The 56,940-nt window shown below is 56.4% G+C and carries 51 protein-coding genes, 1 tRNA gene and 1 other RNA gene (2 of these 53 only partly in view); 12 read left to right on the forward strand and 41 right to left on the reverse strand.

Going from position 1 to position 56,940, the window contains the following annotated elements:
• Together SRBAKS_RS13015 and SRBAKS_RS13020 are read right to left on the reverse strand one after the other, a co-directional pair.
• Positions 1-92: the start of an ABC transporter permease gene (locus SRBAKS_RS13015; protein WP_229591327.1), read on the reverse strand. 580 nt of this gene lie to the left of the window's left edge; 92 of the gene's 672 nt are visible here — the first part of the coding sequence; the start codon lies at positions 90-92; its stop codon lies beyond the left edge, outside the window.
• Between the two features lie 148 nt (positions 93-240).
• A complete protein-coding gene (locus SRBAKS_RS13020) occupies positions 241-1,719 on the reverse strand; it encodes a PP2C family protein-serine/threonine phosphatase (RefSeq protein WP_229591328.1) in 1,479 nt (492 codons plus the stop codon).
• A gap of 214 nt (positions 1,720-1,933) precedes the next feature.
• On the opposite strand from SRBAKS_RS13020, the gene SRBAKS_RS13025 reads away from it, so the two are divergent.
• From SRBAKS_RS13025 to SRBAKS_RS13035, 3 genes are read left to right on the forward strand one after another with little or no spacing between them, the layout of a single operon-like run.
• On the forward strand, positions 1,934-2,539 hold the full coding sequence (locus tag SRBAKS_RS13025; RefSeq protein WP_229591329.1) for a hypothetical protein: 606 nt from the start codon (positions 1,934-1,936) through the stop codon (positions 2,537-2,539).
• Between the two features lie 2 nt (positions 2,540-2,541).
• Positions 2,542-3,462, forward strand: a complete 921-nt coding sequence (locus SRBAKS_RS13030; protein WP_229591330.1) for a hypothetical protein — start codon at positions 2,542-2,544, stop codon at positions 3,460-3,462.
• The gene (locus tag SRBAKS_RS13035; protein WP_229591331.1) at positions 3,443-3,829 is read left to right on the forward strand and encodes a PqqD family protein; all 387 of its coding nucleotides are present in this window, start codon (positions 3,443-3,445) and stop codon (positions 3,827-3,829) included. The genes SRBAKS_RS13030 and SRBAKS_RS13035 overlap by 20 nt, the downstream gene beginning before the upstream one ends.
• A gap of 1 nt (position 3,830) precedes the next feature.
• Here SRBAKS_RS13035 and SRBAKS_RS13040 read toward each other — a convergent pair whose 3' ends face one another.
• The 11 genes from SRBAKS_RS13040 to SRBAKS_RS13090 form a co-directional block, all read right to left on the reverse strand.
• Positions 3,831-4,103, reverse strand: coding sequence for a DUF4911 domain-containing protein (locus tag SRBAKS_RS13040; protein ID WP_229591332.1), 273 nt, complete (start codon positions 4,101-4,103; stop codon positions 3,831-3,833).
• Between the two features lie 140 nt (positions 4,104-4,243).
• A complete protein-coding gene (locus SRBAKS_RS13045; RefSeq protein WP_229591333.1) occupies positions 4,244-6,652 on the reverse strand; it encodes a Lon protease family protein in 2,409 nt (802 codons plus the stop codon).
• A gap of 218 nt (positions 6,653-6,870) precedes the next feature.
• Entirely contained in the window at positions 6,871-7,140 is a 270-nt protein-coding gene (fliQ, locus tag SRBAKS_RS13050) for a flagellar biosynthesis protein FliQ (protein WP_229591334.1), read from the reverse strand.
• A gap of 37 nt (positions 7,141-7,177) precedes the next feature.
• The gene (gene fliP, locus SRBAKS_RS13055; protein ID WP_229591335.1) at positions 7,178-7,945 is read right to left on the reverse strand and encodes a flagellar type III secretion system pore protein FliP; all 768 of its coding nucleotides are present in this window, start codon (positions 7,943-7,945) and stop codon (positions 7,178-7,180) included.
• Positions 7,929-8,279 carry a flagellar biosynthetic protein FliO gene (gene fliO / locus SRBAKS_RS13060; protein WP_229591336.1) on the reverse strand — a complete coding sequence of 117 codons (351 nt, stop codon included), beginning with the start codon at positions 8,277-8,279 and terminating at the stop codon, positions 7,929-7,931. The genes fliP and fliO overlap by 17 nt, the downstream gene beginning before the upstream one ends.
• Before the next feature lie 31 nt (positions 8,280-8,310).
• The gene (gene fliN, locus SRBAKS_RS13065; RefSeq protein ID WP_229591337.1) at positions 8,311-8,880 is read right to left on the reverse strand and encodes a flagellar motor switch protein FliN; all 570 of its coding nucleotides are present in this window, start codon (positions 8,878-8,880) and stop codon (positions 8,311-8,313) included.
• Between the two features lie 84 nt (positions 8,881-8,964).
• Positions 8,965-9,465, reverse strand: coding sequence for a flagellar basal body-associated FliL family protein (locus SRBAKS_RS13070; protein ID WP_229591338.1), 501 nt, complete (start codon positions 9,463-9,465; stop codon positions 8,965-8,967).
• Between the two features lie 106 nt (positions 9,466-9,571).
• Positions 9,572-10,300: an OmpA/MotB family protein gene (locus tag SRBAKS_RS13075; protein ID WP_229591339.1), complete on the reverse strand. Its 729-nt coding sequence runs from the start codon at positions 10,298-10,300 to the stop codon at positions 9,572-9,574.
• 2 nt (positions 10,301-10,302) lie between these two features.
• The gene (locus SRBAKS_RS13080; RefSeq protein WP_229591340.1) at positions 10,303-11,124 is read right to left on the reverse strand and encodes an OmpA/MotB family protein; all 822 of its coding nucleotides are present in this window, start codon (positions 11,122-11,124) and stop codon (positions 10,303-10,305) included.
• Positions 11,125-11,145: 21 nt separating this feature from the next.
• On the reverse strand, positions 11,146-11,907 hold the full coding sequence (locus SRBAKS_RS13085; protein ID WP_229591341.1) for a motility protein A: 762 nt from the start codon (positions 11,905-11,907) through the stop codon (positions 11,146-11,148).
• Between the two features lie 28 nt (positions 11,908-11,935).
• Positions 11,936-12,643, reverse strand: a complete 708-nt coding sequence (locus SRBAKS_RS13090; protein ID WP_229591342.1) for a YggS family pyridoxal phosphate-dependent enzyme — start codon at positions 12,641-12,643, stop codon at positions 11,936-11,938.
• Between the two features lie 448 nt (positions 12,644-13,091).
• Between SRBAKS_RS13090 and rsgA the strand changes: the two genes are divergently transcribed.
• A complete protein-coding gene (gene rsgA / locus SRBAKS_RS13095; RefSeq protein WP_229591343.1) occupies positions 13,092-13,961 on the forward strand; it encodes a ribosome small subunit-dependent GTPase A in 870 nt (289 codons plus the stop codon).
• A 174-nt stretch (positions 13,962-14,135) separates the two neighbouring features.
• On the opposite strand, the gene SRBAKS_RS13100 is transcribed toward rsgA, so the two are convergent.
• Positions 14,136-15,266: a twin-arginine translocation signal domain-containing protein gene (locus SRBAKS_RS13100; protein ID WP_229591344.1), complete on the reverse strand. Its 1,131-nt coding sequence runs from the start codon at positions 15,264-15,266 to the stop codon at positions 14,136-14,138.
• Positions 15,267-15,655: 389 nt separating this feature from the next.
• Here SRBAKS_RS13100 and topA point away from each other — a divergent pair, with 389 nt between their 5' ends.
• A complete protein-coding gene (gene topA, locus SRBAKS_RS13105) occupies positions 15,656-18,073 on the forward strand; it encodes a type I DNA topoisomerase (protein ID WP_229591345.1) in 2,418 nt (805 codons plus the stop codon).
• Between the two features lie 185 nt (positions 18,074-18,258).
• On the forward strand, positions 18,259-18,936 hold the full coding sequence (locus SRBAKS_RS13110) for a 16S rRNA (guanine(527)-N(7))-methyltransferase RsmG (RefSeq protein ID WP_229591346.1): 678 nt from the start codon (positions 18,259-18,261) through the stop codon (positions 18,934-18,936).
• 246 nt (positions 18,937-19,182) lie between these two features.
• Here the strand turns inward: SRBAKS_RS13110 and cysS are convergent, their stop codons facing one another.
• The 8 genes from cysS to SRBAKS_RS13150 all read right to left on the reverse strand — a co-directional run bounded on the left by cysS (position 19,183) and on the right by SRBAKS_RS13150 (position 26,797).
• Entirely contained in the window at positions 19,183-20,640 is a 1,458-nt protein-coding gene (gene cysS / locus SRBAKS_RS13115; RefSeq protein WP_229591347.1) for a cysteine--tRNA ligase, read from the reverse strand.
• 43 nt (positions 20,641-20,683) lie between these two features.
• Positions 20,684-21,565, reverse strand: a complete 882-nt coding sequence (locus tag SRBAKS_RS13120) for a hypothetical protein (protein ID WP_229591348.1) — start codon at positions 21,563-21,565, stop codon at positions 20,684-20,686.
• A 3-nt stretch (positions 21,566-21,568) separates the two neighbouring features.
• Positions 21,569-22,765, reverse strand: a complete 1,197-nt coding sequence (gene ispD, locus SRBAKS_RS13125; RefSeq protein ID WP_229591349.1) for a 2-C-methyl-D-erythritol 4-phosphate cytidylyltransferase — start codon at positions 22,763-22,765, stop codon at positions 21,569-21,571.
• 63 nt (positions 22,766-22,828) lie between these two features.
• Positions 22,829-23,188: RNase P RNA component class A (gene rnpB / locus SRBAKS_RS13130), an RNA gene on the reverse strand.
• Positions 23,189-23,203: 15 nt separating this feature from the next.
• Positions 23,204-24,001 carry a zinc ribbon domain-containing protein gene (locus SRBAKS_RS13135; protein ID WP_229591350.1) on the reverse strand — a complete coding sequence of 266 codons (798 nt, stop codon included), beginning with the start codon at positions 23,999-24,001 and terminating at the stop codon, positions 23,204-23,206.
• 50 nt (positions 24,002-24,051) lie between these two features.
• Positions 24,052-25,050, reverse strand: coding sequence for a Nif3-like dinuclear metal center hexameric protein (locus tag SRBAKS_RS13140; RefSeq protein WP_229591351.1), 999 nt, complete (start codon positions 25,048-25,050; stop codon positions 24,052-24,054).
• A gap of 177 nt (positions 25,051-25,227) precedes the next feature.
• Positions 25,228-25,303 (reverse strand) — tRNA-Ile (locus tag SRBAKS_RS13145).
• A 129-nt stretch (positions 25,304-25,432) separates the two neighbouring features.
• On the reverse strand, positions 25,433-26,797 hold the full coding sequence (locus SRBAKS_RS13150; protein ID WP_229591352.1) for an MATE family efflux transporter: 1,365 nt from the start codon (positions 26,795-26,797) through the stop codon (positions 25,433-25,435).
• Positions 26,798-26,983: 186 nt separating this feature from the next.
• Between SRBAKS_RS13150 and SRBAKS_RS13155 the strand changes: the two genes are divergently transcribed.
• Together SRBAKS_RS13155 and SRBAKS_RS13160 are read left to right on the forward strand one after the other, a co-directional pair.
• Positions 26,984-27,814 (forward strand): AraC family transcriptional regulator, encoded by an 831-nt coding sequence (locus tag SRBAKS_RS13155; protein ID WP_229591353.1) that lies wholly within the window; start codon positions 26,984-26,986, stop codon positions 27,812-27,814.
• Positions 27,815-27,889: 75 nt separating this feature from the next.
• Positions 27,890-28,801 carry a DMT family transporter gene (locus SRBAKS_RS13160; RefSeq protein WP_229591354.1) on the forward strand — a complete coding sequence of 304 codons (912 nt, stop codon included), beginning with the start codon at positions 27,890-27,892 and terminating at the stop codon, positions 28,799-28,801.
• A 39-nt stretch (positions 28,802-28,840) separates the two neighbouring features.
• Here the strand turns inward: SRBAKS_RS13160 and SRBAKS_RS13165 are convergent, their stop codons facing one another.
• Together SRBAKS_RS13165 and SRBAKS_RS13170 are read right to left on the reverse strand one after the other, a co-directional pair.
• A complete protein-coding gene (locus SRBAKS_RS13165) occupies positions 28,841-29,545 on the reverse strand; it encodes a substrate-binding periplasmic protein (protein WP_229591355.1) in 705 nt (234 codons plus the stop codon).
• Positions 29,546-29,603: 58 nt separating this feature from the next.
• On the reverse strand, positions 29,604-30,512 hold the full coding sequence (locus tag SRBAKS_RS13170; RefSeq protein ID WP_229591356.1) for an isoaspartyl peptidase/L-asparaginase: 909 nt from the start codon (positions 30,510-30,512) through the stop codon (positions 29,604-29,606).
• 175 nt (positions 30,513-30,687) lie between these two features.
• Here SRBAKS_RS13170 and SRBAKS_RS13175 point away from each other — a divergent pair, with 175 nt between their 5' ends.
• Together SRBAKS_RS13175 and SRBAKS_RS13180 are read left to right on the forward strand one after the other, a co-directional pair.
• Positions 30,688-32,436, forward strand: a complete 1,749-nt coding sequence (locus SRBAKS_RS13175) for a methyl-accepting chemotaxis protein (protein WP_229591357.1) — start codon at positions 30,688-30,690, stop codon at positions 32,434-32,436.
• Positions 32,437-32,570: 134 nt separating this feature from the next.
• On the forward strand, positions 32,571-33,296 hold the full coding sequence (locus SRBAKS_RS13180) for a 4Fe-4S double cluster binding domain-containing protein (RefSeq protein WP_229591358.1): 726 nt from the start codon (positions 32,571-32,573) through the stop codon (positions 33,294-33,296).
• Positions 33,297-33,423: 127 nt separating this feature from the next.
• On the opposite strand, the gene SRBAKS_RS13185 is transcribed toward SRBAKS_RS13180, so the two are convergent.
• A complete protein-coding gene (locus SRBAKS_RS13185; protein ID WP_229591359.1) occupies positions 33,424-34,488 on the reverse strand; it encodes a phosphotransacetylase family protein in 1,065 nt (354 codons plus the stop codon).
• A 74-nt stretch (positions 34,489-34,562) separates the two neighbouring features.
• Positions 34,563-36,665, reverse strand: coding sequence for an acetate--CoA ligase family protein (locus tag SRBAKS_RS13190; protein WP_229591360.1), 2,103 nt, complete (start codon positions 36,663-36,665; stop codon positions 34,563-34,565).
• A 16-nt stretch (positions 36,666-36,681) separates the two neighbouring features.
• Between SRBAKS_RS13190 and rnc the strand changes: the two genes are divergently transcribed.
• Positions 36,682-37,365: a ribonuclease III gene (rnc, locus tag SRBAKS_RS13195; protein WP_229591361.1), complete on the forward strand. Its 684-nt coding sequence runs from the start codon at positions 36,682-36,684 to the stop codon at positions 37,363-37,365.
• A gap of 217 nt (positions 37,366-37,582) precedes the next feature.
• Here the strand turns inward: rnc and SRBAKS_RS13200 are convergent, their stop codons facing one another.
• The 15 genes from SRBAKS_RS13200 to dnaE form a co-directional block, all read right to left on the reverse strand.
• Positions 37,583-38,512: a flagellin N-terminal helical domain-containing protein gene (locus SRBAKS_RS13200; RefSeq protein WP_229591362.1), complete on the reverse strand. Its 930-nt coding sequence runs from the start codon at positions 38,510-38,512 to the stop codon at positions 37,583-37,585.
• Between the two features lie 813 nt (positions 38,513-39,325).
• Entirely contained in the window at positions 39,326-40,120 is a 795-nt protein-coding gene (locus tag SRBAKS_RS13205; protein WP_229591363.1) for an AraC family transcriptional regulator, read from the reverse strand.
• 8 nt (positions 40,121-40,128) lie between these two features.
• Positions 40,129-40,515, reverse strand: coding sequence for a cupin domain-containing protein (locus SRBAKS_RS13210; RefSeq protein ID WP_229591364.1), 387 nt, complete (start codon positions 40,513-40,515; stop codon positions 40,129-40,131).
• 275 nt (positions 40,516-40,790) lie between these two features.
• The gene (locus SRBAKS_RS13215) at positions 40,791-42,467 is read right to left on the reverse strand and encodes a flagellar hook protein FlgE (RefSeq protein WP_229591365.1); all 1,677 of its coding nucleotides are present in this window, start codon (positions 42,465-42,467) and stop codon (positions 40,791-40,793) included.
• Between the two features lie 58 nt (positions 42,468-42,525).
• The gene (locus SRBAKS_RS13220; RefSeq protein WP_229591366.1) at positions 42,526-43,257 is read right to left on the reverse strand and encodes a flagellar hook assembly protein FlgD; all 732 of its coding nucleotides are present in this window, start codon (positions 43,255-43,257) and stop codon (positions 42,526-42,528) included.
• A 12-nt stretch (positions 43,258-43,269) separates the two neighbouring features.
• A complete protein-coding gene (locus SRBAKS_RS13225) occupies positions 43,270-44,970 on the reverse strand; it encodes a flagellar hook-length control protein FliK (protein ID WP_229591367.1) in 1,701 nt (566 codons plus the stop codon).
• A gap of 129 nt (positions 44,971-45,099) precedes the next feature.
• Positions 45,100-46,506 carry a glycosyltransferase family 9 protein gene (locus tag SRBAKS_RS13230; RefSeq protein ID WP_229591368.1) on the reverse strand — a complete coding sequence of 469 codons (1,407 nt, stop codon included), beginning with the start codon at positions 46,504-46,506 and terminating at the stop codon, positions 45,100-45,102.
• 4 nt (positions 46,507-46,510) lie between these two features.
• The gene (locus tag SRBAKS_RS13235; protein ID WP_229591369.1) at positions 46,511-47,725 is read right to left on the reverse strand and encodes a CgeB family protein; all 1,215 of its coding nucleotides are present in this window, start codon (positions 47,723-47,725) and stop codon (positions 46,511-46,513) included.
• A 34-nt stretch (positions 47,726-47,759) separates the two neighbouring features.
• Positions 47,760-49,181 (reverse strand): sensor domain-containing diguanylate cyclase, encoded by a 1,422-nt coding sequence (locus SRBAKS_RS13240; RefSeq protein ID WP_229591370.1) that lies wholly within the window; start codon positions 49,179-49,181, stop codon positions 47,760-47,762.
• A 35-nt stretch (positions 49,182-49,216) separates the two neighbouring features.
• Positions 49,217-49,681: a D-aminoacyl-tRNA deacylase gene (gene dtd, locus SRBAKS_RS13245; RefSeq protein ID WP_229591371.1), complete on the reverse strand. Its 465-nt coding sequence runs from the start codon at positions 49,679-49,681 to the stop codon at positions 49,217-49,219.
• Between the two features lies 1 nt (position 49,682).
• Positions 49,683-49,937 carry a hypothetical protein gene (locus SRBAKS_RS13250; protein ID WP_229591372.1) on the reverse strand — a complete coding sequence of 85 codons (255 nt, stop codon included), beginning with the start codon at positions 49,935-49,937 and terminating at the stop codon, positions 49,683-49,685.
• Between the two features lie 4 nt (positions 49,938-49,941).
• Positions 49,942-50,322, reverse strand: a complete 381-nt coding sequence (gene queD / locus SRBAKS_RS13255; RefSeq protein ID WP_229591373.1) for a 6-carboxytetrahydropterin synthase QueD — start codon at positions 50,320-50,322, stop codon at positions 49,942-49,944.
• 8 nt (positions 50,323-50,330) lie between these two features.
• Positions 50,331-50,693: a nucleotide pyrophosphohydrolase gene (locus SRBAKS_RS13260; protein ID WP_229591374.1), complete on the reverse strand. Its 363-nt coding sequence runs from the start codon at positions 50,691-50,693 to the stop codon at positions 50,331-50,333.
• Positions 50,694-50,782: 89 nt separating this feature from the next.
• The gene (locus SRBAKS_RS13265; RefSeq protein ID WP_229591375.1) at positions 50,783-51,955 is read right to left on the reverse strand and encodes a patatin-like phospholipase family protein; all 1,173 of its coding nucleotides are present in this window, start codon (positions 51,953-51,955) and stop codon (positions 50,783-50,785) included.
• A gap of 12 nt (positions 51,956-51,967) precedes the next feature.
• A complete protein-coding gene (gene dnaE, locus SRBAKS_RS13270) occupies positions 51,968-55,513 on the reverse strand; it encodes a DNA polymerase III subunit alpha (RefSeq protein WP_229591376.1) in 3,546 nt (1,181 codons plus the stop codon).
• Positions 55,514-55,703: 190 nt separating this feature from the next.
• On the opposite strand from dnaE, the gene SRBAKS_RS13275 reads away from it, so the two are divergent.
• A protein-coding gene (locus SRBAKS_RS13275) for an EAL domain-containing protein (protein ID WP_229591377.1) crosses the window boundary here: on the forward strand, positions 55,704-56,940 show its 5' portion. It continues 5 nt past the right edge of the window; the window shows 1,237 of its 1,242 coding nt (coding positions 1-1,237); the start codon lies at positions 55,704-55,706; the stop codon falls past the right edge of the window.

The following is a 56,940-nucleotide window of genomic DNA, read 5'->3' on the forward strand; positions in this document are numbered from 1 at the left end:
AAGCGCACCTTCAGACTCTTGAAACTGATCGCAAGAGAGGTGGAAAAAGGCAGGGAGATAAGGCGTTCAACCTGCTTGGCGGATGTGTTCATCAACGTTCCTCACCGGGTTCAAAAAAAACTTTTGCTACTTCTATCATGGTATGTCTAAGTGATAATCATTACAAGTTAAAATAGGGGGTAATGGTAGTATTTTACCAAAAGTACATATATTATAAAAAGTATCGAAGGGGTTCGGATTTTATCGGGATGCGCCCTTGATGACAACCAGTGTGATGTCATCCTCCTGATTGCCGTCGCCTGCAAAGGCCATGACCTCGTCACACAGGGCTGTCATTATTTCTTCAGCGTTCTTGCGGTGATGTGCGCGGATACTGGCCTTGACGCGGCCTGAACCGAACATGACGCCATCGGCATTGCGCGCTTCCCATGCTCCGTCTGTGCCTATGAGAATGACCTGCCCCTTGTCCGGGAAATCCATGGTGTGTTCGCTGAACTGCCAGTCCTCAACCACGCCCAGGGGGATGTTCTCGCCCATCAGTTGGGAGAACGTGTCTGTTTCGGGATCGTAGACCAGCGGCGGCTGTTGCCCTGCGTTGACCCAGGTCGCGGTCTGCGTTGCCTGGTTCAGGCTCATGAAGAAAAGTGTCAGGAACCGGCCTGTCTCACCCATGTCACGTGTCAGGTGACGGTTGGACTGGTCAATGGCCCGGGCAACAGTGGGTTCCGTGGCGGCGTTCTGTCGAATCACGGCCCGCCCCGTGGTCATGAGCAGGGCCGCGCCGATGCCGTGACCGGAGACGTCGCCCACCATGATTCCCAACTCGCCGCAGGCTTCCTGATCGCATTCGATAAAATCATAGAAGTCGCCGCCGGTCTCGTCGGAGAAAACACTGACCCCCGCAATATCCAGACCCGCCATTGCGGGAGGTGCTCCCGGAAGAAAGTGCTGCTGGACCTCCTGGGCGATGAGCAGTCCCTCACGCATGCGCACGCCCTCGCGCAGGGCGGAGATCATGGCGTTGGTGTGTCCGGCGATGACGCCCATCTCGTCTGACGTGGTCACGGGCACGCGCCTGGTCAGGTTGCCTCTGGCCACGTTTTCCAGCACCTGCGTTTCGGTCTTGAACAGCAGGGAGAGGTTGCGCGAGTAAGAAAGGATCAGGTTGACCACCATGAGCAGGAGGATGCCCATGACAAAGACGATCTCTATCAGCACGGACCGGCTCAGGAATCCGATGGTGTCCATGTCGATGTTCTGTGTGGCCAGCCAGTTCACATCACGGATGATGACCAGCAGGATGATGGCCGTGATCAGAAGGAGAATGAGGATGGCGATGAAAGTGAACGTGCGGGTCATGGGCTTGAGTATACGGGGAGGCGCATAGTTGGCCCTGCCGGTCTGCGCCTTTTCAATGATCATGCGCTCGCGGGCCAGGGCTATGTCCAGCCCGGCGAAGAGGCCGACGGTGATTATGCCCAGCACCAGCTTCATGCCACTGTGCAGCAGGGGGAAATCATACATGAAAAGGAGAATGAACGCCGAGGCCAGCCCCGCACCGAGAAAGAGGCCGAGTTCCAGCCTGAATTGCAAGGCGGATTGTCTTATGGAAGGGCTTGGTTCGATCAGCGCGTTCTGGAGCGGCCAGCGCAGGAGAAGTGCCCCTGCCATGGGGATCAAGATGATCAGGCCAAGCTCCCAGACCGGAAGCTGTACCATCAGCGGTCAGACCTGACCGCCGTATACTGCGCCGCCGAAAACGGCCAGGCTATAGTACAGCAGGGGGCGGAGCGGCGACATGGTCGTATCCTTTGTCATCCAACGAGTCCTTTTTTCTTTCTTAACTCTTTGCCAAGTGGCATATTGTTGTTTAATCATAAGGCAGTGTCTGCCTGCCGGACAAGTCTTTATTCTAAAAGGTGGCGTACATTCGATGAAGAAAACAGTTTTCATGATCCTGGTGACCGTAGTGCTTGCTGCATCCACAGCCTTTGCCGCAAAGGGGTTTCCCTCTTCACTGGCAGGGTTTACCCTGGGTTCGGATATTGAGAAGTATGATAGGTATTGCAACCCGGACAAGGCCATCCCTGTTTCGGATGCGCCGTTTCTGTCCGAAGCCCTGATCAAGGGGGATGTCCTGCCCGGAGTCCGTGGCGGAAGCTTGAGTTTCGGCAATTGCCGGAATACGGGAAAACTTATCCGCATCAAGCTCAAGTTCTATGATCGGGGTAAAGGATTCTTCGAGAACATGCTCAGGAAGTACGAGAAGGCCTTTGGCGAGGCGGACACGTATTTGGGTGACGCCTTCAAGAATGTCATCGCCTGGGAGTGGGTGTTCAAGAACACCAAGGGCGAAGAGATTTCGTTGATACTCATGTGGAGTCGGGACCAGGAAGTACGCCCCGGCGTGTCCATCAAAATGACGCACGAGTCCCTCATGCGCGCCGAGTTTGAGTGTTACAAGACCATGGACGAGCACAGGAGGTATGAGATGAAGGGGTCCAAGATCAAGGATCTTGATAGGTATATTCCGCGTTAGCCATGCCTGAGTTCATATGGAACGGAGTGGGCCTGACAACGCCTGAGGCGTGGGAGCCTTCTGCCATCGAAAGGGACGGGCTGACCTTTGCCAGTGGCGATCGGCCCGTCTGTGAACTCAAATGGAATCGCGTTCAGGGGACCTTTTCCTTCGACAAGCATATCAAGCGGCTGACCAAGGGCAATAAGGCGGCCGGAATCATGGGCGTGTCCGAAGAAGAGACCCCGGCCGCATGGACTGCCGCTCTGGATGTGCTGACGGAATCCGGCATCCGCTCCAAGAGCTTTCTCTGGAAGACCGGCAGCCACCGAGGCATGGGCGCCGCCCTGCATAACCCCGGATCCGGCCTGGCCGCGCTGGTCCAGTTTTTCATTTATAGCGATGACGATGAAGGGCGTGCCGCAGCCGTCCTGCACTCCATGCGCGACTACTACCTTGGCCAGAGCCTGCCTTGGGCCATGTTCGGGCTTCGCGGTCGGGTGCCGTCAGAGTTCGTGCTCAACACCTTTTCCTTCAAACCAGGGCATTACCGGGTGCAGTACTGGCGGCCCCGTTCCGGCAAGCAGTCGGATCGTGCGCAAGTCGGTAAAGGACCGGGCACCCATCTTGTCTTCGAGCGGTTCGCTCCGGCCTCGGTGGTGCTCAAGGACACCGCGCTGTCGAGCTGGCTGGGGCACGGCATGGAGGACGCCCCTCCCGCGTCCATGGACGTGGTCGAGATCGATGGCTGCGCGCGCTGGAACGGTGCGGTGAAGAGCAACCTGATGCGCACCGTGCTTCGGCGAACGGTGTATTCGCAGGGCAGAGTGTGGACAACGGCCACCCAAAACGCCATTCTGTCCGTGGTGGCGCACGGCACAGTGCCTGCGCCGGAACCTATCTTCAACGAAATCTGTGAGAGCTATGGCCTTGTTCAGGAATAAACCGATTGAGCCGACCATTTCCCGTACCAAAGCCTTGTCCATGGTGCCGGTGAAGAATCTGGAAGTGGCCATAATTCCGCTTGAGGAAGGATTGGTGCAGCTCGCCTATCCGCTGGCCGTGAAACCGTGGTTCGGGCGATTGGCCGAAAAGGTCGGCATGTGGGACAAGCGGCCCATGACCAAGACCGTGGAGTTGGATGAGATGGGGACATTTGTCTGGGATCTCATTGATGGGGAACGTTCGGTCAGGGCCATTGCCGAGGCGTTTGCCGTGCACTATGAAGTGCAGCCCCGTGAGGCAGAGCTTTCGGTGACCACCTTCATCAAGACCATTGGTCAGCGTGGTATTATCGGTTTGAAAGAGTAGCTCAGAGCTGGGGCAGGATTTCCAGATGCATTTCGGTGGTCACGGCCTTCAGAAACTGTTTTATCTCCCGCTTCAGGTGCGGGCTGTATCTGAGTACCAATATCCCCTTGAATTTATTGACTACCGTGAATATGCCGAGGTTGTCGTAGCCTTCCAGCAGAAAGCGGAACATCCCTATCATTGACGGGTCGATGCGGATATAGGTGCGCGCGGATTCCGCCGGGGCGGGCGGGCAGATGCGCTTGCGGTATTTGCGGCGAGACGAGGACTTCATGGGGGATGTCTATCGGCTCCGGCCTTAAAAGGCAAATGGAAGCTGCCACGGGAGCAGGGACTGTTCGCAGAAGTGCATGAAATGGACACGAAAAAGGCCGCATCAGCGCGGCCTTTTTCACTTGTGATTGTTTTGAACGGTTACTGCTTGTTCGCCGGCATGGCGAGTTTGGTCAATTCGGCCAGCCTGTCGTCCACCTTGCGGTAGAGTGTGCCAGCGGGGTATGCGCCGTTCTTGCCGCGTATGCCGCAGCGCAGGCCGGTCAGGATATACATGGCTTCCTCAATGGTCTTGACCGGGAAGATGTGGAACATGCCGTTTTCAACGGCCTGGACCACTTCGTCCTTGAGCATGAGGTTGACCACGTTGTCCGCGGGCAGGATGACGCCCTGTTTGCCGGTCAGCTTGCGGCGGCGGCAGACCTCGAAGAATCCCTCGATCTTGCGGTTGACGCCGCCGACGGCCATGACGGCGCCGGACTGGGAGACCGCGCCGGTAAAGGCGTAGGACAGGTTGATGGGCGTATCGGACAGGGCGGACAACAGGGATGCCAGTTCCGCGCCCGAGGCCGAGTCTCCCTCGATGCCCGCGTAGGATTGCTCGAAGCAGAGCGAGCCGGTCAGCACAATGGGTTTGTCCTGGGCGAACAGGCGTACCAGATAGGACTTGATGATCATCATGCCCTTGGTGTGGATGGGGCCGCCGAGCTGGGCTTCGCGCTCCAGATCGAGGATGCCGCCGTGTCCCACACCCGCAGTGCAGGAAATCTGATGGGGCAGACCGAATTCGTAGTTGCCGAACAGGGTCACGGACAGACCGTTGGCGCGGCCCGTTGCCTGACCGGTCGTTTCGACCTTGATGACCTGCCGATCATAGTCGGTCATGAACTCCTCTTCATAGAGGTTGGCCCGGTAATCCTTGGCCGCCACGGCCTCGTTCAGGTCCGTGAGGTCCACCTGTTTTTTTCCGGCCATGCGGGCCAGGGCCGTTGCCTCGATCATGCGCTCGCGGATGAGCGGGATGTACAGGGAAAGGCGTTTCTGGTCTTCCACCAGCCGGGAAGAGAAATCCACCAGCCCGGCCATGGCCTCACGGGTGAGCGGGAGCACGTCCGTCTCCTGAGCGGTCTGGCCGATGATGGAGATGTAATTCTTGATGTTGGCGGCGTTGCGCGTGGCCGCGTGTTGCAGGTGCGCCTTGAGCTTGAAGAATTTGGCGAACCGGTCGTCATTGTAGAGCATGATCTCGTAGTGCTCGTCCGTGCCGATGAGCACCACTTTTATGTCGAGTTCAATGGGCGCGGGCTGGATGGTACGGGCGCGAACCTGTTCCGGGTCCACCGGGTCCTCGATGCGCGACTGGCCCGAGCGCAGGGCGCGGAGCAGGCCTTCCCAGGAGCTGGGGTTGGACAGCAGGTCTTCCATGTTCAGGATGAGGAAACCGCCGTTGGCCTTGTGGATGGCGCCCGCCTTGATCAGGGAAAAGTCCGTGTAGAGCGCCCCCATTTCGGCCTCGCGTTCGATGGAACCGAGCAGGTTGAAGGGCGTGGGGTGATCCTCCACCACGACCGGTGCGCCCTTGGTCTTGCCGTTATCCACGAAGAGATTGACCTCGAACCGGGCAAAGAAGTCTTCGCCGCCGGGCATGCCGTCGGGCAGGAGTCCGGCCAGGGAGGAATCCCGGGGCATGAACTGATCCACGTTCTCCACGACTTCCTTGATCAGGGCCTCGAAGTAGTCGGGCATGCCGTCGATGGAGGTGAATTTGTCCATGGCCTTGGTAAAGCAATCGTTCATGACGCCCTGGGCCATTTCCCGTTGTAGGGCGGTCTCGGATTCGCGCATGTCCATTTCATTCTGATTGATCTGGCGCAGCAGCGAACTGACCCCGGCGAGCAACTCCTCGCCTTTGGCCTTGAGCTTTTTGCGCATGGCGGGCTTGAGCTTGTCGAAATCCTTGTCGGACACGACCTCGCCATCCATGATGGGGGAAAGCGTGAGCACGCCTTCCTCGTCCAGGCTGAGGGAGAAGTTTTCCCTTTCCGCTGTTTCGTCCATCTGGTTGAACAGGGTTTCCCGTTTGGCGTTGAACTTCTTGACCATGGCCTCGTGTTTCTTCTGGAAGGTGTCCTTTTCGAAGCGAGCCGGGATCTCCTGACGGATATGGGTCATTGCCTTGTGCTGGGCGGTCTTGAGCTTGCGGCCCTTGCCAGCGGCCATGTGCACGGCAATGGGTTTGTCGTTGTCCTCGAAGTTGTAGAGATAGACCACGTCACCCGGAGGTGTTGCTTTGGCCGCCGTGGGCGTGAGAAAGGCTTTGACGAAATAGGTGCGGCCCATGTTGGGTTCGCCGGAAACATAGATGTTATGCTCGTTCCCCTTGATCTCAAGGGCCAGGGACAGGGCCTGGATGGCCCGGGGCTGGAGCTTGGGATAGACGTTTTTTGCCGGAATGTCCGAGCTGGTTGCATAGGGGATCTTGGCGGGGTCCAGGGTGGCCCGGAGCCTGGATGCAGGGAGTCCTTTCAGCGCAGGAGTAGTCTTCTTCATTGAATGCTCACGTTGTTGGTTTTGTGCGGCAGGGGCACTGTTGCCAAATCTATGCGGTTTCAACCCGATTGTCATCATTCTTGTCAAGGTGGAAAAGGAAAAAGAGCAACTCCCGGTAAAGGAATCGTGCCGTATTGCAGCTGCGTCTGCATACAGCGGCCACGGAACCGTGGCATCGGTATCGGTTCATGATGTCATGCCGTTCCGGCGCGATGTCGTTACCGGATATAATTGGGCAGGTTCAAAAAGAGATTGGTGGTGTAGGACGTCATCTTGTCCATGATCCATGGAAAGGCGAGGAGGAGCGCGATGAAAATGGCAACGATCTTCGGCACCATGGTCAGCGTCATTTCCTGAATCTGGGTGGCTGCCTGGATAATGGAAATGAAAATACCGACGATCATGCCGATACCGAGCATGGGCAGGGATATGATCAATGTCATTTCAATCGCCTGTCTGGCGAATCCAACCACGAATTCAGGAGTCATCGGACGCACTTCTCCCTGGGAAAACTATTGTGTCCCGTCACTGGAACGTGTTGACCAGAGAACCTATGAGCAGGTTCCAGCCGTCGATCAGAATAAAGAGCAAAATCTTGAACGGCAATGATATCATGACCGGAGGCAGCATCATCATACCCATGGCGAGCAGGATGGAGGCCACGACCATATCCAGAATCAGGAAGGGAATATAGATCAGGAAGCCGATGGTGAACCCGGTCTTGAGCTCAGAGATGGTATAGGCGGCCACCAGCATGATGGTGGGGACCTCTTCCTTGGTCGCGGGCCGTTCTTCCTTGGTGATGGAGTAGAAAATTGACAGATCTTTTTCGCGGGTGTGCTTGAACATGAAGCCGCGAATGGGAACCTGCGCCCGCTCCAGTGCTTCGGTGAAGCCTATCTGTTCATCCATGTACGGCTGGAGCGCCGTGTCGTTCATGGCCTTGCCCACAGGGTACATGATGACCATGGTCATGAAGATGGCCAGCCCGGACAGGATCTGGTTGGGGGGCATCTGCTGGGTGCCCATGGCCTGCCTGATGAAGTGGAACACGATGATGATGCGGGTGAACGACGTCATGGTCAACATGATGGCCGGAGCCATGGACAGGACGGTCAGCAGAAAGAGGATTTCCAGCAGTGAGGAGATTTCTTCCGGCTCGGCCTGTCCGGCGGCCAGTTCCATGGTGAACTTGGGGATGGTCGGCACCTGCCCGTAGGCCAGCACCGGGAGCAGAAGACCCGCCAGAGCGAGGCCAAGGATGATGAATCCTCGTTTACTGCTCCGAGTCATTGTTGCCGCTCCTCTTCAGAAATGAGGCAAAGCTTCGGGCCGGTTGCTCCACCTCGATGTCCTCCCCTGCCTCTTCACTGGCGAGCAGGGTGATGTTTTCTTCGGTCACGCCAAGGATCATGTCCTTGTCGCGGTATCGGACCACGGCTATGGACTGCCGGTTGCCGAGCATGAGGCGGCTGATCAGACGGGGACCGCCCTGGCCGCTCATGGCGCCGGGGACGCCAAACCGCTTGAGCAGCCAGTATGCCAGAAAAATGGCGCCAAGCATCAGGCACAGGTATCCGGCAGTGGTTAGGATTGTCGTTCCTGAGTCCACCGCAGGAAGCTGCATGGCAGTGCCTGCTGCCTGAGTTGCAGCCGTGTTAGCCAAGTTGTTTCACTCGCTCGATGGGGCTGATGATATCCGTCAGACGGATACCGAACTTCTCGTTGATGACGACCGCTTCGCCGCGCGCCACCAGCTTGCCGTTCACATAAATTTCCAAGGGTTCGCCTGCCAGTTTGTTCAGCTCGACAACCGAACCCTGACCGAGCTGCAGCAGTTCGTTGATCAGGAGCTTGGTACGGCCCAGTTCGGCCGAGACTTCCAGCGGAATGTCGAGAATGAAGTCCAGGTCGCGTTTGCCGGAAGAGCTACCGGCTTTGGCGTCCGGGCCCATGTCGGTGAACTCGTAGTCATGCGTCTGGGTGGAGAGGAACTGCTGTTCTTTCTCGTGCTTGATCTCGTCCTGTTCGGTGTCGGCCAGCGCTGCGGCCCATTCATCTGCCAGGGCCTCATCGTCCTGGCCCATATCCGCGCCACCTGCATCAGCTGGGTCGGCAACGTTTTCAAGCGCGCCAAGCGGATCATCGGGATCAGATCCACCGTCGCCATCACCATCCAAGAGGGCGTCCGCCCATTCCTGTGCAAGTTTGTCTTGATCGTCAGACATGTCGTTATACCTCGCGAAAAACGTTTGAAATCAGCAGTCCGTCAAAAAACATGACGGTCCGAAGCTGTTTTTGCAAAAAGCGTGCTACTGGATGACCATTTCGGTAATATACACTCTCAGCACGCCGCCTTTCCCGATAACCTGGTTGAGCCTATCCGCGATTTCCTGCTTGAGTTCGATCTTTGCCTTTGTAGAGGACAGGCCGTCGTAGGTCTTGCTCGACAGGAGCAGGAGCAGGGCGTCCTTTATCTTGGCTTCCTTGGCGGTCAGGGCTGCGGACGCTTCTTCATCCCGTACCTCGACTTCGATGCCGAGCTTCAGATACCGGCGGCCCAGAGGATCGGCCAGGTTGACCAGGAACGTGGGCAGCGGCACAAGGGTGCCTTCGAGATTCTCCAACGGTTCCTGATCGCCATCGGTCATCTCCGAGGTGGCTGCGTCATCCTCGCTGGGGGCGGCAATAAACATGGTATAGCCGAAATATCCACCAACACCGAGGGCAATCAGCACCACGAGAATGATGATCCATTTCAGCATTCCGCCTTTCTTCTTTCCTTCTTCCTGCGTGAGATCGTCATCTGCCATGGTGGACACCTTTTTCCTGCTTTATGTTGCATTCTCTCTATATCGACAATTGAGCCAAGTTTCCAGACAAAGTTTAGACACAGATCGTGTGGCCTGTGTGCGGAGGTTATTGATAACCGCCGATGGGCCGGGCCGTCTTGAGCAGTATTTCAACGCGCCGGTTCATTGCCGAAGGCACGGGTTTCCCGAATTCGTTCATCACGGGAACGTCGTTGCCATAGGCGGAAAGACTGAATCGTTTGTTGGGCACGCCCTTGCCCACCATGAACGAGAGGACGGACAGGGCGCGGTCGCCGGACAGCTCATAGGGATTTTGCGCGCCCTCTGCGGCGTCCGTGTACCCGGCCACGTTGATGGGGGCGGTGGTCTCGGTCATCATGGGCACCAGCCTCCCAATGAGGAACTGCCCCTTGGTCGACAACTCGGCGCTGCCCTCGATAAACAGGATTTTGTCGGTGAACACCAGGGCCACGCCATCCTGTTTGGCCAGCACCTCCAGATTCTCGTCGAGCTGCGCCTTTTCGATTTCCTCGGGCAGCTCGTCGTCCGGGAAGAGCAGGTCCTTGATGCGCTGTTTCTTTTCCAGCACTTCCCATGGTTTTTCCATGAGGTCTATGATCATGCGCTCCTTGACATTGACCCGGCCTGAGCCGCGTTTTTCGAGCAGGCCCAGGTCCGCCGTGGTCAGGGTGACGGTGGTCAAGATGGCGTTATCCATGGAGGCCATGGTCAGGAGCAGGACGAAAAAGGTCAGCAGGAGGGTCATCAGGTCCGAGAACGTGACCAGCCAGAGCGCCAGAGGCGGACAGGGTTCGTCTTTTTTCTTCTTGCCCATGGCTACCTCAACTCCGGTGGAGTGGTCACGTCGAATTCAAAGCCGTCCACATCCATGGTTTCCTTGCGGTCCTCTTCCGTGGCTGTGGGTTGGATAATGCGATCGGCCAACTGGCTGGAGCGCTTGTCCAGAACGATATCCACACGGCGGTTGCGGCGTCTGTCTTCCGGTTTGAGCTGCGGATAGTGGGGGCGGAATTTGCCAAAGGCCTCCACCTTGAGCATGGCCGGATTCATGCCGTTCTGAATGAGGTACTGATAGATGGCCAGGGAGCGGTTCAAAGAGAGCTTCCACGACAGGTCCGGGTTGGCCGAGTCGTCGCCGGGTTGATAGTTCAACCCCAGTTCGTCGCGTAGATCCGCGGTGTGACCGGCCAGCAGCAGGGGGTACTTCACCTGCGACAGCAGGGGCAGAAACTTGTCGAGCGTGGCGATGCCTTCAAGGCTGAGCGTGGACCCGTCCGGTTCGAAAAGCAGGCTGGCGTTGATGGACAGAATCTGCACGAATCGGTTGGATCGAAAGTCGATGTCGTCGTCCACGTTTTCCCATTTCAGAGACTGGAGCGGTTCCAGATCGCCCGAGTCGATGGGGCCGGGCTCAACGGTCTTCTTGGTGTCGTTCTTGGAGAACGTGTCGTAGCTGGAGTCATTGAAGCCGAAGGTACCGATGATGGAGCCAAGGGCAACGAGCTTGCGGCGCTGGTCCACGGTGGACATGGAAACCAGCAGGATGAAAAAGGTCAGCATGAGTGTCATGACGTCTGCGAACGTGACCATCCACGGGGGGATCTCTTCGCAGTCGAGTTTTTTCTTTTTTTTGGCCATGACGCACCCTCTCCGGGGTTTCTAGTCTTCGCTGACCCTGTCCTTGGGCGGCAGGAAGCTGTTCAGTTTTTCCTCAATGATACGGGGGTTTTCACCTTTGGAAATGGACAGAATGCCTTCCAGGATCATTTCGCGGAGCAGGAGCTCCTCCTTGCTGCGGGCCTTGAGCTTGCCGGCCATGGGGTTGAGAACGAGGTTGGCGATGATGGCGCCATACAATGTGGTCAGCAGGGCCACGGCCATGGCCGGGCCGATGGAGGACGGGTCGGACATGGTCTGGAGCATCTGCACCAGGCCGATAACCGTACCGATCATGCCCATGGCAGGGGCCAGCGTGCCCAGTGCGGCCACCACGTCCGCGCCGGTGGCGTGACGATCGCCGAGGTAGGAGATTTCGGTTTCGAGGATTTCCTGAATGGTCTGCGGCTCCAGTCCGTCAACGGTCAGCTGCAACCCTTTGCGCAGATAATCGTCGTCGATTTCCTTGATCAGGGGTTCCAGTGACAGGATGCCTTCGCGGCGTGCGCGGTTGGCGTAATCCTTGAATTGCTCGATGATGTCGGAGGGCGCGTCCAAGCTGGAGAAAAAGGTGTTCTTGATAACACCGATGACACCGATGACGTAGTTCATGGGGTAGTTGACCAGCCCTGCGCCAATGGTGCCGCCCACAACGATGAGCAAGGAGGGCACGGAAACGAAGATGATCAGACTGGAGCCTGACAGAATAGCTGACAGCACCAGGCCGAATGAAAGAACAATGCCTATTATGGTTCCGAGATCCATACCGTTTCCTTTGCCTCGCTTTTACGCGTTATCCTTGTGGCGGCCGAGCGCCGAATATCTGGGTCCCGATACGGACCAGTGTCGCCCCTTCTTCCACCGCTGGAACAAAGTCGCCGCTCATGCCCATGGAGAGATGCGGCAATTTTGTACCTACTTGTTTTTCCAATACAACCTTGAGCTCTCTGAGCCGGGCAAAAACAGGTCTGGCCCGCTCCGGATCATCAAAAAACGGCGGCATTGTCATCAAACCGACAAGGCGCACGCCCTCCATTTCCATGACCGCATCGGCCATATCAGGGAGTAATTCTTCCGTGATTCCAGACTTTTGCACTTCTCCAGAGATGTTTACCTGAATAAGGATGTCCTGAACAACGTTCAAACTTACCGCTTTTTTGTGCAATGCCTGGGCCAGTTTACGAGAGTCCACGCTGTGCACCAGCCCGAAATTGCCGCTGACAAATTTTGCCTTGTTGGACTGCAGGCCGCCGATGAAATGGAAATTCAGGTCCAGATCACTCAGCTCTTCCAGTTTGCCCAACGCTTCCTGTACATAGTTCTCGCCAAAATCCATCTGGCCTGTTTCCGCCAGAGCCCGAATGTCCGACGCCGGGTGCAGTTTGGACACGGCCAGCAGGTGTACATCCTCGGGGTTGCGGTCTGCCAAAGCGGCTGCCGCGGCCAGCTGTTCTTTTACCTCGGCCACGCGTTCGGCCAATTCCGTCTTTCTGTCGCTCATAACTTCTCTATGAATTTCAGGCCTTAGGTCTCATTTTCTCTTATCGGCCCGATTATTATTTAGTTTAATGAATTAATGAATTTTTGTTTCTCTTTCCGCTTCAATTCTTCATATAGCACAGCTTTTCCCGCCGTAACTACCCGAAATTTTGCCCAAATTGACAAAGTAAGAAAAAGTGTAACTTTATCAGAATTTTATGTCTAGATTTAGTCTACAAATGGTTTGATGTCGATTTATCTGCAAAAAGGCGAGTTCGGGTGGAGTGGGGGGGCCGTGTCGGGGGGGGGGCAGTGATGATGGAATAGACAGCCCATCCTGGCTGTGGACGGTGTAATTGGTATATAATGTATACTGAAAAAGGGGTGATTGCGATATGTGAGCGTAGGTGTTCAAATATAAAAATTTGTAATACAGGTTCATAATACTTGTATCAAATGGAGTGTCCTGAGTGACAGGGAAAATTATTAAAGGCGTCGGTGGATTTTATTGTGTTCATGTACCAGGCAAAGGTGTCTATGAATGCAGAGCCCGGGGCATTTTTAGAAAAGATAAAATCAAACCGCTCATTGGTGACAATGTAGATATGGCGTTGGTGGATGATGCCAAGAAGATTGGCAACATTGAGAAGATTTTTGATCGTGACAATTCCTTGAATCGTCCCACAGTGGCCAATCTGGATCAGGCTGTGATCGTTTTTGCTGTCAGTCAGCCTGAGCCGAATTACAATCTTCTGGACAGATTTTTGGTGATGGTGGAAGCCAATGGCATAGATGCGATCATCTGCTTTAATAAGATTGATATACTGTCAATAAAACAAGTGGATACCATCGTCAGGGAATATGAAAAAATCGGTTATGCAGTTTTACCGACCAGTTCCATCAAAGACCAGGGCATTGGTGAGCTCAAGGCCTTACTCTATGGTAAGACAACCGTTTTTGCAGGCCCTTCAGGTGTGGGCAAATCCTCCATACTGAACTTGATTCAGGATGAGATGGTCCTCGAAACTGGCTCTGTCAGTGATAAGAACAGTAGAGGAAAACACACCACAAGACATGCAGAGTTGATTTGCTTCCATGATGATTCATATGTGGTCGATACACCGGGCTTTTCCTCTCTTGAAAGTGAAGAGATGGAGGCCAACCAGCTGAAGCACTATTTCAGAGAATTTGTCGAGTACGAATCCGAGTGCAAATTCAGCAGCTGTCTTCACCTGAACGAACCGAAATGCGGCGTCAAAGAGGCAGTTGCTGCGGGGCATATTTCAGAAAGTCGGTATGCGAGTTACAAACAGCTCGTGGACGAGTTACTTGGCTCTTAGAAGTTATAGGGCCGCGTATTGTTCTTCCTTTTTCTCCTGATCCCGTTTTTTTCGGGTGGCTCCATACAAACAGTCGGTGATGGGTTTGGACGCGCAGCAGATCTGTTCGATGATTTCAAATAAAAAAAGGAGACGGTTTACCGTCTCCTTTTTTATTTGAATGAGAGCGAAATACTAGGCTGGGGTGACGATTGAATGCACGGTGCGCACGAGTTCAGCTTCGCCTTGTGAAGCGTATGTTTCGTACAGAGACATGATGGTGGCCTGGGAGAAAACGTAGTTGCGAAACTGGTTGAAGGGCTTTTTCTTGAGGTCGCCTTCACTTATGCCGTAGTCGCGGACTGCGATTTTTTCCATGACCGGCACGATCCACTGGGCTGCCGGGACGGTCAGAATCCAGTCGTGGTCGCCGAGGTGGGTGACGAATCCTTCCTGACGGCGGGGCAGAGGCAGGGTCTTGCCATCCTTTTCGAGCAGCCCGCGTTTGACCGGATCGACTCCGGCGAGGATGGCCCCGGCAGTGAGCCAGCCCACGACCTGTGCTTCGTCCGCAGGCGTGCGGGGGTGATTGTGCGCACATGCCTGAGCCACGATAACCTCGGCGGGCAGGCCGCGGACAATGGATTCGGCAACGCCCAGCGGGTGATGTTCGCCGGTCCCGGCCAGTTTGCGTTCGGTTCTGGATTCGCCGCTTTTGTCCCACTGGAAGACCCAGGGCTTGTGCAGGTCATGCAGGAGCTGGGCTGCGATGACCACGTCCCTGTCGAGGAGGTAATTGTAGGTTTGCTTGTAGTTGTCGTGGATGGCCATGGACACCTGCACATTGAGACCGGTATGCGTGGCCAGTCCGCCCGGGTAGGCGTGGTGGCTGTGGTAGCCGCTGCCGGGTGCGGAGTAGAATGGCTGGGCCGATGTGGTGGCGCTTGAAGAGGGCGGCAGGAAATCCGCTTCCTTAACATCCTTGATAAGGCCTTTGGCGACCAGCTCCTTGTACGCGGCGTGTTTCTCGCTTGTGCCCAGTCCCTTGGTCACCGTGGGCGCGGGGTTGTCGAGAATGGCCTCCACTTTTTTGCGGATAAGGGGATTGCGGATCTCTGTGGCAGCGAGTCGAATGGAACGCCATGAAGCGGAAACCGGAGCAGAGGCGTCGGCCATGGCAACAGCGTCCATTTCCATACATTCGCTCAAAGAGCGTGTGGACAGAGCAGCAAAAGAGGGAGTGGACACGGTGCTAACAGCAACCGCAGCCCCTGCTATAGCTCCGAGTTTGAGGAAGTCACGGCGTTTAAGATGGTCATTAGACATTTTTTCTCCTAAAATATGGATGTGTTAATCAGATGATCGTTGATACGCTTTCATTCCGTGCGCTGTGCGTCGAAGAGGTGACGTCTGCTTGTCGATGTGTGAAAATTTGGTGAAATGGGAGGTCTGATGGTATGGGAAGACCGGGTAAAAAAGGAGATTTCATCCATTATCTATATAAAGAGACTTGACGAGATGCCCAATAAACATGCATAGACCCCCATCAACTGGTCGAGCGTGGGTTTATGGATGTCCACTGGCCCTGAAATCGACAATTCACCCGGAAAAGTATCTAACAGTCTGTTCAAGAATGCGCGAGTGCCGAAGCGGCGGAATGCGCAGGAAAATGATGCAATCGTGCGTTTTTGAAGAGCCTGATATGAGAGCCGAGCATGTCAAAAGATCTGATTATCGTTGAGTCCCCTGCCAAAGTGAAAACCATTTCCAAATTTCTTGGAAAGAACTATATCGTCGATGCCTCAGTCGGCCATGTCCGCGATCTGCCTACCCGCGACCTCGGTGTGGATGAAGAGAACAACTTCGCTCCCCGCTATGAAGTCATTCAGGGCAAAGAGGATGTCGTCAAACGCCTGCGCAGCGCAGCCAAGAAGGCGGACACCGTCTTCCTCGCACCTGACCCCGACCGCGAGGGTGAGGCCATTGCCTGGCATGTGGCCGAGCTCCTGAAACCGGTCAATGACAATATCAGGCGTATCCAGTTCAACGAAATTACCTCCCGTGCAGTCAAAGAGGCGTTGGAAAACGCCCAGGAACTCAACGAGGACCTGTTCGACTCCCAGCAGGCCCGTCGCATTCTGGACCGGCTGGTCGGCTACAAGATTTCTCCCATTCTGTGGAAGAACGTGAAGCGCGGTATCTCCGCGGGACGCGTACAGTCCGTCGCGCTCAAGATTCTGGTGGAACGCGAAAAGGAACGTCGTGCCTTCCGGGCCGATGAGTACTGGCCGTTCAAGGTACTGCTTGAGGGCGGCAATCCGCCGCCGTTCTGGATGGATCTGCACAAGCTGTCCGGCAAAGCGGTTAAGCCCGGCGTCAATCATGTCGGCAATCAGGAACAGGCCGAGTCCTTGCAGCAGGCTTTGGAGACCGGTGAGTTCGTCGTGGATTCCGTGGTCGAGAAGCAGCGCAAACGCAATCCGCTGCCCCCGTATATCACCTCCACCCTGCAGCAGGACGCCAACCGGCGCATGGGCTACTCCGCCAAGCGGACCATGTCCATTGCCCAGCGTCTGTACGAAGGTGTGGAACTCGGCAAGCAGGGCACCACGGCGCTGATCACCTATATGCGTACCGACTCCGTGCGTATCGCCAAGGACGCTCAGGATGCGGCCAAGAAGCTCATCCTCGAACGCTTCGGCGCAGACTACTATCCGCCCAAGACCCGACATTTCAAGACCAAGGGCAGCGCACAGGACGCGCACGAAGCGATCCGTCCCGTTGATGTCTCTGTCACGCCCGATGACGTGAAGTCCTATCTCCCGTCGGAGCAGCACAAACTCTATCGGCTCATCTGGCAGCGGTTTGTTGCCTCGCAGATGGCCGTGGCCACTTTCTGGGACACCACGGTTCTGGTCAGCGCCCCGGAGACAATCTGGCGTGCCAAGGGCGAACGGCTGCTCTTCCCCGGTTTCCTGGCTGCCATGGACAAGGCCAAAGCCGAAGACGACACCGAACTGCCCAAGCTGGCCCAGGGCGATGTGCTGCAATTGAACGAACTGAAGAAAGAGCAGAAGTTCACCCAGCCGCCGCCGCGATTCTCTGAAGCCTCGCTGGTCAAGACTCTGGAAGAACTGGGCATTGGCCGTCCGTCCACTTATGCCGCGATCATCTCCACGTTGCTGGACCGCGAATACGCCCGTCAGGAAGAGAAGCGCTTCGTGCCCACGGAACTCGGGTTCACTGTTTCCGATCAGCTCTCCGAACATTTTCAGGCACTCATGGATGTCGGCTTCACCGCACAGATGGAGTCTCTGCTCGATGACGTGGCTGACGGCAAGAAGGACTGGGAAGACCTGCTCAAGGCGTTTGGTGATGATTTTTATCCCACCCTGGAGAAGGCCCGTACCGAGATGGCCCGGAGCCAGCAGGTCACGGACATCACCTGCGAGAATTGCGGCAAGCCCATGGCCATCAAGTTTGGCCGTACCGGCGAATTTCTGGGCTGCACCGGGTTCCCCAGCTGCCGGACAATCAAGAACTTTACCCGTGACGAGCAGGGTGCCATCCAGGTTGTGGAGCGTGAAAAGCCCGAAGACACCGGCGTGAAATGCGAGAAGTGTGGTCGCCCCATGGCTATCAAGCAGTCCCGTCGAGGGGAATTCCTTGGCTGCACCGGCTACCCGGATTGCAAGTCCATCGTCAACTTTACCCGTGATGCGGACGGGGTCATTCAGGTGGTTGAATCCGAGAAGCCCGAAGTGGTCGGCACCTGCCCTGAATGCGGCGGCGAGTTGCTGCTCAAGAAGGCGCGCACTGGTTCCCGGTTCATCGCCTGTTCCAATTATCCTGACTGCACCTATGCCGCGCCGTTTTCCACCGGCGTTCCGTGTCCCAAGGAGGGATGCGAGGGCGAACTGGTCGAGAAATCCTCGCGCCGGGGCAAGCTGTTCTATTCCTGCTCCACCTATCCCAAGTGCGACTACGCTGTCTGGAACTGGCCCATTGCCGAGGAATGCCCCAAGTGCAAGCATCCCATCCTGACGCGCAAGACCACCAAGGATAAGGGCGAGCATATTGCCTGTCCCAAGAAGGGCTGCGGCTACACCCGTCCTCTTGAAGGCGAGGAGTAGCGGCGCCCTGTTAGCGGGCACGTGTGCTATTTCAGGCTGTCCCGGTTCAAGCGCAGCGAGGCTGCGTTACTGGCCGGGCTACCCCTGTAAACCGGACGCTGCCCATCCTTGAGTGCTTCAAGGTGACAGGGCGTATTGGACAGCATTGTCTGGATTGTCGGTGCAAAAGTTCGTAGTACATACTTATGGCAAACATATCTCCTACCAATACTGAAGTCTGGACCGCTGCCAAGCGGATTGGCCGCCCTGTGGAAGCGGGTGAGGCCGAGCTGCTGGCCACGTATCTGGGGCAACTTACCAAATGGAACAAGAAGATGAATCTGGTCGGCCCGTCGAGCTGGCGGGGCATCTTTGATCGGCTGGTGGTTGATTCGCTGTTTCTGGCTGATTTTCTGGCCGGGTTGCAGCTGCCGGACAAGCCGCTCTGTCTCGATTTCGGGGCCGGAGCCGGATTGCCGGGGATTCCCCTGCGCATCCTCTGGCAGGAAGGCGATTACTGGCTGGTCGAGGTCCGCGAAAAGCGCACCACCTTCATGCGGAGTGTGCTCGGCAGGCTCAAACTGCCCGGCACCAACGTCTTTCACGGCAAGGCCGAGGATGTGCTGACCCGGCTGGAGAAGTCGGGCGTACAGGCTACGGCGGATCTGATTCTGAGCCGTGCCTTCATGCCATGGGAAAAGCTGCTTGATTTCATCCACCCCATGGTACGCAACGAAGCAGACCGCAAGGGCATGGTCGTTATTCTGGCCAATGACCCGCCGCCGGGTGCGGCCAACATCCCCGATGGGTGGGAGCTCGGTGACGTGGCAAGCTACCCGGCAGTCGAAGATACGCGCTACTTCTGGTCGTTGAAGGTGAAGTAGAGACAGAAGATGCCTTCGGCGACCAAAGAACCCTTCGTAAAGGGTTCTCTGGACTCTCCCAAACTTTGTGTGTCGCTACGCGAAGACGGTTCGTTATTTCAATAAGAAAGGCCACCCGGATGGGTGGCCCTTTTTTTATCAACAGTTTCGCCGCAGGCGACAGAGGATTCCAAAGGGGCTCGCCCTTTGGCCGTCGGAGACGAATTCACCCGACAATTCCGCCGCAGGCGGTTTCACAATCTGATTCTACAACACATCCCAGGTCGCGCCATCAGGCGTGTCCATGACATCCACGCCCATGGCGTTGAGGGCCATGCGGATGTCGTCGGATTTCTTGAAATCCTTGTTTTTGCGGGCTTCATCGCGGGCTTCCAGAAATTCCTGTACCTTGGCCGGATCGATGGAAGCGCGGACAGCGCGGTTGTCGCGGAGTTCGGTCAGGAATTCGGCGGGTACGCGTTCGAAGATGCCGAGCACCTTGGCCCAGCCTGCGACGTCTTCCTTGATGCGGGCGAACAGGTCGCGGCCGCCTTCGGACTTGCGCAGATTCTTGTCTTCGGCAACGCGACCGGCCAAGCGGATGGCCGAGAAGATATGACCGATGGCACCGGCGGTGTTCATGTCATCTTCCATGGCCTCGTTCCAGTGTTTTTCGATCTCGTCCAACTCAGTGGTCAGCTCTTCGGGGAATGGAGATTTTTTCCATTTGGTCTTGGCCAGTTCGACCTCAATCTGTGCCAGGGCGGCATAGATGCGCTTGATGCCTTTCTCCGCTTCTTCCAGAGCGTCGAAGGAGAAGTCCAGCGGGCTGCGGTAGTGCATGGTCAGCAGGAAGTAGCGCAAGGTTTCGGCCAGGAACTGGTCCAGAATATCGCGGATGGTGAAGAAGTTGCCCAGCGACTTGGACATCTTTTCGGAGTTGATCTGCACGAAGCCGTTGTGCACCCAGTAGTTGGCGAACGCTTTGCCGGTGTCAGCCTCGGTCTGGGCCACTTCGTTTTCATGGTGGGGAAAGGAGAGATCCTGTCCGCCGCCGTGGATATCCAGCGGCAGGGAGGAGTACTTCTCGCTCATGGCCGAACATTCCAGATGCCAGCCGGGGCGTCCCTGGCCCCAGGGGGATTCCCAGGACGGCTCACCGGGCTTGGCTCCCTTCCACAGGGCGAAATCGAGCGGATCCTGCTTTTCTTCGCCCGGATCAATGCGGGCGCCGGACTCCAGTTCGTCGATGTTGCGGCCGGAGAGCTTGCCGTATCCTTCAAAGGAACGGACTTTGAAATAGACGTCGCCGGACGGTGTGGGGTAGGCGTGCCCCTTCTGGATGAGTCGCTCGGTCAGGGCGATCATTTCGGGAATGTGCTCTGTGCATTTGGGCTCCACCGTGGGGCGGAGGATGGAGAGCTTGTCCATATCCACATAGAACTCGCCGATGAATTTTTCGGCGATCGCGCCGGCTTCCTGACCCACTTCATTGGCTCGTTTGATGATCTTGTCATCAATGTCCGTGAAGTTGCGGATGAAGTTGACGTTGTATCCCTTGTGCTGGAGATAGCGGTACAGGACATCGAAGACCACGCTGGAGCGGGCGTGCCCGATGTGACAGAGGTCATAGGCCGTGATGCCGCAGACGTACATGTTGACGTCGTTGCCGTTTGCGGGGACAAATTCTTCTTTCTGTCGTTTAAGGGTATTGTACAGTCTCATTGAATCGCTCCATTTTTATTTATTTGAAATAATTATGGTTTAATTAGATTCCTTCGCTGGAATCGGTCTCAATTTTCAAGTTCAGCAATTGCAGGTTGTCAAAGATATCCCGCCCCATGAAGAAGTAGAGCACAGGTACCGGCTTCTTGGGCGTGGCGGAAACGGAGAGCGTTCCGGGGTCGTTCAGGAATCGCTTGAGCCCCAGCATGACATCCCTGGCGTTTTGATTATCCTGTTTGCCTGCATATCGTGCAAGACCGTCCAATTCTGTGGAGATTCTGTCAAGGGTCGTTTCCCTGGACATCCCCATTTTTCTGGCCCAGTCCGCTGTAAGGATATTCATGAGTTCATTGTCAGTAAAGGTCAGCCTGACATCCTTGATGCCCACGCCGACTGACTGTTCCGCCCGCATTTCATCCAGGTCGATGTTGTTCAGCGAGCCGCGTAGTTTCATGAACCCAAGCTTGGGATCGTTGAAGGAAAACGATTTGATTTCCAACACGTTGTCATCGGGGTGGTAGGTGTAGTCCAGCTGTGTATCACCGGCAAAGTCGGCGATGCCGAGTGCTGTCATGGGCTGAGCGTAGTCGCCAAAGAGCTTCGGGGTGTTCGGAATTGTCAGCCCCCGGGCCTTAAGCGTGGCAAAGTGGGGCACCTCATGAAGCTGGTCAAAGGCGATGATACGAACTTCATCGGCTGTGAGCGGCACCCCGGAAGGCAGGGTTGTTGCCACGTCCTTGAGGACCACCTGCTTTTCTAAAATATCCACTGACAGGTCCGCATAGGTCAGGGTGAGGCCCGTGGTATGGCTGACCGCCGTATCCAGTTCCTTTTTGACCTCGGAGTTGACAAACCATTGCAGTCCGAACCAGCAGATGATCACGAAGAGGGCGAATGAAAGCAGAAATTTAAAAATATTGGACACGATCTACAACTCCCTCAGGGCAGTGACGGTGGCCACGGCCTTGATGCCTTTCTTTTGCCCCGTGAAACCGAGCTTCTCCTCGGTGGTGGCCTTGAAGTTGACCTGATGCGGTTCCAGGCCGAGGAGTCTACAGACGTTTTTGGCGATCTGTGCGGCATGGGGGGTGAGCTTGGGAACCTGTGTCATCACGGTCATGTCCACATGCTTGATGGCTGCTCCGGCTTCATTGGCCAGGAAGAGCACTTCACGTAACAGCACGGAGCTGTCCGCTCCCTTGTATTTGGGGTCGGTGTCAGGGAAATGCGTGCCGATGTCGCCGCCGCCAAAGGTGCCGAGGATGGCATCTGTCAGGGCATGCAGCAGCACATCGCCGTCTGAATGGGCCACGATGGTCGGCCCGCCGGCAATGGGAACGCCGCCGAGGGTGAAGGGGCGGTCGTTTTCGCCGCCAAAGCGATGCACGTCGTATCCCCAGCCCACGCAGGGAACCGGTGTCTTGGTCTGCTCAAGGCGTTTCAGGTCTTCTGGGACGGTGATTTTGATATTGGCGGATTCACCGGGAATGGTGACGACCTCGGCAATCCGTTCCACCATGGAGGCGTCGTCCGTGACGGTCCAGCCTTCTTTGGCAGCGCGCTCATGGGCTTCCTTGAGCAGGGCCGTCTCAAAGGCCTGCGGTGTCTGGACCGCAGCCAGTTCAGATCGGTTCAAGGTCTCGGTGACCGTGTCGTTGTCCACCCGTTTGACGGTATCAGTCACCGGAATGGCGGGGATGACCCCGCGTGCGCCGGATTGCAGCGTTTCGATGAGGTCGGTGAGGACACGGCCCGAAACAAAAGGACGGGCCGCGTCGTGGACGAGTACGGCTTCGCAGGTGTCGGGCAGGGCTTCCAGGCCGTTGCGCACGGAATCCTGTCGCCGCTCGCCCCCTGCGGTCACCGCCCATTTCACGCCGAGGTTCTCGGATTTGAAATAGGTGCGGACCTGCTTTTCCATGGCTTTGACATCGTCGGGCGGGAAGACGAACACGACTCCCTGCATGGCGGCCACCCGCGAAAACGTGCGGGCGCAATGCCAGAAAAGGGGCGCTGACTTGTATTCCAGATACTGCTTGCGCGTACCCTGGGTGGCTTCGGCGATGCGGGTGCCGGAGCCTGCGGCGAGGATGATTCCCCAGATATGTTTCAGCGGTCTGTCCATGGGGCAACCTATGGTCGAAATATGGTCGTGCGGGAGATCATCTCTCCCGCACGATATGGTTCAAGTCGGAGCCGGTCATAAGCCGGGTCTTGTCTCCCCTTGCGGGGTGGTCATCATTCATCTAGGACGACTGTTACCAGCCGCCTCAAGCAACCTACCCGACAGCTCGGTCGGGCCGACCTACAACGCTGTCCTATTTGGTCTTGCTTCGGACGGAGTTCACCTGGCCTGCCGCGTCACCACGACAGCCGGTGGGCTCTTACCCCACCGTTTCACCCTTACCTTCGGGAAAACCCGGAGGCGGTCTCCTTTCTGTTGCACTTGACGGGGATCGCTCCCCCTGGGAGTTACCCAGCGTCCTGCCCTGCGAAGCCCGGACTTTCCTCCCCGATCAGTGATCGCGGCGATGACCTGTCCGACTCCAAACTTGATAAAACTCTATTTGGCAGCCTTTTTCTTGGCCGGTGCTTTTTTCTTAGCTGGAGCCTTTTTCTTCGGCGTTTCCTCAATTTCCGGTTCCGGCTCGATATGGGCCCGCCAGTAAATGAGGCGCTGACAGTTGGGACAGCTCAGGATCTGGTGGCCTTTCTGCAGGTCGTTGAAGGACTGCGGCGGAATCATGATGTTGCAGCCGGAGCAGACGCCGTGGGAAACAGAGACGATGACCGGGTTTTTCATGCGTTCGCGAATGAATTCGTACCGGCCCAGGATCGGCGGCGGAATGGCCTTGCAGGCTTTCTTGCGCTTGCGACCCAGAGAGTCGAGTTTCTTCTGTGCTGCGGCCATGCGTTCGTCCAGCGTGGTCTTCAGGGCAGCGTACTGCTCTTTGACTCCACTCATTTCTTCAATCAGAGCGCTAGTGGCTTCATCCTGGCGAACCAGTTCCTCGCGCACAGCCTCCTGCTCGTCATCACGCATCCTGTTGAGCTTCTCCAGTGAGTCCATCTCGCGCATCATGGCGTGATATTCCTTGGTGTTGCCCACAAGCATCAGCTTGTTTTTGGATTTCTTGATTTTTCCGGCGTCCTCGTCCATCTCGGAGGTCAGCTTTTTCTGCTGATCCTTGAGGATGCTCATCTTTTCGTTGATCTGTTCCTGCCGTTCATCAAACTCGGCCATCTGGCTTTCGAGATCCGACAGCTCCTTGGGAGCCTGTTCGATCTCATCCCGGAGAGTGAGGATTTCGTCATCCACTTCCTGCAGGACAATCAACTGCTCAATTTGTTTCTGATACATTTTGAACCTCGCTATCTATTTGAAAACACTAGAAAGTGATTCCTTCAAAGTTATTTGGACACATGCACCCGAAAAGGGTCCGTGCCGGTAAAGAACCGGACATCAACGTCGTCCAGCTCTCCATCAAGTTCTTCGGCAAAGAGCCGCATCATTTCCTCTTCCAATGAAAAATGTCCCACATCGATCACGCATATGGGGGTCTCGACCGCCGGATGGTATTTCATGTCGCCGGTGATGAAGACGTCTGCTCCGGCTCTGGCGGCCTTGTCGATAAGTGACGACCCTGAACCACCGCAATAGGCGACAGTGGAAACGGTCTCCGGCTGCGGCCCTGAAATCAGGAGTGCGTCACGCTGGATGAGTCCGTCCAGCTTGGTCATGAAATCATTCCAGTTCAAGGGTGCGGCCAGTGTTCCGACTTCACCGAATCCCACTTCGCGCCGGGGGGCGGTCAGGGAGCGGATATAGAACAACGGGCGTTTGCCCAGGGAAAATTCGATCTTGTTGGCGACGTCATTCCAGTCCGCTTCCTCGCAGACCAGTCGGACTTCACCTGTCCGGCTTTGCGAGACCGAATGGATACCGTCATGATTGGCCCAGATATCAGCGGCCTCTCTGGAGATGGGGTCCTCTGTGTAGAACGAGGCCTCTATCGGCGTGTACCCGGTCTCGATCTCCAGAATTTTTCTGAACTGGAGTCCCAGCTTATCACCCAGCCAGAAAGCAGGGCCGCCCGGCCGTGTGTCCAGAGAAGTATGTGCACTGTAGAGCCACGCGCCTGCCTCGATGGTCTGGCGCAGCACCTCCAGATACATGCCTTCGGCGTTCGGGGCCTTGGGTTTCATGTACAGCGGATGATGCGTGATGACCGCTCCGGCTCCCCATTCATAGCACTTGGACAGGGTCTCCGGGGTCGGCTCCAACGCCACGCCTACACGGTAGGTTTCAGAGACGGTTCCCGCGATCTGAACGCCACAATTGTCCCAGGAACTTTGATTTTCCTCAGGAGCCAACTTTGTGAAAATCGATAAAATATCGTGTATTTTCATATACTTATAACCACCTACCATAAAGAGGATGCTCCCGTAGGGTTTCCCCCTCGGGAGCATCTCTTTCTTCTTCTATAACCCGGCCAACGGCCTTAGTGGGAGACTTCAAGATATATGCGCTGAACTGTTTTCCAGTATCAAACTTCTTCAAATAAGGTTCTCCCGATTGGGGAAATTTGGTGGGCCAGCCAGGATTCGAACCTGGGACCGACCGGTTATGAGCCGGTGGCTCTGCCAACTGAGCTACTGGCCCCAATGGAGTTGTGCACGATAGCCGTATGCGGCAGTGGTGTCAACTCTTAAGGGACTGCCTATACCAGGCTGTGTACATATTTTCTCAGGCCCGCCCGATTCGTGTTGTTTCGGGGACGGGGCAGTGTTGTTATGTCCCCTGTTCCTTTTCAAGGACGTGAATCGTTTTGCGCACGTACCACGTTGCTATCCCTGCGGAAACCCAGACGATACCGAAGATTATGAGCCAGAGAGAGAGGGTGCCGTAGCCGAGTACGGTCGTGGAAAGGGTGAACAGGGCAAAGGGAGCGAGGACTTGTCTGGAGATGCCGAGCCAGATGGCGAACAAGGGGCGCTTCATCCCCTGAAGTGCCGAGGTGGGCACAAATATGGCCACATAGCCGTACAGGGTAAAGGCGTCGATGCGTAGATATTCCGCACCAACGGCGATGACTGCGGGGTCACTGGTGAAGAAGCGCATGAAGTATTCGGCAAAAAAGAAAATGGGGACGGACAGGGGAATGATCATGCACGCGCCGTAGAACAGGTTTTTTTTCAGGTTCTCCTGGATGCGGTCGATCCTGCCTGCGCCGTAGTTCTGCGCGGTGATGGTCAGGGCCGACACGCTGAGACCGATGGTGGGCATGAGCACCACCTGATCAATGCGGGTGGCGATACCGTAGGCAGCGGACGCCTCCGGCCCGAACCCGGACACGAACTTGAAGATCACGAAGAAGCCGAGGGCGATGGTCATGGCGTTCAGCGCGGCAGGAAACCCCTGGTAGGCGATATCCTTGTATATGGTGAGCCGTGGGATGAGGTTGCGCCCGGAGTCGGTTTGCATCAGTCCGGTGTTTCGCGCCTTGAAGGCCAGGTAGATGGCGCCGAGCGACTGAAGGACGACCGTGGCCCAGGCCACGCCTTGAAGACCCATGGCGGGCAGGCCGAAGCCCCCGTGGATAAACCATGGATCAAGCCCGACATTCAGGACAGACGTGAAGATGAGTACATTGCGGAAGCTTCTGGTATCCCCTTGCGATTGGAGAATGGCGTTGAAGAGGTAGATCGCCACAGTGGCCGCGTTGCAGGCGAAGATTGGGTTCATGTACGACAGGCAGGTTTCGAGATAGGTCCCTTCTGCACCCAGCCAGCCAAAGATGCCTGGCGAAAAAGTCAGGCCGAACCACGCCAGGAACAGGGAGACGAAGATGCCGAAGCTGAGCATCTGAACCGCGATGAGTGACGCCTGATTCCGGTCTTTTGCCCCCAGAGCGGCCCCCATCAGCGCGGTGGAGCCGGTGCCGATGCCCGAAGCCAGGGCCGTGATGATGAAGAACACGGGCAGGGAGAGCGCCAGGGCGGCCGCGGCTTCCGTGTCGATGCGGGCGGCCCACCAGGTGTCCACCACATTGAACATGGTATGAAAAAAGAACCCCACTGAAGCAGGGACGGCCACCTGTCGGATGACCTCGGGTATGGGGCGGGTGGTGAGATCTGTCGTGTCGGTCTGCGTCATGTGTGAAGGGTATCAGAAAAGAGGGGAGAAACCGAGATGCAAATTGCAGGGGGCAGAACAGGTAGTCCATCTTCGGTAGTGTCTCCGCGATTCGTTCCTGATACCCGCCCCGTCGTCATATTCGAGGGGTGAGGGGGGAGAATCCACCCCCTTGACCTGAACGGCGTTCGGTCATAGAACTCCACCATGGGAAAATCACCGATCAATACCGACGTACAGTTCTGGCGAGATCCTGACCTTCCGGGTGTGGAAGTTCGCTATTCCAGTTACAACGAAGATGCGTTTTGCAAGCATACCCATCCAGCCTATTCCATCGGTTTTATCGAGACGGGCCGGACAACGTTTGCCCTTGAAGGTGCCGAGCACAAGGCCGAGGCGGGGCAGATGGTCTTCATCGAGCCGGAGGTTGTCCATGTGTGTAACCCGGACCTCGACTCGGACATGACCTATTATATGTTCTACATCGATGCGTCCTGGCTGGAATCCGTGGCAAAAGAGGTGTTTGGCAATGGCGTCGGCGGGGTGCATTTTCCCGTGCCCGTGGTTGACGATCCTGACCTGCTGGCCCATTGGCGCACCCTGCATCAGGCCATAGCCGAAGGTGACGGCAAGCTGGAAAAGGAAAGCCTGCTGGTACAAGGGCTGGCCGATTGCCTGACCCGCCATGCCGAGTTGGGTGAGCCTGAGGCTCCCGGTGCCAATGACATGGCTGTCATGGCCGTCACGGTCCATCTGTCTGCCCGTATCACTGACAAAGTGTCTCTCGATGAATTGTCGGAAGTGGCAGGGCTGAGCCGTTATCACCTGCTGCGGGTTTTTCAGGCGTCCACGGGGCTGCCGCCCCATGCGTTCCAAACCCAGCTCCGTGTGGACCTGGGCAAGCGCATGCTGGCCAGCGGGCGGACCATAAGCCAGGCCGCTGTCGAGGCAGGGTTTGCGGATCAGTCCCACTTCTCCCGGGTGTTCAAGAAGATCACGGGCGCCACCCCCAAGCAATATCAGGACGCGGCTGAATAAACCGCAATTTCGTACAATACCGCTCCGGTCTTGTCCTCTAGTGTCTCCGCAAACACGTTCAGGAGATAAGCTGTTATGGAAGAGAATACGACTGTTGCGCTCAAAAATCCCGCATGGCGATTCGAGGCATGGATTGCCCCGCTGTGTCTGGCCGGAGCCGTGCTGCTCTGGGGCACGTCATTCATGGCGACCAAGGCGGCGCTGTCCGGGTTTGCCCCCATGGCGGCCATGTGGCTACGCATGGCGCTCGCCTCCCTGGTTGTCCTGTGTATCCGCAATCGAATTCCCGCTCCCAGGTATCAGAAGGGCGACTGGAAGGTGTTGTCCTTCCTTTGCCTGATGCAGCCGTGTCTGTATTTCCTGCTTGAAGGATATGCCGTGAGTCTGACGACATCATCCCAGGCGGGGATGCTTTCGGCCCTGGTGCCGTTGCTGGTTGCCGTGGGTGCCTGGATTGTGCTCAAGGAGCCCATGTCCTTCATGGGCATGACCGGCCTTGCGGTGTCCATAGGCGGTGTGGTGTGGTTGTCCCTCGGTGGTTCGCCGGATGTGTCTGCACCGAACCCCGCACTGGGCAACCTGCTGGAAGTGGGGGCGCTGACGTGCGCGGCCATTTACATGGTGGTCATGAAGCGGCTGAGTGTCCGGTACTCCACCTGGTGGTTGACCGGCATGCAGTGCGTGGCCGGAGCGATCTTCTTTCTTCCCGGAATCTTTTTGTCCGGCATCGGCCCGGTTGACGCCATCCCCCTGAGTGCATGGCTGGCCATCGGATACCTTGGCCTGTTCGTCACCCTTGGCGCGTTCGGATTATACAACATGGCCATGACCTACATGTCGGCAGGCCGTGCCGCCATAGCCATCAACCTCGTGTCGCCGGTGGCCCTGTTCGCGGGCTGGCTCATGCTTGGAGAAACCATGTCCCCGGCCCAGCTGGGCGCTTGCGGCGTGGTCGGTCTTGGAGTGTATATGGGCAGGAAGGGGTAAGTGCTGAAAATCTCGGGCTGAGGAGCGGGCGTCGCAAAGTTATTGCTGCATGTAATAGCGGTCCAGAATGGCCTGATACGTCCCTTCCTCTTTCATTGTCCTGAGTGTGTCCACCACGTGTGGCACCAGGGCCGCATGCCGGGTGTTCAGGTAGAGAAAGAGCTCTCTTTTCACAATGGGCGGCAGAATGGGCGAAACCGTGTCGATGTGCATTCTCTTGAGTATCTGCTGTCCTGCCTCCAGTCCGAAGATACCGACATCGGCTCGTCCTTCCTTGAGGAATGTGAACAGCAGCTTCTCATTGTTGAGTTCATTTGTTCTCCAGGCTTTGCTCAGGGAGGAGTTGCAATCACACCATCCACGAACCCACGCCACATGGTACGGGAGCAGACTTTCCCACCCCTCGATCTTTATATGCGAGTCCCTGCTGAAGGCGACAATGATATTCTCTCCCAGTGGTTCCGGTATCCTGATCAGGTTTGTGAACTCATTTGAAATACCTTTGGTGCGAACAAAATTGCCGTCTACCACACCTTCATTGGCGTCGAATATGGTGCGCTTGGATGGGCCGGTCTTGATGGTAATGCTGATGCCCATGCGTTTGAAGCATTCGGCCAGTACCGCGTTGATGCTTTTTGATCGCGCGATATCCTGATCGTCAGCCGTGCTGAACACGAGAGCGGTGTTTCCCTGAGCCGGGAGAACCATGAAGAGAGTGAAGACGAGGGCCGCGATGAGTTTCATTATCCGCTACTATACGGGTAAATGACCCATAAATCTACTCGTTTGTGAGTTTTTTGGCTTAATCTTTCTTTATTTGCGTTTTGGTCAGGCCGGCGTCGTCCGCATAGGCAAAGGCCATGCGTGGTGTGTTGTGGGCAAAGCCATAGTGTCCCTCGGGGGAGATCATGATCACGCCGCCATAGCCGTGGCCGCGGGATTTCAGGATGTCCATGGAGTTTTCGGCCGCCTGCATGGGGGTGTCAGTCCGCAGGAAATCGCAGGCCGTCTTGCAGAGCATGACCCGCAGGATGGATTCGCCATAGCCTGTGGCGGAGGCCGCACCGAGTTGGTTGTCCGCGTATCCGCCGGAGCCGATGACAGGGGAGTCGCCTACCCGTCCGGGGTGCTTGCCGGGAGTGCCGCCTGTTGAGGTCGCGCAGGCCAGATTGCCCTCGGCATCCATGGCCACGGCGCCCACGGTGTCCGATGGCATGGCATCTGAAAAGGCCCTGATCGGTGAGAATGACTCGTCGTTCTTGATCTTCTCGTACAGATCCAGTTCTCGTTCGGTCAGCAGTTCCCGCGGATCGACCTCGGCGATTCCGCATTCCCTGGCGTACTGCATGGCGCCTTCACCCACCAGAAACCGAAAGTCCTTCGCAGTCATGACCCGGCGGGCCAGTGAGACCGGGTGCAGGAGATTGGCCACGGCTGCGACGGCACCAAAATCCAGGGTGTTGCCATCCATGATCAATGCGTCCAGTTCAATGTCTCCTTTGGCGTTGAGGAATGCGCCCCGGCCAGCATCGAATGTCGGGTCTGCTTCGAGAATGTTAACCGCCTGTTCCACTGCATCAAGAGCGGACAGACCGTTTTTGAGCAGCGGATAGATGGTGTCAACAGCCGTGCGGACACCGGCTGTATGGTCGTCAACAAAGGCATCCGGGATATCCCACGCTCCACCGTGTACGATAAGTCTGGGTTCCATAACTATTTCCTGTTATCGATGAAGCTTTGCTGTCGAGTTTGCCGGAAAGGAGGAAGAGTGTAAATGGTCTGCCAAAATTCTTAAAAGTTAATAATGGGTTGGGTATTTTTAACAATGGTAATTTTTGTGAGTCATGTATATGCTTCTTTGCACACCATTGTAAAAGGGAGACTCTATGTTGCTCAGAAAAGTATCTATCAAAATACGAATGTTTGTTTTGGTCGGAGTGATGGCCGCTTTCACCTTCGGGATGCTGGCCGTTTTTCTGAGCGGCATGGGCAACGTCAAAAGTGTAGGCGTGACCAGTTCCGCAGAGGCCATGCATGAAGGGGAAAGGCGCAAATTGCAGGTGGCCACCCACTCCATGGCGGTCAGCCTCGGTACTGCCATTGCCGAAGAGCCTGAACTTGATGTGAAAATTGCCATCATTCGAAAACTTGTCAGTCAGATTCGTTTTGAGAAGGACAAGTCCGGGTATTATTTTGTGTACAATACAACCACCAATGTGGCCTTGCCAACCAATACGTCATTGCAGGGCAAGGATCTCGGACACCTGAAGGACAAGAACGGTGTCTATCTGGTCAAGGAGCTGAATAAACTTGCCCATGATGGTGGTGGATTTGTCACGTATATCTGGCCCAAACCGGAAAAAGGTGACCAACCGAAGCTTTCCTATGCCGAGCTTATTCCGGGAACGGATATGTGGATCGGGACTGGCGTCTACCTGGATAACGTGGCGGATGAAGAGGTCAGAATCGCAGGTGAGATAGACGCGCTTGTTTCAACGTACATGTATTGGATCGGCGGAACCCTGATTGCCGTGTTCGTTCTGATTCTGTTGTTCTGTCTGACCATGATCCAGTCCATTGTCCAGCCTCTGGATGAGGCCGTCGGGTTGGCGCGAGAAATCGCCGAGGGCGATCTGGCAAAGGATATCAAGACGGATTACCATGATGAGCCGGGTAAGCTCTCTACGGCCCTCATGGTCATGACGAAACGACTGCGTGTGATCGTGGGCAAGGCCAAGGTGGGTGCGGAGGATGTCTCGACAGGCAGCATCGAAGTTACCGGGGCGGCCAGAGATTTGTCTGATGGAGCCAATCGACAGGCAGCCAGTGTGGAAGAGGTCTCTTCCGCCATGGAAGAGATGATCGCTCAGATCAGCAAGAATACGGACAACGCCCGCCAGACCGAGAGCATGGCTTCCCGGACGGCCGGGGATGCCCAGGAGGGTGGGGACGCGGTCATGGAAGCCGTGGATTCCATCAAGGATATCGCAGAACGTATTTCCATTATTGAAGAGATTGCCCGCCAGACCAACCTGCTCGCCTTGAACGCGGCCATTGAGGCTGCCCGGGCTGGCGAAGCCGGAAAGGGGTTTGCCGTGGTCGCTGCCGAGGTCCGCAAGCTGGCTGAACGAAGCGGTGCGGCCGCCTCGGAAATCGGCGAATTGTCTACGGCCACATTGGCCAAGGCGGACCAGGCAGGCAAGGTACTGACCAAGATGATCCCGGATATTCGCAAGACCGCCGAGCTGGTGCAGGAGATATCCACTGCCAGCATCGAGCAGGATGCCGGAGCCCAGGAGATCAACAAGGCTATTCAGGAACTGGATCAGGTTATCCAGCGCAACGCCGCCGCCTCTGAGGAACTCGCTTCCACGGCTGAAGCGTTCACCGAGCAGGCCGATGGTTTGAAAAACAACATGGAGTTCTTCTCCCTTGGTCAGGAGTATGTCTCCCGGCCGCGTCGCGTGACAGTCAAGCCTGCCGCTCCGGCAGCGCCTCGACTGCAACAGGCTCCGCCCAAGGCCCAACCTCCCAAGGCCCAGCCGGCAAAGCCGCGCAAGCAGGCCGCTGCACCGGAGCTGGAAGCCGGTGGTATCGATATGGATATGAGTGACGACGAGTTCGAAAAGTTCTAGGTCGGCTCAGACACAGTACAGACAAAGGGTTCCGATTACGGGGCCCTTTTTTCGTGAACAGCAGACAGGAAGGTGCGCAGTTGTCTGTGTTTTTCCCGCTTGAGGCCGCACGGGATCATTGATAGCCTTTGTACATGGATACAGCTACGCTGAAACAGTTTGCATGCGGCGAAGGCGCTTCTCTTGTCGGTATCGGTGCTCTCGACAGATTGGCCGGTATCGAAACCGACCCGGCAGACCTGCTTGAGGGCTTCACCAATGTGGTGAGCATGGCTGTCGCGTTGAGTAATCCCATCATCGACACCATCTCTGATCGCCCCACCCCCCTCTATGCTTCGCACTATTCCCGCGTGAACGCCATGCTCGATACCCTGGCGCTCAAGGTGACCCGTTTTCTGGAAGAGCGCGGAGCCAGTGCGCTCCCTCTTCCCGCAAGTCAGGTGCTTGACTCGATCAAAAACACGTCATTCATTTCCCACAAGGCCATAGCGGTCGCTGCGGGGATCGGCTGGCAGGGCAAGAGCCTGTTGGCGGTCAGCCCTGAGTATGGCCCGCGTATCCGGCTGGTGAGCGTCCTGACGGATGCGTCGCTGGAACCGGATGCGCCTCTCAGGAATCGCTGCGGCGGGTGTACCCGGTGTACGGACGCCTGTCCGGCGCACGCCATCAAGAACGTCAACACCGACTCGCATTATGATTCCCGCGATGAGGCATTGCATTTTGATCGCTGTGTGAAACATGTCCGGGAGGTCTGTGTCGCGATGGAACATATCGGCACGTCCATTTGCGGTGTCTGCATTCAGGTGTGCCCGTGGGGCCAAAAGATCGGATCAGCGCGGTCCCGCGCTCGCCTGCGTTAAGACGCACAACGTTCGAGTATCTTTTTCCCGACCTGTCTTCAGGCGCGGTTAGTGCCCATACATCGGGCGCAAAAAAACCGGGGCCGCGGCGTATACATACGTCGTGGCCCCGGTTTTGAGAATCGAACTATTTCAGGCCCAGTTCCTTTTTGAGGAATGCGAAGTCGAGATTGTCTGCGACCAGTTCTGCGCCCTGCTTGATCTTGATGGCGTCGCGCAGTTTGTGGCGGGAGAGGATATCGTCCATCTTCTTGGCCACGGTGAAGGTGTCTTCACGGACCATGATGATCGGCGTTTCCAGGACTTCCGAGCGGGTCAGGATAATATCGTTGGGGTAGAGATTACCGGTCAGGATGAGACAGGGACAATCGCCTTCCAGGGCGACGAGCTGTACGTCGGACCGGTCGCCGCCAACGATGATGGCGGAGTTCTTTTTCTTGCGGAAGTGGGTCATGAAGTTCTCCACCTGCATGGTGCCGATGAGGAAGGTTTCGACCACACGTTCGCTCTTGTTGTGCGCGGAGATGATCTTGCCGCCGAGACGGTCGGCCAGGTCGCCGACCTTGATGGCGCCCATGAGCGGATCACGGGGGATCACGCCAAGAATCTTGACGCCCTTGGCCTCAAGAGAGGGGCCGAGCAACTGAGAAATTTCGTCCATGAAATTGGGCGGCACATCGTTGAGCACAACACCGGCCAGGAGGTCGCCGAGCGTCTCCTTCATGGCCATGAGGTAGTCGTACTTCAGCTCTTTTTGGAAGCGGTCGATGATGATCGTCTTGACCCCGAGCTTCTTGATGACCGAAACGGCGTCAGTGTCGCAGTATTTGCCGGAGTACATGGAGCCGGACCCTGCGATCAGGGTGACGTCCTTGTCTTCGGACACGTTCTTGTAGCCGTCCACGATCTTGTCGAGCAGGCCGTCCATCTTGCCGGTGAATGCTTTGACCTTGAAGTCCTGCGTGACCACCACGGGGGTGACCATCTCCGGGTCGGCATCAAGACCGAGAACATCCTGCACAAAGGCCGCATCTTCGTCGCCGAGTTTGCCGTTTATTTCCATGGGCATGGCACCCACCGGCTTCATGTAGCCGACATTGAAGCCTTCTTTTTGCAGCCGCAGACCCAGGCCCATGACGATCATGTTTTTGCCCGAGTAGCCAGTTGTCGATCCGATGTAGAGACCTGCCATGCCTGTGTTCCTCCTGAATGTGTGCGAGCTGGCGCTGTGAGGCGAGCCGCTGATCTTTTCACTTTGCGTAAAATCTAGCCGATGGTCAAGCGCATGTCTGTGACCAGCGCACCTTCGGCGTCCACCAGAACCGGGTTGAGTTCCGCCTCCCGGATATCCGGAAAGTCTGTCGCCATTTGCGACATGGATAACAAAATATCTTCAATGGCCGCCAGATTGACCGGCTCTTCGCCCCGCGCGCCACGGAGCAGCGGGAAGGACTTGATTTCGCGAACGATGTCCTGGACATCCTGCAGGGTCAAGGGGGCCAGCCTGTAGCTGATGTCACCCAGCACCTCGGATGACGGACCTGCCAGACAGAACGAGACCAGAGGCCCGAACTGCGGGTCCTGCGTGAACCGGACAATGACCTCCCGCGCCTTGACCGGACCCATTGTCTGCACCAGACAACCGGTAATATAGGCATCGGGGCGCTTGCGTTGGGTGCGGCTGGTGATGGCCAGCCATGCGTCACGGACGTCCCTCGGGGATTGCAGGTTCAGGGCCACGCCGTCGACATCGCTTCGGCTTGAAAGATGGGGGGACACGACCTTGAGCGCAACAGGGTAGCCGAGTTTCTTGGCTGCGCGCACGGCTTGTTCAGAGGTCCGCACCAGACGGGTCTCCGGCACGGGCAGCTCGTAGGCGGCCGCGATATCCATGGCCTCGGCAAAGGGCAGCTCGCTCAGACCGATTTTCCGTGTCTTCTTGATGGTCCATTCCGCCTTGCCCTTGTCGCGGCGGAAGCAGACTTCTACCGGATAGGGGCGTGTCTTCCACCCGTAGTGGGTGTACATGGCGGCAATGGCCTGAATGGCCGGTTCCGGGTAGCCGTAGCAGGGGATGCCCGCTTCCCTGAGCAGGTCGCGGCCGGGGCTGATGCGTTGGTCTCCCATGAAACAGGCGAAGATGGGCTTTTCGCATGTTTTGGCCGTGTCGATGATCGCCTGGGCTGTTTCCACGATTTCGGCAGAGGCCGTTGGCGTGAGCAGGACCAGGATGGCGCTGGACATGGTGTCTTCCGCAACGGCTTCCAGTGTGGCTTTGTACCGGTCCGCCCGGGCATCGCCGATGATATCTATGGGGTTGTATATGGAAGCAAAGGGCGGCAGAGCCTGGGTCAGCTTGTCCAGGGTCTCCTGAGAGGGACGTGCCAGATTCAGGCCGACCGCTTCACAGGCGTCTGCGGCCAGGATGCCGGGACCTCCGGAGTTGGTGACCACAGCCAGGTTCGGTCCTTCGGGCAGCGGCTGCTTGGCAAAGGCGCGGGCCAGGTCGAACAGGGATTCCAGATTGTCGACTTCGATGATACCCGCCTGCTTGAACGCGGCGGTGGAGGCCACGTGCGACCCGGCGATGGAGCCTGTATGACTGGATGTCGCCCGTGCACCGGCCTGGGTGGTACCGGCCTTGATCATGATGACCGGCTTCTTTTCGGTCACGATACGGGCTGTCTGCAAAAAATTCTGTCCATCGTCCACGGATTCCAGATAGCCGATGATGACTTTGGTTTCCGGGTCGTCACCCAGGGATTCGAGTACGTCCGCTTCGGATATTCCGGCCTTGTTGCCCAGACTGACAAATTTGGAGAAGCCGATGCTTTCGCCGTCGGCCCAGTCGAGGATGGCGGAGCAGAGCGCGCCGCTTTGGGAAAAGAAGGCGATGGACCCCTTGGTCGGCTTGGCCTGGGCAATGGTGGCGTCAAGACCGATGGTGGTATTGATGAGTCCGAGCGAGTTGGGGCCGAGCAGGGTGATTTTCTTTTTGCGAGCCAGTTCCGCCATTTCCATTTCGAGTTCGAACCCGTCACGGCCTGTCTCGCGAAATCCTGCTGAGATCACGCAGATGGCACTGACATTCGCTTCAGCCAGTTCTTCCATGGCGGCCAGGACCTGTTTGCGCGGGAGCACGATGATACCGAGGTCCGGCGGCTTGGGCAGCGCGGCAATGGAATTAATTACAGGGAGGTCGAGAATTTCTCCACCTGCGGGATTGACGGGGTAGATTGTCCCCCTGTACCCTGCGGTCACCAAATTCGATAGGATGATATGGCCGAGCTTGAGCGGACTGCGCGAAGCGCCGACGACCGCAATGGAGTTCGGATTGAATAATGAATTGAGATGTGCTTCTGGCTGCATACAAACAGGGGGTTTAATGGATACCGCTGAACTACAGGATTCTATCCACCATAGGTTTGCCCAAGTCAAGTTTCTGGAGAGCGCCCTTACCCACTCCTCTTTTGCCAATGAGCAGGAGGGAAGCGGTGATAATGAGCGGCTGGAATTCCTCGGCGACGCCGTGCTTGAACTGTGTATTTCCGAAGAGGGATTCAAGCGGTTTCCCGATGCCGCGGAAGGACAACTGACGCGCATTCGATCACAATTGGTCAAGGAACAGAGTCTGGCCGTGCTGGCGCGTGGGCTGCATCTGGATCAGTATATTCGTCTGGGTCGGGGAGAGGAGCTTCAGGGCGGCCGGGAGCGCGATGCCTTGTTGGCAGATGCCCTGGAAGCGTTGTTGGGCGCGGTTTTCCTCGATGGCGGATTCGAGGCGGCAAAGAAAACCATCCTCACTATTTTTGAGGATTTATGGCCTGCCCGGGCTGTTTTGCCGGAGACCAAGGACTATAAAAGTCGCCTTCAGGAAGTGTCTCAGGAACGATTCAAAGAGCGTCCGATCTATGTGCTCGCCGGAACCAGCGGCCCGGAACATGAGAAGATTTTCAAGGTGGATGTGACCCTGCCCCAGGGCGAGATATTTCGTGGAACCAGCACCAGTGTGAAGCGGGCCGAACAGGAAGCCGCGCGGGTTGGCTTGGAATATCTTGGCGATGATTAAATGAAAAAAAAGTGATTTTGTTGCGATAGACGCAAAAAAAAGACGCAAAAAAGAGGCGGGATCGGAGCGGAATATCATGCTTCGAGACCGTCTTTTTTTGTGGCTGAGGCGCGGGGTCGCATGCCGGAGTGCGTGGAAACAACCGGAAGCCGAGCCCCGCAACAGGGGTTGCAGGGCCGGTTTCCGATTGTCTTCAGCCGTCGAGAATGCTCTACGACTAGCCGCCGATGAGCTGCATGGCCATTCTCGGCAGAGAGTTGGCCTGTGCCAGCATGGCGACAGCTGATTGTGTGAGAATCTGGTTGCGGACGAATTCCGTCATTTCCTGCGCCACGTCGACGTCGGAGATACGGGATTCCGCAGATTGCAGGTTCTCGGCCTGGATTTCCAGGTTGGTGATGGTGTTTTCCAGTCGGTTCTGCATGGAACCGAGGTTGGCCCGAATCTTATCCTTGGAAATGATCGCCTGGTTGATGGCTTCCATGGCGGTCTGGGCCAGTGCCTGGGTAGAGATGGACTGACCGGCAACCCTGTCTTCCCAGGTATCGCCATTGGCCCTGATTGCGGCATCATGTCCCAGCCCGAAGGCGGATGACGTCGAGCCTTGAACTGCAACATAGTAGTAGTCCTCTGAAGAGTCGTTACCGGTACCGAAGTGAATCTTCAGTGGGCCGGTGGACTGCAGCCCCGTGCCGTCGTGATCGACGCCGGGATCGCCGGACAGGTTGCCGTTCAAGAGATAAATTCCGTTGAAGTCGGTGGCGTTGGCGATACGGTTGATCTCCGAGGACATGGCTTGATACTCGGAATCGATAATCAAGCGCTGATCAGAGTTGTAGGTACCGGTGGATGCCTGCATTGCCAGCTCTTTCATGCGAATGAGCTTTTCATCAATGACCTGCAGCGCGCCGTCCGCCGTTTGAATAAGTGAAATCGCGTCTGATGCGTTTCGGATGCCCTGGTGAAGAGAGCTGATTTCCGAACGCATGAGTTCGCGAATGGCCAATCCGGCTGCGTCATCGGCGGCAACGCCGACTCGAAGACCGGAAGACAAACGACGGGTGGACTTGCCGAGGCGACCGTAGTGCTCGCTCAAGTTCCTCTGCGCGTTCATCGACATGAGGTTGTGGTTAATGACTAAAGACATCGGAACCCTCCTTGTTCGATTCTCAATTCCATTTGCGTTGCTTCAGCATCATGCGTGCCAAATTAGTTTTATTAAGTAATATTAAGCTTATATATGTCTAAATAAAGTCTAGAGTGGTCATTTTTTCCTGCCTTGAAACAGGGGAAAAACGTTCCCTGTCAATGCTTTGTCGGCAGTGGGGTGCAATATGTGCCTTGCTGGCGGCTTTATGTATGGGAAGAAAGGTCGTTTTTTTGAGAAGACCGAGTAAGTGGAGGGAGTTTGTTCCTGTGGAGCGGAGGAGAGTCAGTGCTGTGCACTTCCATGCACCTGCGGTGCAAGAGCCAGTTTTTGGGGCGTGTGCCCCAAAGGCCTTCCATGCCCTACGCGGGCGGCGGTCTCTTTTTGAGGAGCAAAAAGAGACGCAAAAAGCTCCTTGCGCGAGCTTGACCGCCCACGGTTTGACGGCAAGAATCTGATCAACTCGGGACGGCTCCATCTTGGGAAAAGTAATGGGAAAGTCTTTCCGTGACCCGCCTGGTTGAGTCGATGCATTCGTGCCGCCTGACCGGAGCCGCCGCCCTGTCGTTGTCAGCTTCTAGGCCTTGCAAACAGGGCTAAGCTAGGGCGACTTGAGCAGATAACATTCTGTATCCAAGGTCGCTCAACAGGTCGCCGTAAAGGCGAAACCTTTTGAATAAACTTGGATTGCATTCTCGCCGCGTAGCGCGATAACCGAAAATAAAAAGCACTCCTCAAAATACAGTAAGCCTTCCCCTCAGAACAGACACATCAAAGCTGAATGAAAAAAAGCGGCAAGCGCGCCCGCGAAAATCAACCAAAGGCCTGTGCATACACCCCCGGCGTCATCCCCATGGTTTTTTTGAACACGCGATTCATATGGCTCTGATCAGAAAACCCGCAGTGCGCGGCCACGTCAGCCAGAAGCATCCCTTTGGTTATGCGTTCCTTGGCTTCTCTGACCCTGAGCTGGTTGTGGTATTCATGCGGAGGCATGCCATATGCCCAGGTAAAGCAGCGGCTGAATCGGCACGGGCTGAGCCTGGCAATGTCGGCGAGCGTGTCAAGCCTGACGCTTTCACAGGGATGACGGTGCAGATATGCGGCAGCCTGTGCAAGATGGTCGGGAGGTGTGGTTTTCGGTTCATCGGCATGGGTGTTTTCGCGCAACAGCGCAGCAAGGATGGTGACGAGCTGTTCCTGGCATTCCATGGCAAAAGTGGAGCAGCCGACAGACTCGGCGAATCGGATGATTTTTCCGAACAGCACAGGGGAATCAACGATGGGCGTGTGGTGATCCTGACAGATTGTGGTGAACCCCAGCATGCTGACCAGCGGGCACGGGATATTACACATGACGTACTCACAGGCGTCTGATTCAGGGCAGGCGTGTGTGTGTTCGGGTGGGATGAATATGACGCTTCCAGGGCGGGCCTCGAAGGACTCAGAGCCATACTGTATGGTCCGTCTGCCTACCATGACGATGCCAAAGGTCAGGGATTCGTGGCTGTGCCGACCCAACGCCTGCATCGGCCCGGAGGCACGCACAAGGGTGGCGCCCTCCAGGCCGGGGATGGTTCTGAATATGAGGTCCGTGCTTGTCTTCATAGAAATGCTCAGAGCAGTGCCGGGATGAATTTTGCCAGTATGGTCAGGCCTGAACTGCCAGCCTGGACAGTGTGTGGTGCCTTTTCCGGGATCACGCCCACCATGCCTTTCGTGTAGGGAATTATCTTCCCGTTCAACAGACAGTGTCCGCTGCCACCTGTTATCTCGTGCAGCTCCCAGCTGTCCTGGTGAATATGGTCACCGATTTCAGCTCCCGCGTCCAGTCTGACCAGATGCGCGCTGAACCGTCCTTCGGTTTCGGCCCCGGTGATCAGATGTTTGAGAGCAACTCCGGCGAATGTGGGATGCTGATTCCAGTCGAGCGAGGCGACATCGGTCTCCTTGTCTGTGTGGCTGATGGTACCGGACATGATGGATGTAAATAAATCGGACATGACTATCTCCTTGTTGTTTGTGCCACCATACGAACACAGACAGCAGGAGTATTGGACGTTCTTGTCGGTAAAAGCGGAAAAAAGGGGGGCTGTTTCATCCAAAGATCGCCGTAACGCGACGCACTATCCCCGACTGAGCCTTCAACACAGGAAGCGGCCTGACAGTGGGTTAACTGTCAGGCCGCAGGGTCTTCTGTTTGCCCCCTGAGGGTCAGGCAGGGGGCAATCTTGGAGAAGGGGTCTATTCGTATGGGTTACTTAAGACCTGTATGTACTTAACGCTTCATGGCGATAACTTCGCCGAGCATTGAGTCTGTGGTTGTGATGACCTTGGTGTTGGCCTGGAAGCCGCGCTGCGTGGTGATCATGCGCACGAATTCGGTGGCCATATCCACGTTGGACATCTCAAGGGAGTTGCCGTCTACGGTGCCTTTGCCTGCAGAGCCAGCCTGACCGGTCAGAGCCGGGCCGGATTCACGGGTTTCCTTAAACAGGTTGCCGCCGTCCCTGCGCAATCCATGGGCGTTGGTGAACGTCGCAATGGTGACTGCGTAGAGTTCCAGGACCTGTCCGTTGGAGTAGTGGCCGGTGATGACCCCCTCGCGGGACACAGAGATGTTCTGCAGGATGCCTGCGGAATAGCCGTTCTGGCTCTGGAACAGGGTGGAGGAACCGCCGGTATCAAAGCTCTGGGTGGCCAGGGCGCTGATGGCCGGATCCTTGAAGTTGGCAAGATAGCCGGTGTTGCTGATATTGGTGCCGACGTCAGCTGCGCTCAGGGGCAGGGCACCAAGACCGGTTCCCCAACCGATGGTGTCTGTGCCGGAGCCGTTACTTGACAGGTCGGAGTTCTGGATACCGAAATTGATCTGCATCGGTGTGGCGTTGGTCGCTTCGGCCGTACTTGCGTTGGATTTGCCAAGGAAGTTCGCTGTGCATACCGGATAGCCACCGGTGGAGAAATCGGCCAGCGTCCAGTTGTCCAGATCTTTGATGTTGGAGCCGCCGTTACTCTTGAGCGTATACGCGCTCATGCCGGAGAGCTGACCTGTGGTGAACGTCAGGGTACCCATCATGAGGATACCTGCGGCAGAGGTGCCGCCCTGGCCTATCGCGGTCAGGTTGCCGTCTGCGCCGGACAGGACGCGCTTGTCCGCGTTGGGTTCACAGGTGACCATGTATTCCCAGACAGTGTCGCCTCCGGCGTTACTCATGGTGACCTTGTCAAAGTAGACGGTCAGGTTGTGAGCGGTACCGATGTCATCGTACACCTTCAGGGTGGTGGAATAGCTGTACAGAGTCCCGGCCAGCGGGGTGTCTTCGGTGCCGTCCCAGTTATTGAACATGGCGAAATACGGCTGCGTGGCGCTGGTGGAGCTGTCTGCGGCGGACGGGTCCAGGTTGGTGACGATGGAAACGGAAGTCGTCGCGCTTGGCTCGGACTGGAAGTTTTCCATGCGAATATCGGTGGGTGTGCCGATGATGCGTGCGCCACTGGAGGATGCCGCCGAAGTTGAACTGGCTGATGTCACGGACGTGGTGCTCTGCTCGATTTCCCATCCCTGCAGTACATATCCGTGGGGATCAACGAGATACCCGTCGTTGTCAAAGCGGAAGTTACCGGCCCTGGTGTAGAATTTGTCGTCTTCGCCCTGAGGGGAGACAACAAACATGCCGTTGCCGGAGATGGCCATGTCCGTGGCTTCGGTGGATGCCTCGAAAGCACCCTGACCGTAGTCCGAGTATACGCTCGATACACGTACACCACGACCCACCTGGCCCACGCCGTTGACTGTTGAAAAATCCTGGCTCATGAGATCCTCGAAATACATTCGAGCGCCTTTGAACCCCGTTGTGTTCACATTGGCAAGGTTGTTGCCAATGACCGTCATTCGTTCGGAGTGTACCGTCAGACCGGTAATACCCGAATAGAGTGATGCTCCTAAACCCATAATAACCTCCTATCTCTTCTCCAAGAGCCTGCGACCTCGTGCCGCAGGTGAAATTCAACTAGCTCTCTTCTTCAGTGGTTTCCTCTGTATCCACCACATCCGCGCTGCCGGGATCGACGACTTCCTTGATGTTGAGGAAGCTGATGAAGCGACCGTCCTTGAGGCGCAGATACTGAGTCCCGCTTTCATTGACCACTGCGTCGACCGTGCCGGATATTTCCGTCTGGACCATGACGTGCTTGCCTTCGACATCCTCACCGAGGATACCGACGCCGTACTGGCCATCGGCAACGGTCTGTCCGCCTTCGTTCTTGCCATCCCATTCATACTGATAGGCTCCGGCTTCTTTGCCGCCCAGATCGATAGTGCGTATAATGGCACCTTCAGAATCATAAATATTCATTGTGATCTTGCTAACCGGTTCGCCGAATCCGTAGTAGATGGTGGAGACGTTTCCTTCATCCTTGCTGATCTTGTAACCCTCAGCCTTGATCTCCTTGCCGATGAAGCTGACAGCCGACAGCATGTCGGTCTGCTCCGTGGAGTTAGTCAGATCCTTAATGCCCTGGTTGATGTTGGTCAGCTGCTCCAGAGAGGAGAACTGGGCCAACTGGGCCGTCATGTCCGTGTCTTCCATCGGATTCAGGGGATCCTGATGCGTCAACTGCGCCACCAGGATGGTCATGAACGAATCCTGATCCATACTTGTTTTGTGCTCCGGAGTGTTGGAGGCCGCCAATCGCGACTCCTGTGCTCCGAGAATCATTCCACTGTTGTCTACGTAACCCATGATAGACCTCTCTTACGCAATAACGTGTAACCCGTTGTCGGCAGTAATTGCCTGTTCACGTATACTTTGCACGTCCTGCGCCAAGACGCCGCCAGAGTTGGCCCGCATCTGTCTCATGTGGTTGCGCATGGCGACCATGGCCTCGCGTTCACGAGCAAGATTGTGTTCGTTCTGACCAAACCAATCGTTGGAGTTCTGATTGTTGGAAAGCCCGGTCTGGACCTCCAGCTTCTCCACTTTCAATCCTTGGTTTTCTAAAGAATTCTTAATAATGTCGAGATTGTCTGCAATGACCTTTGCAGCTTCGTGACTCTCTGCCCGGATGGTGGCTCCCACTTCCTTGCCCTGTACGGAGAGGATGACGGAGAGCTTGCCCAGGTTCTCTGGAGTGAGCTGCAAAGTAAGTTGCTTGGTGCCGTTTTTCAGGGTCTGCAGGACAGCATTGTCCACCTGCTTCATGACCTTGGGGGCGGAAACTTTTTCCCATGCGGCAGTCTTTACCTTGGCTTGCGCCTCGGTCAGGCCGGTCTTGGACAGCGCTTCCGCCTGGGTGCGTGTCTGTGTCTTGGCCTGGGCACTCTGCGAGCCGTCATCGGTCATCTTGCCAAAAAGATTGTTCCAGTTCTCGTCGTTTTCGCTTTTCGCATCCTGCGCGTTGGGCTCCTGCTTGTCCGAGTCGGTCTTGATGTCGACCTTGTCGGTCACATTCTTTTCGGTGTTACGACGAACCGCGGTTTCAGCTACGTTGTCCTTGGTGGTCTTGACTGCCTGTGCCAATTCTTCCTTGGCATCCGTCTTGACCTCTTCAGCCGTTACGCGCGGCTTCAGATCAATAGCCTCTTCCACCTGTCTGGCGGCAGAGGATTGCTTGTGTTCCTCGTTCATGGTGGCGACAAAAGCCTTGCCAACGGCCTTGGCGAGCTTCTGATCCTTCTTGTCCATGTCTGCCAGTTCCTGGCGGATCAGGGTGAAGGCTTCCTTCAAATCCTTGGGCATGGAGTTGGTGCCGAGAAGCTCCTGGACCTTGGTTGCAAACTCCTTGGAACAGGTCAGGGCAGCGGTGAACGCTTCAACTTCCTGCTTGCTGAGCAGCAGTTGCTGATCCTGCGGCATGGTGTCGATCTTGGCCTGCAATGCGCTCATGACCTTGGAGACATTGCCCTTCTCAAGATGGCTGATGAGCTTGGCGCTTTCCTTGTCGGAAAAACCAAACTTGCCGAAGAAGCTGGTCAGGTTGGCCTTTTGCTCATCCGTCAGTTCGACAGAACGCATCGCGGCGACCTTTTGCGCGACCTCGGCCACGAACTGGCCCCAGGTCAGTCCTTCGTCGGAATTGACCTTCTCTTCGATCTTGGCGATTTCCTCATCGGTCATGCCATATTCCTTGAGGTCATCCTTGACCTCGTCGAATTCATCCTGCGTCATTCGGGCGTTTTCTCTGTGCTGTTCGACTTCCTGCTCTTCCGTGACCGGAGTCTCTGTGCCAGCCGCATTCACGCTCGGTTGTTCATTGAATTTCTGGGGAGTACTTTCAAGCATCTTGTCTTTTGTGGCGACTGGCGCCAGGGCCAGTTCCTTTTCGACAGAGGCGGCGTGTTCGCTGAACAGTTCAGAGAACAGCATCTGCTGATCACTTTCCTTGACGGAAGCGATTTTTACCGTCTGTATTTGTTCAGTGGCCTTTTCAAGGGCGATGCCGGGAATATTCTGCATGGTTTTCTCCTTCGTCACACTTACAATCAAAAGGTGTGCCAAATGGAAAACATCGTGATTCCGGGTAATTATTGTTTTTGCGGTAGGCAGAAATGACCGCTGCCAGGCAGGCGGGGCAGGGGAAACGGGTTAGGCGCAGGCCGCGATAAGCCTTTCGAGCAGCTCCATGACCTTGATCCATCCAAGGCGTGAATAGTCGGTGTTTTCCAGCAGCATGTGGGCATAGCCGGTGAGCGGTTTGACCGTGGCGGGACTCTTGGCCCAGAATGCCTCTTCAAGGATGGAGCCGTTTTTCAGGCCATGCTTGAACTGGCGGCCCATCTCCGGCACATGGGCGCGTATGGCTTCGGCTGTCTGTCCGGCTTCGGCGGTCAGATCGGCCCAGGCCGCGACCTGGCGGGTGTCGTCCCACAACCCGAAGTGATGGCCGAAAAAGGTTTGCCAGAATCGGGAGATGAGTCGTTCTTCGTCTGGTTGGACCGCATCGAGTCTGTTGAGGTGATAGAGGCCGAGGTCCGAACGGGCGGTCTGGAACAGGGTCAGGCCGGGCAGGTCGAGTCCGGCGAGTTGGTCCGGCCCGTCACCGGCCAGTATGCGGTTGGCAAGGATAGCCACACGGGCAGGTTTGAAGGGATCATGGCAGTACAGCCTCTGGCGGGAGCAGGACCAGCACCCTTTGGCGCAGTCAAGGTCTGCGCGGAGTACGTGGTGTCCCGGGCCATAGGGACCGGTCTCCCATGGATTGACGTTCCCCAGCGAGAGATTCAGACACCTGAGTCCGGTCCACGCGGCCAGATGCATGGGGCCGGTATCCGGTGTGATGAACAGACCGAGTGTCTGGCCCACGATACCGAGTTCCTCCAGCCCGAGCTTGCCGCACATGTTCAGGGCCGGGCCTTTTGCCTGTTTGACCACAGCTTCGCCAAGCCCTGTTTCCATGGGGCCGCCGAACAGGACCGGGCGCAGGTCTCGTCGATGCAGTTCGTCCACCAGTGTTCCCCAGAACTCGACCGACGGGCGTTTTGCCTCGTCGCTTGCTCCGAGGAACAGTCCCACTTTGTTGCTGCCGTGCATGGTGCGCGGATTGTCGAAACGGGTGTCCACGATCTGCTTGAACGGGATCGCGTCCAGCCCGTTGAGGTCGGCCCAGTGGTAGCGGTTGAACCCGTTGTTCTTGACCAGCGAGGTCCGGTAGAGCTGCCAGTCGCCGTGAACGAAAGTGGCGCTGTCCGCGGATTGGACCGGGCCGAGCTTGTGTTCGGCAGAGACCTCTTCGGCCAGTTGGGCCGCTTTTTTCTGGATGGAGAGATTGATTACCAGAGCGTAGTCGTGCTGCTTGAGCACATTCGCCCCGGACCAGGGGAAATAGGTGACCGCGGGTGAGAGTTTCATGAGCGGTTTGAAAAATGTCTCCTCGGCCGCCACGAAAATGGGGTGCCCGGGATAGCGGCGGCTGAGCCAGAGCATGAGGGGATAGGAGAGAATCAGGTCGCCCATCCGCTGCATCTGAAGGAGGAGTATCGGTTTCAGAGTCATACCCTTATCCGAAGGTCTGGCGCATGGATTCCATGAGACTGGTCATGCGGTGGTCGTAGGTGTGTTGCGCCAGGACCCGTTTGCGGGCGGCTGCGGCAACGCGCTGGCGGGCGACGTCGTCATGGAGATACCGCTCGATCAGGCCGGGGATTGCATCCGGGTGGCGGTAGAAAACGATCTCGGTTTCCGGTTCGAACAGGTCCTCCATCTGTTTGCGGTGGTCGGTGAGCAGGAACGCGTTGCAGGTGGGCACGTCGAAGACCCGTTGATTGACCGCGCCCTTCATCTGCTGGCTGGTGCAGTTGAAGTTGATCTTGGACAGGGGATAAAAATCCGGCAGGTCGTCATAATAGGACAACTCCGGGTGATACCGCCAGCCGTCGGCGTCCTTGAGCAGGGACTGCCAGCCCGGATCCCCCACGATGAGGGGGGCGAAGGGCAGGATGCGCGCCACGCAATCCAGTCTGTAGAGCAGGGTGGCCTGCCAGGTGATGAAGGTCAGATACGCCTGTTTGCGTGCCGGGTGGAGCAGTGCCTCGAATTCCGGGACGAGCTCCGGGTGGTTCTTGTACAGGAACGCTTCTGCCAGCGGTTCTCCCGAGTCGCTGAACTCACGGGCCATCGTGATGCCGTTCTGAAGGAGTCGCTCTGTGGGGCGGGCCGCCTCCAGTCGCTTGACGGTCTTGGTCAGCATGGAGTTGCCCACAAAGGAAATGGGGGCGCGCCATACATCCACAGGCACGGTGCGGCGGGGCGTGAGTCGGCTGGGGTCAGCGCCCAGCGGCAGGTGAAAGACATGCTTGAAGCCCATCCGGCCGAGAGAGTCGATGGTGTCGGCGTCCCAGGTGAACAGGGCGGTGCGGGCTTCGAAGAGATGCTGATAGGCGTTGAGAATGAGGTGCGGATTGTCCACGAACCAGGAGGCCAGCGGCACGTCGTACCGGTTCAGCAGTTGGGCCAGTATCCCTTCCCGGTCCACGCCCAGGTGGTTTACCGTGAGCACGAAGTCCGGCTTGAACGTGGTCAGCACATCGGTCATCTGCGTCACGAACGTGTCGAGATCCATTTCCTTGGTGCCGAGGTCCAGAAACAGATGCTCCACGCCAAGGCGCTTGCAGGCCGCCTCAAGCTCGCCAATGAGAAAATACTGGCTGGTGAGCAGGAGTATGCGGGGGTGTTGAGACCGGAATTTGGGCCATGTGGTGAGGGCGTCTTGCATTGGTCCCAACGGTAACGACCTCGGGGAAATTTGTCTACATCCCTTCGGTTTTCGGGATTCGGGCTTTTGCTTCGTAGAGCATCTGGTCGGCGCGCTGGGTCAGGGAGTCGATATCGTCCCCTTCTTCATATTGGGCGATGCCGTAACTGAAAGACACCGGAAAACTGAAGGGCGTCTGGCTCGTGGCGGCCCGGATGCGGGTTGCCAGAACCCTGGCGTCATCGGTGTTGCCGTCCATGAGTATGATGAATTCGTCTCCGCCCCACCGGGCAAGCAGGTCCGTTGGTCTGACAGTGGAGGTCATTGTCCCGGCCACATGCTTGAGCACCTTGTCGCCCATCACGTGTCCATAGGAGTCGTTGATCTTTTTGAAATTGTTCAGGTCGATGATGATGGCGGAAAACATCGCGTCATAGCGGTCGCTTTTGTAGGCGGATTGTTCGAATCTGGAGTCCAGCGCCCGTCGGTTGGCCGCTCCGGTCAGCGGATCGGTCAGAACGAGTTTTTCCAGTCGGCTCTGGAAATGATTGATGGTCACGACACACAGGATGATGATCAGGAAGGACGCTATTCCACCCACAATCAGGGTGCGGATCATGTTTTCGCGGGCCGATGTCAGGGCGTCCTCTTCGTTCTGTTCGACGATAAGGTGCCATTGCAGCTCGGGAATATACCGCGCCGAGAGCAGAATATGGTCTTGTTCCCAGTCATACTCGGTGCTGACTTGCTCACCATGTTTGCTCAGGATGGCCTGGGCCACATCGCGGATCCCGCCTGCCTTCGTGATGTAATATTTCTCGATGCGTCGGATATCCTGATGCACCTGAACCAGGCCGTCCTGGTCCACCAGGTAGATTTCCCTGTGGTATTCCTTGCGTGCTTTTGCCAGCAGTTTCAAGGCGGTGCTCAGGTTGACGCCCACTCCGGCCACGCCGAGCAGCCTGCCATTCTTGTCCTCCACCCGGAAGTTGATGAAGATGGTCAGGGTGCCGCCCTCAGCCTCGTTGCTGTCCACGTCCAGGTTGTACTCTTTTTTTGAGCGAACAAACGCATAATACCATATGTCATGCGGGTCGCGTGGTCCGATCTCCTTGAGAATACCGTCCTGATAATAATATTTGTCCGTGGTGGCGGATACGAAGAACGCGGTGATAAAGTTGTATTTTTCCTTGAGTCTGCTGAGGTAGCGGGTAATTTCCTCTTCGTCCTTTTCGCCATTGAGGACCCAGTCCTTGAGAAAGGTGTCATTGGCCATGGACGACGAGACCATGATGGGGCGCATCATGGCAGTCTGGATTTCGGAATAGATGTTCTTGCCGGTCAGGGGGAGTGAGGAATTGAGTAATTCTTCGCGCACCGCGTCACGTGTGACCGTGTAGTTGATCAGGCTGGTCACGACAAAGGAGGACAGCAGGATCAGAGTGAGTGCGAGTAGGAGTTTTATTTTAACCGACATCTAATGAGTGTAAGGAAAACAATTGTCAGATGCAATTAAAGTTCATCTGAATCCAGAATCATGGTCACCGGACCCCAATTGGTGAAATCCAGATGCATTTCTGCGCCGAACCGGCCGGTGGCAAAATTGCCGGGCGCGAGTTTGCGGGCGTCTTCCACGAACCGGTCGTATAGGGATTCGGCGATATACGGATGACAGGCATTGGTGAACGAGGGGCGCCGTCCCTTTTTGCAGTCCGCATAGAGCGTGAACTGGGAGATGAGCAAGAGGTCGCCGCTCGTATCCGTGAGCGAGCGGTTCATTTTGCCTTTGTCGTCCGGGAAGATGCGCAGGTTCAGCAGTTTGTCGAGCATCTTGGACCAGGCTGGGGTTTCGGGCAGGTCGGCGGTGTCGTTACCGCCAAAGCCCACCAGCACGAGGAGGCCGGTCCCGATTGCACCAAGGACGTTGTCGCCCACAAAGACTTTGGCGTCAGAGACTCGCTGGATAATGATGCGCACGCTAGACGCTCCTTGTGTGGACAATGGCCGGGACAGAACGGCTCTGTTCCTGCTGCTGGTCTTTCAAGGTCTCCCGCTGGCACCCTTTGCTCAGGGCCGCGAACAGGAAAAAACAGATGAACACCAGAAAGGCGATGCCGCTCAGGATGCGTTTCGGGTCCGAGCGGGCATTCTTGGGAATGAGCAGGCTGGTCATGATCTTGCCATAGGACATGCCGTTGATCTCGCCGCGTTTCTCCTTTTTTGGGTCGTTCATATTCCTATTCTTCCCAGTAGCTCGCCTTGGAGGAGTCCTTTTCCGATACCGATACCTCTACCAGGGAGATGTTCTCCGGCATGGTCTTGACCATTTCCTTATATATGAACATGGCCAGATTTTCGGAGGAGGGGTTGATCTCGGTAAAGGGCGGCACATCGTTGATGTGTTTGTGATCGAGTTTTTCGAGTATTGCCTTGGTGCGTTTTTTCAGCTCCTTGAAGTCCACGAGATATTCCACGCGGTCATCGAGCTTGTCGCCTTCCACGACAACTTCCACACCGAAGTTGTGGCCGTGCATGTTCTCGCATTTGCCGCCGTAGTTGCGCAGCTGGTGCGAGGACGAGAAATCCTGAGTGATGGTCAAACGCCATTTTCCTGCCATGCTATCACCTATTTGTGTTGATTCTTGTATTCGTGCGGGCGCAGGGGCTTGTCCTGAAATGCGTCCGCCGGGTATTTCCGTTCGTTGATCTCGCATTTTTCGTGCGCAGCCGCAACCAGATCAATGTCCAGCTCCCCGGCAATGCGGGTCAGGTAGATGAGGACATCGGCCAGCTCTTCGGCAACGGCCTGTTTTGTTTCCCCTTCTATCTTCCGGCTTTCCTCCACCGTAAGCCACATGAACAGCTCGTTGAGCTCGCCCACCTCGCCGGTCAGGGCCATGACCAGATTCTTGGGCGACTGGTGTTGCTGCCAGTTGCGGTCAATGACGAATTGTCTGTGCCGTTCGTCCAGTTCCTTGAGTGAGTCCATGCTGTATCCTCAAACGTATTCAAAATGGTTGTGCCGCTTCGTCCGGGGGCGGGCCAGTCGATCAATGGCAGCCTGTGTCGCGTACGGGGCTATCGGTTCCCGGAAACATCCCGCTGGGGAGTGACATGGGGCGGAGCCTTGTGCCACGGGCTTTTGCTTCGGGCAATATCGTATCCCACTTTATACAGTTTGTTCATGTAAACGGGATCGAACAGCTCTTCGGGTTCCTCTGTGAATGTGTAGGGAATGAACGCGAGGTTGAAATCCACGTTGTCCCGCTGGGTCGTGTAGAAGATGCGGTAGATGTCGCCTATGCCCTGACTGCGGATGAGGCCGTCCATGGAGCGGCTGGCTATCCGCGTCAGGTGCGGGGACGTTTGGCAGCCGGGTGTTTTCAGGAGATCATTGCGGATGACATACAGGGAGATTTTTCCGGTTTTGCCGATGGAGTGCAGGGCTTCATTCAGTCTGATTGAAGGAGGGTAGGCGAAAACCTGATTGGTGATCCCGCCGTCCACATGCATTTCATCGTACAGCTTGCCTCCTGCTTCCACCTTGAAAAAGACCGGGGGAAACGCCACGGGAATGGCTGCCGAGGCCAGGACTACGTCGCGGATGAGCGTGCGTGCCTCCGGCGTGTCGTATTGGGCAATGGCCCCGATATCCCAATACACCGGCTCCATTTCATCCAGGTTGGTGGTGCCGATGATCAGTCGACGCCCCTTGCGATGCTGGAAGGCGATGGCTTCGATGATCTCGTCGGAAATATACATCTGTATGGCTTTCTGCATGGGATAGGTATTCAGCAGAGACAGGCTGGTGGGCGTGTAGCCGATCAGATTTTCCGTGGAATAGGTGGTGTAGAGCATGGTGATCAGCGCATCATAGCCGGGGCCGAGAAAGGCGAAGGGCGCAATGAGTGCGCCTGTGGAGATGCCGGTGACGACCGAAAACTCGGGCCGGGTGCCGGAGTCGCTCCAGCCGCTCAGGTAGCCTGCGCCGAACGCGCCGCCCGCACCGCCGCCGGACAGGCTGAGTACGGAAAAATCAGCGTCCGGATCACCTTTGCGATGTCTGGCCCAGGTTTCCAGTATGGCTTTCATGGAGGCGGCCGTGTTGTCATCGTAGAAGCGGATATGCTCGAATCCGGGAATCTGTGCCATTTTTTGATAATTGATGGGCAGCGGATTCCGGGTGGAACCGCAGCCGGTCATAAGCGTCAGTATGAAGATAAGTGCCAGGCAGGTGCGAATCCGGGCCATCGTTTTCCTCAATTAGTTGTTGCTCGACCTATGTTTGAGCGCATCGCCGTTCTGCCACGCCTCAATGTCCTTCCAGAACTCGCGGCTGGGGAAGACGGTCCAGCCATTGCCGAGTTTCAGGTTGACCACGGAGTCTTTGGTTATGACGCCCAACGTGACGGAGGTGGTGCCGGGATAGCGCTGTAAAATGGTCTTGAGTTTGTTGAGATGGGGGTCAACGGCGTTGCGTTCGCCGATCCACAGGGGCACGGGTTTGTCCGAGCCTTTGACCGCATCGGCCAGGAATGTGACTTTATCGGCCAGAATCTTGGCGGATTTGGGGGCATCCTCCGGTCCGGCCTGTTCTTCGCGGATATCGATCTTTCCCTGAATCATGAGCGGACGGTCCGCGTCGATGAGCTCGCGGGCGTCGGCGTAGACATTGGGGAGCATGGTCACTTCGCCCGAGCAGGTCAGATCTTCGGCCACGCAGAAAGCCATGGGGTCGCCCTTGCGGGTGATGAATTGTTTGTAGTCCGGGATAATGACGGCCACGCGGACCTCAGTTCCGTTGGGAATGGTCTTGCATTCCTCAAGGGTGGAGGTGCGGAGTCGGGCCATGTCCTGCCGGTAGGCGAGCAGCGGGTGACCGGACAGGAAGAAACCGAGGACTTCCTTTTCCAGAGTCAGTTTCTCCCGGTCGTCGAATTCCTCGCATTCCGAGCACGTGGGCTGGTGGGCCGGTTCCGCGCTTTCGCCGCCACCGAGCATGTCCAGCATGTTCAGCATGCCGGATTCCTTTTCCTTGGTCTTCTTCTGGCCAATGGCGACAGCCTTTTCCAGATCTTCGAGGAGCGCGGCCCGTGACCGGTCGAAGCAGTCCAGTGCCCCGGCCTTGATAAGGGATTCAAGCACGCGCTTGGTCACGCGGCGCAGGTTCACCCGCTCGCAGAAATCGAAAATATTCTTGAACGGGCCGTCTGCCTCACGCACGACCACGATCTCGTTGATGGCTTCCTCGCCCACGTTCTTGATGGCGGCCATGGCGAACAGGATGTCGCCGTCCAGCACGGAGAAGCGGGCCTGACCGGCATTGATGTTCGGCTGCTTGACCGTGATGTCCATGTCGCGGCAGGCGTTGACGTACATGATGATCTTCTCGGTGTTGTTCATTTCCGTGCTCATGAGGGCGGCCATGAATTCAACCGGGAAGTGCGCCTTCAAATAGGCTGTATGATACGAGATCAGCGCGTAGGCTGCGGAGTGGGATTTATTGAAACCGTACGCCGCGAATTTCTCCATGGTGTCGAAGATTTCATTGGCGATCTTGTCGGGGATCTTGTTCTCGCGGGAACCTTCAAGGAAACGGGACCGTTGTTTGGCCATTTCCTCGGCAATCTTCTTACCCATGGCACGCCGCAGCAGGTCACCTTCACCCAGTGAATAGTTGGCGACCGTCATGGCGGTGGCCATGACCTGCTCCTGATAGACCATGACGCCATAGGTGGGCTTCAGGGTGTCTGTCAGAGATTCGTGCGGATAGGTGACCTCAATGTCTCCGTGTTTGCGCATGATGAACTCGTCAACCATGCTCACCCCGTGGGCGCCGATCATGCCCAGAGGGCCGGGGCGGTAGAGCGCGAGCATGGCCACGATGTCTTCAAAGCAGTCCGGGCGCAGCATGCGGAGATATTTGCGCATGCCGGATGATTCCACCTGAAAGATGCCGTCGGTGTCGCCCTTGGCAAAGATGGCGTAGGTGTCGGGATCGTCCAGGGCCAGGGTGTCGAGGTTGGGCGCTTTTTTGCCCTGCTCGCGGATGATGTCCAGACAGTCCTCAATTACGGTCATGGTGCGCAGGCCCAGGAAGTCGAACTTGATCAGGCCGACCTTTTCGACCTTTTTCATGTCGAACTGGGTCACGATTTCACCCTTCTTCCCTTTGTAGAGAGGAAGGTAGTCGGTCATGGGCCTGTCGGAGATGACCACGCCCGCCGCATGGGTGGACGCGTGACGGCAGAGGCCTTCGAGCCGTGTTGAAATATCTATGAGTTTTTCGACCTTGGGGTCGGTGGCCACCATGTCGTCCAGTTCGGCCACGGCCTTGACGGCATTGGGGACGGTGATCTTGGCCTTTTCCACGCCCAGCAGCTTGGCGATGAGCGCGGGATCGTCCGGGATGAGCTTGGCGATGCGGTCGGTGTCCTTGTAGTCCATGCCCAGGGCACGGCCCACGTCCTTGATGACCGCCTTGGTCTTCATGGTGCCGAAGGTGGTGATCTGTGCCACTCGGTCATGGCCGTACTTTTCGGAGCAGTACTTCACGACCTCAAGACGGCGTCGCTCGCAGAAGTCCACGTCGATATCAGGCATGGACACACGCTCGACGTTGAGGAAGCGCTCGAACAGCAGATCATACGGGAGCGGGTCGATGTTCGTGATCCTGAGCGACCAGGCAACAATGGAACCGGCGGCAGAGCCACGGCCCGGCCCCACGGGAATGCGGTTGCGCTTGGCCCAGTTGATGAAATCCTGCACGATGAGGAAGTAGGCCGGGAATCCCATCTCGGTGATGACGCCCAGCTCATAGTCGAGGCGATCCCAGTAGACCTTTTCGTCCACTTCATATTCGATGGTGTTGAGCCGTTCCTTGAGACCAGCCCGGCAGAGCTTGTCAAACTCCTCGTCCATGTCCGAGACGCCTTCGGACAATTCATATTCAGGGAAATAGTAGTTGCCCAGTTCGATTTCGAGATTGCACATCTCGGCGATGCGCTGGGTGTTCTGGATGGCCTCCGGCACATGCGCGAAGGCGGTCTCCATCTCCTCGGGCGTCTTGAAATACAACTCCTGCGTGTCCATGCGGAACCGTTTCTCGGAGTCCACCGTGGTCTGTGTCTGGACGCAGAGCAGGGTGTCGTGGGCCTCGTAGTCTTCGGCGGTCAGATAGTGGCAGTCATTGGTGGCCACCAGGGGCAGACCGGTCTGCTCCGCGCACTTGATGAGCAGCTCATTGAGGCGAACCTGCTTGCCGATGCCGTTGTCCTGGAGTTCGAGATAGAAGTTTCCGGGGAAAATGGACTCGTAGGTCCTGGCCATCTCCACGCCGGCATCCAAGCCCTCGTTCATGAGTACGCGTGGGACTTCGCCAGCCAGGCAGGCGGACAGGGCGACAAGGCCTTCTGAGTGTTTTTTCAGGAGATTTTTGCATACACGGGGCTTGTAGTAGAACCCTTCGAGGTGCCCCAGTGAGACCAGCTTGATGAGGTTCCGGTACCCTTTGCGGTTTTTGGCCAGCAGGACGAGGTGGTATCCACCGCCGCGTTCCTTACGGTGGTGGGCGTTTTCATCATCTATGTCGCCGGGAGCCACGTAGACTTCGCAGCCGATGATAGGTTTGATGCCGATTTCACGGGCTGCCATGTAAAAGGTTACGGCACCGAACATGGAGCCGTGGTCCGTGATGGCCACGGCAGGCATGCCAAGGTCCTTGGCCCGCGAAAGCAGGTCTTTGATGCGTATGGCACCGTCCAGGAGACTGTACTCCGTATGGACATGAAGATGAACAAATTCAGCCACTTATACTAACTCCTCAATGTAAGAAATCGATGATAACGTAAACGGCTGGTGTTCGCTATAGGAGAATGGGCCCACTCAATGATTACACGGAGAATTCCTGGAAAACGACATTGACCGATTTTGGACAGGTGCGTATTCAGTGAGACTGATACTCCAATCGTCTTAATCGATCAATTCAGAGGAAGCGGAAATGCCAAAGAGTACACCGGTCAAGGTTGACGAACAGGTGGTTCGAAATATCATTAGTTCCAAGGATATTATCACTTTTTTTCAGCCTGTTCTTTCAATTACAACCAAATCCATTGTGGGATTCGAGGCCTATTCTCGCGCCGGGAAAAGTGCGTGTGCCATTGAAGCAAGTCAGTTGTTTTATGGCGATCTCAGCTCAGATCTCAAGGTGGATGTGGATCGGCTGTGTCGTGAAAAAGCATTGGAGCAGTTTAAGCCTATTCATGCTAAGCACAAGGGGATGCACCTCTTTCTTAATATCAACCCGGATATGCTCTCCCATCTCAAGACACGGGAAGTTGTACTTCCCGCTCAGGTTGAGGCTGCGGGGATTCCGCCGTCAAATATTGTATTGGAGTGGCCCTTTTCCCCTAAATATATGGAGGATGTCGCTGATTTTTGCGAGTTGTTCTCAGGGCTCGGCTTCAAAATCTGTTTGGATGGCTGTTCAGTGGATGACAGCTTCAGCCATGTGCTGACCAAACTGCAGCCTGACATGGTGAAGATAGATCGCTCCTTTTTCGGTGAAGATGAGCGCAAGTCCTATTCGGCCAGAACGCTTGAGGCGCTCCGATCTGTGGCAGAGCGTATAGGCGCGGTTGTGATTGGGCAGCAGGTGGAGTCCGAGGCTGAATCGCTCAGGTTGCTTACCGCCGGTATCCATTTACAGCAGGGCGATTATTATACAAAGGACGAACACGACAAAACCGGCGATCCGGCGAAGATGTTTTTCAAGAAGATTCTCGATACCCATGAAGAGTTCAAGTTGTTTAAAAGAAAGCTGGTCAGCCGAAAGAAGGAGCGGTTTGGTACTGCTTTTAGAAGTGTGACCTCCATTTGTTCGAAATTCGCCAATCTATCCGAAGATCGCTTCGAGGAAGGGTGCAAGACTATTGTGAAGACCGTGGGTGACGTCATCTCCGTGTTCGTGGTAGACGAGTTCGGAGTGCAGATCACCTCCCGCGTTCACGGCAAAAGTCAGAACGCCGCCACCACTGCGGATTTCCTCCTCAGCTCCGGCAAGGGGGCGGATCATTCAGTGGAGGACTATGTCCTCTATCTGGACATGGGCTACGAGAAGTTTGTCACCACGCCGTTTAGTTCCCCCTTCACCGGTGAGACCGCGTGCATCATCAGCAAGCCCTTTTTCAGCCAGGACGGCGAGCGTTACACAGTGTGCATCGAACTCCCCTATCCCG

Source organism: Pseudodesulfovibrio sediminis, assembly GCF_020886695.1.
In the GTDB taxonomy this organism is placed as follows: Bacteria; Desulfobacterota; Desulfovibrionia; order Desulfovibrionales; family Desulfovibrionaceae; genus Pseudodesulfovibrio; species Pseudodesulfovibrio sediminis.

Bases quoted from the DNA above. Each gene is read 5' to 3' on its own strand.
- SRBAKS_RS13020 (WP_229591328.1), bottom strand. From the start codon at position 1,719: ATGGTACAGCTTCCGGTCTGGGAGCTTGGCCTGATCATCTTGATCCCC.
- SRBAKS_RS13025 (WP_229591329.1), top strand. From the start codon at position 1,934: ATGAAGAAAACAGTTTTCATGATCCTGGTGACCGTAGTGCTTGCTGCA.
- SRBAKS_RS13030 (WP_229591330.1), top strand. From the start codon at position 2,542: ATGCCTGAGTTCATATGGAACGGAGTGGGCCTGACAACGCCTGAGGCG.
- SRBAKS_RS13035 (WP_229591331.1), top strand. From the start codon at position 3,443: ATGGCCTTGTTCAGGAATAAACCGATTGAGCCGACCATTTCCCGTACC.
- SRBAKS_RS13040 (WP_229591332.1), bottom strand. From the start codon at position 4,103: ATGAAGTCCTCGTCTCGCCGCAAATACCGCAAGCGCATCTGCCCGCCC.
- SRBAKS_RS13045 (WP_229591333.1), bottom strand. From the start codon at position 6,652: ATGAAGAAGACTACTCCTGCGCTGAAAGGACTCCCTGCATCCAGGCTC.
- fliQ (WP_229591334.1), bottom strand. From the start codon at position 7,140: ATGACTCCTGAATTCGTGGTTGGATTCGCCAGACAGGCGATTGAAATG.
- fliP (WP_229591335.1), bottom strand. From the start codon at position 7,945: ATGACTCGGAGCAGTAAACGAGGATTCATCATCCTTGGCCTCGCTCTG.
- fliO (WP_229591336.1), bottom strand. From the start codon at position 8,279: ATGCAGCTTCCTGCGGTGGACTCAGGAACGACAATCCTAACCACTGCC.
- fliN (WP_229591337.1), bottom strand. From the start codon at position 8,880: ATGTCTGACGATCAAGACAAACTTGCACAGGAATGGGCGGACGCCCTC.
- SRBAKS_RS13070 (WP_229591338.1), bottom strand. From the start codon at position 9,465: ATGGCAGATGACGATCTCACGCAGGAAGAAGGAAAGAAGAAAGGCGGA.
- SRBAKS_RS13075 (WP_229591339.1), bottom strand. From the start codon at position 10,300: ATGGGCAAGAAGAAAAAAGACGAACCCTGTCCGCCTCTGGCGCTCTGG.
- SRBAKS_RS13080 (WP_229591340.1), bottom strand. From the start codon at position 11,124: ATGGCCAAAAAAAAGAAAAAACTCGACTGCGAAGAGATCCCCCCGTGG.
- SRBAKS_RS13085 (WP_229591341.1), bottom strand. From the start codon at position 11,907: ATGGATCTCGGAACCATAATAGGCATTGTTCTTTCATTCGGCCTGGTG.
- SRBAKS_RS13090 (WP_229591342.1), bottom strand. From the start codon at position 12,643: ATGAGCGACAGAAAGACGGAATTGGCCGAACGCGTGGCCGAGGTAAAA.
- SRBAKS_RS13100 (WP_229591344.1), bottom strand. From the start codon at position 15,266: ATGTCTAATGACCATCTTAAACGCCGTGACTTCCTCAAACTCGGAGCT.
- topA (WP_229591345.1), top strand. From the start codon at position 15,656: ATGTCAAAAGATCTGATTATCGTTGAGTCCCCTGCCAAAGTGAAAACC.
- SRBAKS_RS13110 (WP_229591346.1), top strand. From the start codon at position 18,259: ATGGCAAACATATCTCCTACCAATACTGAAGTCTGGACCGCTGCCAAG.
- cysS (WP_229591347.1), bottom strand. From the start codon at position 20,640: ATGAGACTGTACAATACCCTTAAACGACAGAAAGAAGAATTTGTCCCC.
- ispD (WP_229591349.1), bottom strand. From the start codon at position 22,765: ATGGACAGACCGCTGAAACATATCTGGGGAATCATCCTCGCCGCAGGC.
- SRBAKS_RS13135 (WP_229591350.1), bottom strand. From the start codon at position 24,001: ATGTATCAGAAACAAATTGAGCAGTTGATTGTCCTGCAGGAAGTGGAT.
- SRBAKS_RS13140 (WP_229591351.1), bottom strand. From the start codon at position 25,050: ATGAAAATACACGATATTTTATCGATTTTCACAAAGTTGGCTCCTGAG.
- SRBAKS_RS13150 (WP_229591352.1), bottom strand. From the start codon at position 26,797: ATGACGCAGACCGACACGACAGATCTCACCACCCGCCCCATACCCGAG.
- SRBAKS_RS13155 (WP_229591353.1), top strand. From the start codon at position 26,984: ATGGGAAAATCACCGATCAATACCGACGTACAGTTCTGGCGAGATCCT.
- SRBAKS_RS13160 (WP_229591354.1), top strand. From the start codon at position 27,890: ATGGAAGAGAATACGACTGTTGCGCTCAAAAATCCCGCATGGCGATTC.
- SRBAKS_RS13165 (WP_229591355.1), bottom strand. From the start codon at position 29,545: ATGAAACTCATCGCGGCCCTCGTCTTCACTCTCTTCATGGTTCTCCCG.
- SRBAKS_RS13170 (WP_229591356.1), bottom strand. From the start codon at position 30,512: ATGGAACCCAGACTTATCGTACACGGTGGAGCGTGGGATATCCCGGAT.
- SRBAKS_RS13175 (WP_229591357.1), top strand. From the start codon at position 30,688: ATGTTGCTCAGAAAAGTATCTATCAAAATACGAATGTTTGTTTTGGTC.
- SRBAKS_RS13180 (WP_229591358.1), top strand. From the start codon at position 32,571: ATGGATACAGCTACGCTGAAACAGTTTGCATGCGGCGAAGGCGCTTCT.
- SRBAKS_RS13185 (WP_229591359.1), bottom strand. From the start codon at position 34,488: ATGGCAGGTCTCTACATCGGATCGACAACTGGCTACTCGGGCAAAAAC.
- SRBAKS_RS13190 (WP_229591360.1), bottom strand. From the start codon at position 36,665: ATGCAGCCAGAAGCACATCTCAATTCATTATTCAATCCGAACTCCATT.
- rnc (WP_229591361.1), top strand. From the start codon at position 36,682: ATGGATACCGCTGAACTACAGGATTCTATCCACCATAGGTTTGCCCAA.
- SRBAKS_RS13200 (WP_229591362.1), bottom strand. From the start codon at position 38,512: ATGTCTTTAGTCATTAACCACAACCTCATGTCGATGAACGCGCAGAGG.
- SRBAKS_RS13205 (WP_229591363.1), bottom strand. From the start codon at position 40,120: ATGAAGACAAGCACGGACCTCATATTCAGAACCATCCCCGGCCTGGAG.
- SRBAKS_RS13210 (WP_229591364.1), bottom strand. From the start codon at position 40,515: ATGTCCGATTTATTTACATCCATCATGTCCGGTACCATCAGCCACACA.
- SRBAKS_RS13215 (WP_229591365.1), bottom strand. From the start codon at position 42,467: ATGGGTTTAGGAGCATCACTCTATTCGGGTATTACCGGTCTGACGGTA.
- SRBAKS_RS13220 (WP_229591366.1), bottom strand. From the start codon at position 43,257: ATGGGTTACGTAGACAACAGTGGAATGATTCTCGGAGCACAGGAGTCG.
- SRBAKS_RS13225 (WP_229591367.1), bottom strand. From the start codon at position 44,970: ATGCAGAATATTCCCGGCATCGCCCTTGAAAAGGCCACTGAACAAATA.
- SRBAKS_RS13230 (WP_229591368.1), bottom strand. From the start codon at position 46,506: ATGACTCTGAAACCGATACTCCTCCTTCAGATGCAGCGGATGGGCGAC.
- SRBAKS_RS13235 (WP_229591369.1), bottom strand. From the start codon at position 47,725: ATGCAAGACGCCCTCACCACATGGCCCAAATTCCGGTCTCAACACCCC.
- SRBAKS_RS13240 (WP_229591370.1), bottom strand. From the start codon at position 49,181: ATGTCGGTTAAAATAAAACTCCTACTCGCACTCACTCTGATCCTGCTG.
- SRBAKS_RS13250 (WP_229591372.1), bottom strand. From the start codon at position 49,937: ATGAACGACCCAAAAAAGGAGAAACGCGGCGAGATCAACGGCATGTCC.
- queD (WP_229591373.1), bottom strand. From the start codon at position 50,322: ATGGCAGGAAAATGGCGTTTGACCATCACTCAGGATTTCTCGTCCTCG.
- SRBAKS_RS13260 (WP_229591374.1), bottom strand. From the start codon at position 50,693: ATGGACTCACTCAAGGAACTGGACGAACGGCACAGACAATTCGTCATT.
- SRBAKS_RS13265 (WP_229591375.1), bottom strand. From the start codon at position 51,955: ATGGCCCGGATTCGCACCTGCCTGGCACTTATCTTCATACTGACGCTT.